51 protein-coding genes (1 of these 51 running past the window's edge) are annotated in these 57,671 nt (G+C 71.0%); 39 read left to right on the top strand and 12 right to left on the bottom strand.

Annotation, left to right across the window (positions count from 1 at the left end; genetic code table 11):
- A protein-coding gene (locus tag ACIBEF_RS02850) for a metallopeptidase family protein (RefSeq protein ID WP_355005594.1) crosses the window boundary here: on the bottom strand, positions 1-407 show its 5' portion. 43 nt of this gene lie to the left of the window's left edge; only the first 407 of its 450 coding nucleotides appear in the window; the start codon lies at positions 405-407; the stop codon falls past the left edge of the window.
- Between the two features lie 153 nt (positions 408-560).
- On the opposite strand from ACIBEF_RS02850, the gene ACIBEF_RS02845 reads away from it, so the two are divergent.
- Positions 561-929, top strand: coding sequence for a DUF3499 domain-containing protein (locus ACIBEF_RS02845; RefSeq protein WP_091394110.1), 369 nt, complete (start codon positions 561-563; stop codon positions 927-929).
- A gap of 140 nt (positions 930-1,069) precedes the next feature.
- On the opposite strand, the gene ACIBEF_RS02840 is transcribed toward ACIBEF_RS02845, so the two are convergent.
- Positions 1,070-2,416, bottom strand: a complete 1,347-nt coding sequence (locus tag ACIBEF_RS02840) for an aspartate aminotransferase family protein (protein ID WP_396790614.1) — start codon at positions 2,414-2,416, stop codon at positions 1,070-1,072.
- A 481-nt stretch (positions 2,417-2,897) separates the two neighbouring features.
- Complete coding sequence (locus ACIBEF_RS02835) at positions 2,898-3,410, bottom strand: Lrp/AsnC family transcriptional regulator (protein WP_355005591.1); 513 nt, start codon at positions 3,408-3,410, stop codon at positions 2,898-2,900.
- Between the two features lie 215 nt (positions 3,411-3,625).
- On the opposite strand from ACIBEF_RS02835, the gene ACIBEF_RS02830 reads away from it, so the two are divergent.
- From ACIBEF_RS02830 to ACIBEF_RS02765, 14 genes are all read left to right on the top strand, one after another.
- Positions 3,626-4,810: a spermidine/putrescine ABC transporter substrate-binding protein gene (locus ACIBEF_RS02830; RefSeq protein WP_355005590.1), complete on the top strand. Its 1,185-nt coding sequence runs from the start codon at positions 3,626-3,628 to the stop codon at positions 4,808-4,810.
- Entirely contained in the window at positions 4,810-5,967 is a 1,158-nt protein-coding gene (locus ACIBEF_RS02825; protein WP_396790612.1) for an ABC transporter ATP-binding protein, read from the top strand. The genes ACIBEF_RS02830 and ACIBEF_RS02825 overlap by 1 nt, the downstream gene beginning before the upstream one ends.
- Positions 5,964-6,872 (top strand): ABC transporter permease, encoded by a 909-nt coding sequence (locus ACIBEF_RS02820; protein ID WP_396790610.1) that lies wholly within the window; start codon positions 5,964-5,966, stop codon positions 6,870-6,872. The genes ACIBEF_RS02825 and ACIBEF_RS02820 overlap by 4 nt, the downstream gene beginning before the upstream one ends.
- Complete coding sequence (locus tag ACIBEF_RS02815) at positions 6,869-7,705, top strand: ABC transporter permease (protein ID WP_396790608.1); 837 nt, start codon at positions 6,869-6,871, stop codon at positions 7,703-7,705. Before ACIBEF_RS02820 ends, ACIBEF_RS02815 begins: the two co-directional genes overlap by 4 nt.
- Positions 7,706-7,745: 40 nt before the next feature.
- On the top strand, positions 7,746-9,212 hold the full coding sequence (locus tag ACIBEF_RS02810; protein WP_396790606.1) for an NAD(P)/FAD-dependent oxidoreductase: 1,467 nt from the start codon (positions 7,746-7,748) through the stop codon (positions 9,210-9,212).
- On the top strand, positions 9,212-10,393 hold the full coding sequence (locus ACIBEF_RS02805; protein WP_396790604.1) for a saccharopine dehydrogenase C-terminal domain-containing protein: 1,182 nt from the start codon (positions 9,212-9,214) through the stop codon (positions 10,391-10,393). The genes ACIBEF_RS02810 and ACIBEF_RS02805 overlap by 1 nt, the downstream gene beginning before the upstream one ends.
- A 270-nt stretch (positions 10,394-10,663) precedes the next feature.
- On the top strand, positions 10,664-11,428 hold the full coding sequence (locus ACIBEF_RS02800; RefSeq protein ID WP_396790843.1) for a G5 domain-containing protein: 765 nt from the start codon (positions 10,664-10,666) through the stop codon (positions 11,426-11,428).
- A gap of 296 nt (positions 11,429-11,724) precedes the next feature.
- Positions 11,725-12,570 carry a DUF559 domain-containing protein gene (locus tag ACIBEF_RS02795; RefSeq protein ID WP_396790602.1) on the top strand — a complete coding sequence of 282 codons (846 nt, stop codon included), beginning with the start codon at positions 11,725-11,727 and terminating at the stop codon, positions 12,568-12,570.
- A gap of 408 nt (positions 12,571-12,978) precedes the next feature.
- Positions 12,979-13,644, top strand: coding sequence for a response regulator transcription factor (locus tag ACIBEF_RS02790; RefSeq protein WP_396790600.1), 666 nt, complete (start codon positions 12,979-12,981; stop codon positions 13,642-13,644).
- On the top strand, positions 13,641-14,705 hold the full coding sequence (locus ACIBEF_RS02785; RefSeq protein ID WP_396790598.1) for a sensor histidine kinase: 1,065 nt from the start codon (positions 13,641-13,643) through the stop codon (positions 14,703-14,705). Before ACIBEF_RS02790 ends, ACIBEF_RS02785 begins: the two co-directional genes overlap by 4 nt.
- 73 nt (positions 14,706-14,778) lie before the next feature.
- A complete protein-coding gene (locus tag ACIBEF_RS02780) occupies positions 14,779-15,807 on the top strand; it encodes a threonine/serine dehydratase (protein ID WP_396790596.1) in 1,029 nt (342 codons plus the stop codon).
- Positions 15,804-16,934: a D-alanine--D-alanine ligase family protein gene (locus tag ACIBEF_RS02775; RefSeq protein WP_396790594.1), complete on the top strand. Its 1,131-nt coding sequence runs from the start codon at positions 15,804-15,806 to the stop codon at positions 16,932-16,934. The genes ACIBEF_RS02780 and ACIBEF_RS02775 overlap by 4 nt, the downstream gene beginning before the upstream one ends.
- Positions 16,931-17,608 carry a M15 family metallopeptidase gene (locus ACIBEF_RS02770; protein WP_396790592.1) on the top strand — a complete coding sequence of 226 codons (678 nt, stop codon included), beginning with the start codon at positions 16,931-16,933 and terminating at the stop codon, positions 17,606-17,608. Before ACIBEF_RS02775 ends, ACIBEF_RS02770 begins: the two co-directional genes overlap by 4 nt.
- Positions 17,609-17,665: 57 nt before the next feature.
- Positions 17,666-18,340: a hypothetical protein gene (locus ACIBEF_RS02765; protein ID WP_396790591.1), complete on the top strand. Its 675-nt coding sequence runs from the start codon at positions 17,666-17,668 to the stop codon at positions 18,338-18,340.
- Positions 18,341-18,428: 88 nt separating this feature from the next.
- On the opposite strand, the gene gabT is transcribed toward ACIBEF_RS02765, so the two are convergent.
- Together gabT and ACIBEF_RS02755 are read right to left on the bottom strand one after the other, a co-directional pair.
- Positions 18,429-19,700, bottom strand: coding sequence for a 4-aminobutyrate--2-oxoglutarate transaminase (gene gabT, locus ACIBEF_RS02760; protein ID WP_396790589.1), 1,272 nt, complete (start codon positions 19,698-19,700; stop codon positions 18,429-18,431).
- A 3-nt stretch (positions 19,701-19,703) separates the two neighbouring features.
- A complete protein-coding gene (locus tag ACIBEF_RS02755; RefSeq protein WP_357204227.1) occupies positions 19,704-21,140 on the bottom strand; it encodes a gamma-aminobutyraldehyde dehydrogenase in 1,437 nt (478 codons plus the stop codon).
- Between the two features lie 142 nt (positions 21,141-21,282).
- Between ACIBEF_RS02755 and ACIBEF_RS02750 the strand changes: the two genes are divergently transcribed.
- Complete coding sequence (locus ACIBEF_RS02750) at positions 21,283-22,722, top strand: aldehyde dehydrogenase family protein (protein ID WP_396790587.1); 1,440 nt, start codon at positions 21,283-21,285, stop codon at positions 22,720-22,722.
- A gap of 87 nt (positions 22,723-22,809) precedes the next feature.
- On the opposite strand, the gene ACIBEF_RS02745 is transcribed toward ACIBEF_RS02750, so the two are convergent.
- Complete coding sequence (locus tag ACIBEF_RS02745; protein WP_396790585.1) at positions 22,810-24,057, bottom strand: SUKH-3 domain-containing protein; 1,248 nt, start codon at positions 24,055-24,057, stop codon at positions 22,810-22,812.
- Positions 24,058-24,135: 78 nt separating this feature from the next.
- Here ACIBEF_RS02745 and ACIBEF_RS02740 point away from each other — a divergent pair, with 78 nt between their 5' ends.
- The 13 genes from ACIBEF_RS02740 to ahcY all read left to right on the top strand — a co-directional run bounded on the left by ACIBEF_RS02740 (position 24,136) and on the right by ahcY (position 38,966).
- A complete protein-coding gene (locus ACIBEF_RS02740) occupies positions 24,136-24,558 on the top strand; it encodes a YbaB/EbfC family nucleoid-associated protein (RefSeq protein ID WP_396790583.1) in 423 nt (140 codons plus the stop codon).
- Entirely contained in the window at positions 24,555-24,887 is a 333-nt protein-coding gene (locus tag ACIBEF_RS02735) for a hypothetical protein (protein WP_396790581.1), read from the top strand. The genes ACIBEF_RS02740 and ACIBEF_RS02735 overlap by 4 nt, the downstream gene beginning before the upstream one ends.
- 16 nt (positions 24,888-24,903) lie before the next feature.
- Positions 24,904-29,262: a toxin glutamine deamidase domain-containing protein gene (locus tag ACIBEF_RS02730; RefSeq protein WP_396790579.1), complete on the top strand. Its 4,359-nt coding sequence runs from the start codon at positions 24,904-24,906 to the stop codon at positions 29,260-29,262.
- An 8-nt stretch (positions 29,263-29,270) separates the two neighbouring features.
- Positions 29,271-29,702, top strand: coding sequence for a hypothetical protein (locus ACIBEF_RS02725; RefSeq protein ID WP_396790577.1), 432 nt, complete (start codon positions 29,271-29,273; stop codon positions 29,700-29,702).
- A gap of 65 nt (positions 29,703-29,767) precedes the next feature.
- The gene (locus ACIBEF_RS02720) at positions 29,768-30,016 is read left to right on the top strand and encodes a hypothetical protein (RefSeq protein WP_396790575.1); all 249 of its coding nucleotides are present in this window, start codon (positions 29,768-29,770) and stop codon (positions 30,014-30,016) included.
- Positions 30,017-30,195: 179 nt separating this feature from the next.
- Entirely contained in the window at positions 30,196-30,837 is a 642-nt protein-coding gene (nfi, locus tag ACIBEF_RS02715; RefSeq protein WP_396790573.1) for a deoxyribonuclease V, read from the top strand.
- A gap of 151 nt (positions 30,838-30,988) precedes the next feature.
- Positions 30,989-32,050, top strand: a complete 1,062-nt coding sequence (locus ACIBEF_RS02710; protein ID WP_396790571.1) for a hypothetical protein — start codon at positions 30,989-30,991, stop codon at positions 32,048-32,050.
- Positions 32,051-32,119: 69 nt separating this feature from the next.
- Positions 32,120-33,505: a phosphomannomutase/phosphoglucomutase gene (locus ACIBEF_RS02705; RefSeq protein ID WP_396790569.1), complete on the top strand. Its 1,386-nt coding sequence runs from the start codon at positions 32,120-32,122 to the stop codon at positions 33,503-33,505.
- Positions 33,506-33,566: 61 nt separating this feature from the next.
- Positions 33,567-33,752, top strand: a complete 186-nt coding sequence (locus ACIBEF_RS02700; protein WP_091394023.1) for a Trm112 family protein — start codon at positions 33,567-33,569, stop codon at positions 33,750-33,752.
- Positions 33,749-34,945 (top strand): SIS domain-containing protein, encoded by a 1,197-nt coding sequence (locus ACIBEF_RS02695; protein WP_396790567.1) that lies wholly within the window; start codon positions 33,749-33,751, stop codon positions 34,943-34,945. The genes ACIBEF_RS02700 and ACIBEF_RS02695 overlap by 4 nt, the downstream gene beginning before the upstream one ends.
- A gap of 67 nt (positions 34,946-35,012) precedes the next feature.
- The gene (locus ACIBEF_RS02690) at positions 35,013-36,020 is read left to right on the top strand and encodes a cation diffusion facilitator family transporter (protein ID WP_396790565.1); all 1,008 of its coding nucleotides are present in this window, start codon (positions 35,013-35,015) and stop codon (positions 36,018-36,020) included.
- A 3-nt stretch (positions 36,021-36,023) separates the two neighbouring features.
- Positions 36,024-37,187: a mannose-6-phosphate isomerase, class I gene (gene manA, locus ACIBEF_RS02685; RefSeq protein ID WP_396790563.1), complete on the top strand. Its 1,164-nt coding sequence runs from the start codon at positions 36,024-36,026 to the stop codon at positions 37,185-37,187.
- Between the two features lie 279 nt (positions 37,188-37,466).
- Positions 37,467-38,966, top strand: coding sequence for an adenosylhomocysteinase (gene ahcY / locus ACIBEF_RS02680; RefSeq protein ID WP_396790561.1), 1,500 nt, complete (start codon positions 37,467-37,469; stop codon positions 38,964-38,966).
- Positions 38,967-39,283: 317 nt separating this feature from the next.
- Here ahcY and ACIBEF_RS02675 read toward each other — a convergent pair whose 3' ends face one another.
- The gene (locus ACIBEF_RS02675) at positions 39,284-39,430 is read right to left on the bottom strand and encodes a hypothetical protein (protein ID WP_396790559.1); all 147 of its coding nucleotides are present in this window, start codon (positions 39,428-39,430) and stop codon (positions 39,284-39,286) included.
- A 136-nt stretch (positions 39,431-39,566) separates the two neighbouring features.
- On the opposite strand from ACIBEF_RS02675, the gene efeU reads away from it, so the two are divergent.
- From efeU to hpf, 8 genes are all read left to right on the top strand, one after another.
- Entirely contained in the window at positions 39,567-40,466 is a 900-nt protein-coding gene (gene efeU, locus ACIBEF_RS02670) for an iron uptake transporter permease EfeU (RefSeq protein WP_396790557.1), read from the top strand.
- Between the two features lie 22 nt (positions 40,467-40,488).
- Positions 40,489-41,622, top strand: coding sequence for an iron uptake system protein EfeO (efeO, locus tag ACIBEF_RS02665; RefSeq protein WP_396790555.1), 1,134 nt, complete (start codon positions 40,489-40,491; stop codon positions 41,620-41,622).
- 25 nt (positions 41,623-41,647) lie between these two features.
- Positions 41,648-42,925, top strand: a complete 1,278-nt coding sequence (efeB, locus tag ACIBEF_RS02660; protein WP_357203301.1) for an iron uptake transporter deferrochelatase/peroxidase subunit — start codon at positions 41,648-41,650, stop codon at positions 42,923-42,925.
- Between the two features lie 226 nt (positions 42,926-43,151).
- Positions 43,152-43,841, top strand: a complete 690-nt coding sequence (gene mtrA / locus ACIBEF_RS02655; protein ID WP_396790554.1) for an MtrAB system response regulator MtrA — start codon at positions 43,152-43,154, stop codon at positions 43,839-43,841.
- A 12-nt stretch (positions 43,842-43,853) separates the two neighbouring features.
- Positions 43,854-45,611, top strand: coding sequence for an MtrAB system histidine kinase MtrB (mtrB, locus tag ACIBEF_RS02650; RefSeq protein WP_396790552.1), 1,758 nt, complete (start codon positions 43,854-43,856; stop codon positions 45,609-45,611).
- A 32-nt stretch (positions 45,612-45,643) separates the two neighbouring features.
- Positions 45,644-47,422 (top strand): LpqB family beta-propeller domain-containing protein, encoded by a 1,779-nt coding sequence (locus ACIBEF_RS02645; protein WP_396790841.1) that lies wholly within the window; start codon positions 45,644-45,646, stop codon positions 47,420-47,422.
- 4 nt (positions 47,423-47,426) lie between these two features.
- Positions 47,427-48,134 (top strand): ComF family protein, encoded by a 708-nt coding sequence (locus ACIBEF_RS02640; RefSeq protein WP_396790550.1) that lies wholly within the window; start codon positions 47,427-47,429, stop codon positions 48,132-48,134.
- 245 nt (positions 48,135-48,379) lie between these two features.
- Complete coding sequence (gene hpf, locus ACIBEF_RS02635; RefSeq protein WP_396790548.1) at positions 48,380-49,015, top strand: ribosome hibernation-promoting factor, HPF/YfiA family; 636 nt, start codon at positions 48,380-48,382, stop codon at positions 49,013-49,015.
- 54 nt (positions 49,016-49,069) lie between these two features.
- On the opposite strand, the gene ACIBEF_RS02630 is transcribed toward hpf, so the two are convergent.
- A complete protein-coding gene (locus tag ACIBEF_RS02630; protein WP_396790546.1) occupies positions 49,070-50,182 on the bottom strand; it encodes a GNAT family N-acetyltransferase in 1,113 nt (370 codons plus the stop codon).
- Positions 50,179-51,333 (bottom strand): GNAT family N-acetyltransferase, encoded by a 1,155-nt coding sequence (locus ACIBEF_RS02625; RefSeq protein WP_396790544.1) that lies wholly within the window; start codon positions 51,331-51,333, stop codon positions 50,179-50,181. The genes ACIBEF_RS02630 and ACIBEF_RS02625 overlap by 4 nt, the downstream gene beginning before the upstream one ends.
- A gap of 168 nt (positions 51,334-51,501) precedes the next feature.
- Here ACIBEF_RS02625 and secA point away from each other — a divergent pair, with 168 nt between their 5' ends.
- Complete coding sequence (gene secA / locus ACIBEF_RS02620) at positions 51,502-54,429, top strand: preprotein translocase subunit SecA (protein ID WP_396790542.1); 2,928 nt, start codon at positions 51,502-51,504, stop codon at positions 54,427-54,429.
- 131 nt (positions 54,430-54,560) lie between these two features.
- On the opposite strand, the gene ACIBEF_RS02615 is transcribed toward secA, so the two are convergent.
- Together ACIBEF_RS02615 and ACIBEF_RS02610 are read right to left on the bottom strand one after the other, a co-directional pair.
- Positions 54,561-55,151 (bottom strand): Rv3235 family protein, encoded by a 591-nt coding sequence (locus ACIBEF_RS02615; protein WP_357233070.1) that lies wholly within the window; start codon positions 55,149-55,151, stop codon positions 54,561-54,563.
- 242 nt (positions 55,152-55,393) lie between these two features.
- On the bottom strand, positions 55,394-55,621 hold the full coding sequence (locus ACIBEF_RS02610) for a helix-turn-helix domain-containing protein (protein ID WP_278150708.1): 228 nt from the start codon (positions 55,619-55,621) through the stop codon (positions 55,394-55,396).
- Positions 55,622-55,837: 216 nt separating this feature from the next.
- On the opposite strand from ACIBEF_RS02610, the gene ACIBEF_RS02605 reads away from it, so the two are divergent.
- Complete coding sequence (locus ACIBEF_RS02605; protein WP_396790540.1) at positions 55,838-56,347, top strand: DUF6912 family protein; 510 nt, start codon at positions 55,838-55,840, stop codon at positions 56,345-56,347.
- Positions 56,348-56,516: 169 nt separating this feature from the next.
- On the opposite strand, the gene ACIBEF_RS02600 is transcribed toward ACIBEF_RS02605, so the two are convergent.
- On the bottom strand, positions 56,517-57,629 hold the full coding sequence (locus ACIBEF_RS02600; RefSeq protein ID WP_396790538.1) for a hypothetical protein: 1,113 nt from the start codon (positions 57,627-57,629) through the stop codon (positions 56,517-56,519).
- Between the last annotated feature and the right edge of the window lie 42 nt (positions 57,630-57,671).

Genomic DNA, 57,671 nt, shown 5'->3' with positions numbered 1-57,671 from the left:
TGTTCGATGATCACGTCATGGACGAGATCGGCGAGGTCCTCACGGTCCATCGCCCGGAACTCCAGGGGCCGCCGGTACAGCACGATCCGCGGCGGCACCTCCTGCCGGCCCGGGCGGCCGGGCAGCAGCCGGGCCAACGGGACCTCGCCGTCCTCCAGCACGTCCGAGTCGTAGACGTTCAAGTCCGGCGGGACGTCCTCGACAGCGAACTCGACCCCGGCCAGCTCCTTGGCGAACCGACGCTCCAGCGTCTCGACGGTGTCCAGGACCAGGTCGTCGAAGACCTCGGCCTTGGTCCGCGCCAGCGGCACGGTGGCCGGAACCAACCGTCCGCGCAGGCCGCGCCCGTGCCGGTCACGATGCCCACGCCGGCCAGAGGCGGGGCGGCGGTGTTCCGGGCTCGTCATGAGGCAAAGGGTAGCGCCCGTGTCGGGCTGGTCAGCGGCAGCGCCGCTCCCGTGGCGCGGCGCGCCCAGAACGTTCGACTGTGATCACCATGACGGGCGTGTCGCAACGCGAAGCGATGCGCCGGACCCGGTAATGGAGATACCCTGCCGCACGTGAGGTCACCACGGCGCTGCTCCCGTAACGGCTGCCCCCGGCAAGCGGTCGCCACATTGACCTATGTCTACAACGAGTCGACAGCGGTGGTGGGGCCGCTGGCGGCGTTCGCCGAGCCGCACACGTACGACCTGTGCGAGCCGCACGCCCGCAGCCTGACCGCCCCTCGGGGCTGGGACGTCGTCCGGCACGAGGGCGAGTTCGAACCGCCGCCGCCCACCACGGACGACCTGGTCGCGCTGGCCGAAGCGGTCCGCGAAGCCGCCCGCCCGGCCCCCCGCCCCCCGGAGCCGGACCAGAACCGTCCCGAGAACCCCCACCAGACCGGCCGCCGAGGCCACCTCCGCGTGATCCCCCCCAACCACTAGAACCCCGCGCCTCCCTCCGTCCGGCGTTGATCATGAAGTTATTGCCCCGCGCCTCGGCGTGTCGTGGCAATAACTTCATGATCAACGGGGTGGCAGTGGGGGGTGGGGTGGGTGGGGTGGGTGGGGTGGGGTGGGTGGGGTTAGAGCTTGGTCCAGGCTTGGGTTAGGACTGTGCGGAGGATCTGCTCGATCTCGTCGAAGTGCTGCTGCTCCGCGATCAGGGGCGGGGCCAGCTGGATGACGGGGTCGCCCCGGTCGTCGGCCCGGCAGTAGAGGCCCGCCTGGAACAGGGCGGTGGAGAGGAAGCCGCGCAGCAGGCGCTCCGACTCGGCCTCGGTGAAGGTTTCCCGGGTGGTCTTGTCCTTGACCATTTCGATGCCGTAGAAGTAGCCGTCACCGCGGACGTCGCCGACGATCGGCAGGTCGTGCAGCTTCTCCAGGGTGGCGCGGAAGGCGTCCTCGTTGGCGCGTACGTGCCCGACCAGGTCCTCGCGGGCGAACACCTCCAGGTTGGCCAGCGCCACCGCGCAGGAGACCGGGTGCCCACCGAAGGTCACGCCGTGGGCGAACATGCCGGTCTCGGTGAGGAACGGTTCCATCAGCCGGTCGCTGGCGATCATCGCGCCGAGCGGGGCGTAGCCGGAGGTGATGCCCTTGGCGGTGGTGATGATGTCCGGCTGGTAGCCGTAGCGCACCGCGCCGAAGTACTCGCCCAACCGCCCCCACGAGCAGATCACCTCGTCCGAGACGAGCAGCACGTCGTACGCGTCGCAGATCTCCCGTACCCGCTCGAAGTAACCGGGCGGCGGTGGGAAGCACCCGCCGGAGTTCTGCACCGGCTCAAGGAAGACCGCGGCGACCGTGTCCGGGCCTTCCCGCTCGATGGCCCGCCCGATCTCGTCGGCGGCCCAACGGCCGAACGCCTCGGGGTCGTCGCCGTGCTCAGGCGCCCGGTAGAAGTTCGTGTTCGGCACCTTGATCGCACCCGGCACCAGCGGCTCGAAGTCGCTCTTGATGCCGGGCAGGCCGGTGATCGACAGGGCGCCCATCGAGGTGCCGTGATAGGCGATGTAGCGGCTGATCACCTTGTACTTGTTGGGCTTCCCGGTGCGCTTGAAGTACGCGCGGGCCAGCTTCCACGCCGCCTCGACGGCCTCGGAGCCGCCGGTGGTGAAGAAGATCCGGTTGAGGTCGCCGGGGGTGAGCGCGGCGATCCTTTCGGCCAGCTCGACGGCCTTCGGGTGCGCGTACGACCAGAGCGGGAAGTAGGCAAGCTCGCCGGCCTGCTTGGCGGCGGCCTCGGCCAGCTCGGTGCGGCCGTGGCCGGCGTTGACCACGAAGAGCCCGGCGAGCCCGTCCAGGTAGCGGCGACCCTGTGCGTCCCAGACGTACGCTCCCTCGCCGCGCACGATGGTCGGCACCTCACCGGCGGAGTAGCTCGCCATCCGGGTGAAGTGCATCCAGAGGTGGTCGGTGGCGTTGGCCATGTCAGCCCCATCGGTCGTCGGGCCGGTCAAAGGGGTGAGGCCGGCCGCTCTGCCAACGGTTATCGCACAGTCGAGTCCTCCGGGGCAAGTGTTATCGGCCGTACCACGGTCAGTTGGCGACGGATTCAGCGTATGCGCGCCACTGATGCAACGGAATCCGCATCACTGCTGGCCTGGTTGACCGGCAGTCGGCAGGAGTTGAGGGTGTGGTGGTCGCGGCCTTCGGAGTTGAATCGTTTGCGATATCACGGCCGCCTTGTCGAGGTGCCGCACGGCCGCCCGGGTTGCGCCGAGCGGGTCGGTCAGGCTGGCTCGTCGCCGGTCCCGCCGGCCGATTCGTCCACGACATCAGCTCCAAAGCGCCCGACCGGTGGCCGCGCCCTCTTGGCCCTGCGCTCGATCCACTCCCGGTTCATTGAATCCGCGGGGTCCCGGCGTGGTCGATGCCGCGTTTGGTGAAGTCGAGTGGATCAAGGGACGGTCAGGCCGTACCCCAGGTGTAGGTCTGCTTGCGCAGCTTGAGGTAGACGAACGCCTCGGTGGAGATCACGCCTGGCACCGCGCGCAGTCGTTGCAGGATCTCCAGCAGGTGGTCGTCGTTGCGGCAGACCACCTCGGTGAGCAGGTCGAACGACCCGGCGGTGATCACCACGTAGTCGACCTCGTCCAGCTCGGCCAGCCGGTCCGCCACCGCCTCCAGGTCGCCGTCGGTGCGTAGGCCGATCATCGCCTGCCGGTTGAAGCCGAGCTGGAGCGGATCGGTCACCGCCACGATCTGCATCACGCCGGAGTCGAGCAGTCGCTGCACCCGCTGGCGGACCGCCGCCTCGGACAGCCCGACCGCCTTGCCGATCGTCGCGTACGGGCGGCGGCCGTCCTCCTGGAGCTGCTCGATGATCTGTTTGGCCACGTCATCCAGCAGAGCGTGATTGGCGCCTTCACGGACAGCGACGCGTCGACTCCCGTTGCTGTTCTCGTGCTGCCGGTTTGTCATTGCCCGCTCCCCATGTCCCGAATCCTGATGTCGCGCGTGTATCACCGCGTAGTCTGGCGTATTTCGTCGTGCATCGCTATTCCCACAACGGAATCCCTTGTAAGGGAGGTCACCTCATGTCAGGATCAGTCGTCCATGGCACTTGACCCTCCCGACATTCCCGCCGGCGTGCCTCCCCCGTCCCGCCCGCCGACGATGACCCCCTAGGAGTCGTCATGCGTACTCCCCTCCGGCCCCTCTCCCGGCGTGGACTGCTCACCGGCACTCTCGGTTCGGCCGCCCTGCTCACCATGGGCGGCAGCCTCGCGGGCTGCGGCACCAAGGGCGCGCAGCAGACCGAAGCTGGTTGCGTCAGCGAGGACCTCTCCGGCACCGAGAAGAAACTCGCCTTCGCCAACTGGCCGCAGTACATGGACGTTGACGACGCTGACGAGTCCAAGCGGCCGAGCCTCGACGAGTTCATCACGAAGACCGGCATCCAGGTGACCTACACCGAGGACATCAACGACAACAACGAGTTCTTCGGCAAGGTGCAGAACCAGCTTGCCGCCTGCCAGAGCACCGACCGCGACATCATCGTGCTGACCGACTGGATGGCGGCCCGGATGATCCGGCTCGGCTGGATCCAGAAGCTGGACCCGGCGAAGATCCCGAACGTGCAGGCCAACCTGCTTCCGTCGCTGCTCAACCGACCCTTCGACACCGAGAACCGGATCTCCATCCCGTGGCAGTCCGGCCTGGCGGGCCTGGCGTACAACGGCAACGTCACGAAGGAACTGCGGACCGTCGACGAACTGCTCACCCGCCCCGACCTCAAGGGCAAGGTGACAGCGCTCAGCGAGATGCGCGACACCATGGGCCTGCTGCTCGGGTCGAACGGACACGACCCGGCCAACTTCACCGCCGCCCAGTTCGACGACGCCCTCAACAAGCTCAAGAAGGCAGTGGACTCCGGGCAGATCCGCAAGTTCACCGGCAACGACTACGCGCCCGACCTGGCCAAGGGCGACATCGCGGCGTGCATCGGCTGGTCCGGCGACGTCATCCAACTGTCCGGTGAGGACGAGAAGGTGCGGTTCGTCGCGCCGGACTCGGGCGTGATGCTCTACAGCGACAACATGATGGTCCCCAACAAGGCCACTCACAAGGGCAACGCCGAGGCGCTGATCAACTACTACTACGAGCCGGCGGTCGCGGCGAAGCTCGCCGCGTACGTCAACTACATCTGCCCGGTCAAGGGCGCTCAGGCAGAGATGGAGAAGATCGATCCCGAGCTGGCCGCCAACCCGCTGATCTTCCCGGATGAGGCGCTGCTGTCGAAGTCCAAGGTGTTCATGGCCCTGGACGAGAAGCAGGAGAAGGAGTACGAGGGCAAGTTCCAACAGGTCATCGGGGCGTGATGAGGATGGCGCGCGAGACACCCGCCGGCGACCTGCGCCTGGCCGACCTCACCAAACGGTTCGGCGTCTTCACCGCTGTCGACGACCTGAGCCTGACCATCGAGCAGGGCTCGTTCTTCGCGCTGCTCGGCGCGTCCGGCTGCGGCAAGACCACCACGTTGCGGATGATCGCCGGCCTGGAGGAGCCGACCAGCGGCCAGGTGCTGCTCGGTGACACGGACATCGCCCGGCTGCGGCCGTACAAGCGGCCGGTGAACACCGTCTTCCAGAGCTACGCGCTCTTCCCGCACCTCACCATCTTCGAGAACGTGGCCTTCGGGCTGCGCCGACGCGGCATCCGCTCGGTCGACGACGAGGTCTCCCGGATGCTGTCGCTGGTGCAGCTCGACGGCTATGGCAACCGCCGACCCGCCCAGCTGTCCGGGGGGCAGCAGCAACGGGTCGCGCTCGCCCGCGCGCTGATCAACCGGCCGCAGGTGCTGCTGCTCGACGAGCCGCTGGGCGCACTCGACCTCAAGCTGCGCCGACAGATGCAGATCGAGCTGAAGCGCATCCAGACCGAGGTCGGCATCACCTTCGTGCACGTCACCCACGACCAGGAGGAGGCCATGACCATGGCCGACACCGTCGCGGTGATGAACGCCGGCCGCATCGAGCAGTTGGGTGCCCCGGCCGACATCTACGAGTTTCCCGCCACCGCCTTCGTGGCGAACTTCCTCGGCCAGTCCAACCTGCTCGCCGGCGAGGCCACCGGCGTCGGCGGCGGCGACGTCGCGGTGACGGCGCACGGCACGCGCTTCTCCGTGCCCGCCGGCCGCGCACGGGCCGAGAGCGGCCCGGTCCACCTGGGGGTACGCCCGGAGAAGCTGATTCTGGTCGGCTCCGCCGACCAGGTGCCCGCCGGGCATCAGCACGTCACCGGAGTGGTCACCGACGCCTCCTACGTGGGAGTCAGCACGCAGTACCTGCTGCGTACCGGCTGGGGCACCGAGTTGTCGGTCTTCGCCGCCAACAGTGGGACGTCGACGACTGTGGCGGTCGGCAGCGAGGCCGTGGCGCACTGGGATCCGCGGCACGCGTTCCTGCTGCCCCGCGACGCCGCCGACACCGACCGGACGTCACCGGTGCTGGACGAGCCGGTGGGTGCGTCGTCGTGACCCTGCTGGCCCCCACCGGATCGGGGCACCCGCCACCCGCGCCGCCGGCAGCCCGGTCCGGGCGACGCCGACTCCTGCCGTACCTCCTGTTGTTGCCGGGCGCGGCCTGGCTGCTCATCTTCTTCGGTGTGCCGCTCGTGCAGTTGGCGGCGGCCAGCCTGTACGACCCCAGCGGCTCGCTCTCCACCGGGTACGCGATGACCTGGGCGGTCGGCAACTACCCGGACGTGCTCCAGGCGTACTGGCTGCAGTTCCTGCGTTCGTTCGGCTACGCCGGGCTGGCCCTGGTGCTGGCGTTGCTGCTGGGCTACCCACTGGCCTACGCCATCGCGCAGAAGGCCGGCCGCTGGAAGAACCTGCTGCTGGTGTGCGTCGTCGCGCCGATGTTCACCAGCTTCCTGGTCCGCACGCTGGCCTGGAAGACGATCCTGTCGGACAACGGCGCGCTCGTCGGTCTGCTGCGCGACGTGCACCTGCTCGCCCCGGACGGTCGGCTGCTGGCCACCCCGTTCGCTGTGGTGCTCGGCCTGACGTACAACTTCCTGCCGTTTCTGGTGCTGCCGCTGTACGCGAGTCTGGAGCGGCTTGACCCGCGGTTGCTGGAGGCGGCCACCGACCTGTACGCGAGCCCGGTGCAGGCGTTCCGTCGGGTGACGCTGCCGCTGTCCATGCCCGGTCTGGTCGCCGGCACGCTGCTGTTCTTCATCCCCGCCAGTGGCGACTACATCAACGCGGAGCTGCTCGGCACCCCGAACGAATACATGATCGGCAACGTCATCGACTCGGCGTTCCTGGTCCGACTGGACTACCCGCAGGGCGCCGCGCTGTCGTTCCTGCTGATGGCGGCGATCCTCGCGGTGGTCTTCGGCTATCTCCGTCGCGCCGGCACGGAGGAGGTCCTGTGAGGGTTTCCCGTTGGTTCGCGGACCGCTGGGTGATGATCGTGGCGTTGCTGGTGCTCGGCTACCTGGCGCTGCCGATCCTGGTGGTGGCCGGGCTGTCGTTCAACCGGCCGTCGAGCCGCCTGTCGTACGACTTCAACGAGTTCACTCTGGACAACTGGCGACAGCCGTGCGCCACCTCGGACATGTGCGACGCGGTGGTCCGCAGCGTGCAGATCGGCTTCATCGCCACGGTCGTCGCCACAGTGCTCGGCACCCTGATGGCGTTCGCGCTGGTCCGGCACCGCTTCCGTGGCCGATCCGGGATCAACGTGCTGATCTTCCTGCCGATGGCCACCCCGGAACTGGTGATGGGCACGTCGTTGCTGGCCCTGTTCGTGTCGGCGGGCGTACCGCAGGGCTTCTGGACCATCGTGATCGCGCATGTGATGTTCTGCGTGTCGTTCGTGGTGGTCACCGTCAAGGCGCGGCTCGCCGGGATGGACCGGCGGCTGGAGGAGGCCGCCATGGACCTCTACGCCAACGAGTGGCAGACCTTCCGGCGGATCACCCTGCCGCTGGTGCTGCCCGGCATCGTGGCCGCCGCGTTGCTGGCCTTCTCGCTCAGCTTCGACGACTTCATCATCACGAACTTCAACGCCGGCACCACCGTCACGTTCCCGATGTACGTCTGGGGCGCTGCCCAGCGTGGCATCCCACCGCAGGTCAACGTGATCGGCACGGCGATGTTCGCGGTCGCGTTGCTGCTCGTGGGGCTCAGCTCGCTGCGCGGTCGGCGGGCCCGCCGCGCCGCGCTGCTGGCCGGGCCGTCAGGTCACCCGCGTCGGTCGTCATGACCCGCCCCGATGCTCCGGACCACCCGGCGGGTGGGCGGTCATGACGCTCCCGCATACCGGCCGGGCGTTGGCCGACGCGGCACCCGTGCCGTACTGGCTCGACCGCCCGGACCGCCCTGACCCGCTACCGCCGCTGAGCGGTCGGCACGCCACCGACCTGCTCGTGATCGGCGGCGGTTACAGCGGACTGTGGGCCGCGCTGTTGGCGAAACAGGCGGACCCGGACCGGGACGTGCTGCTCGTCGACGCCGGGACCTGCGGTTGGGCGGCCTCCGGGCGCAACGGCGGTTTCTGCGCCGCCTCGCTGACCCACGGCCTCGCCAACGGCGTCGAGCGGTTCCCCGACGAGGTCGGCGAGTTGGAACGCCTCGGCCGGGACAACCTGGACGCCATCGCCGCCACCGTCGAGACGTTCGACATCGACTGCGACTTCGAGCGCACGGGTGAGCTGGCCGTCGCCGTCGAGCCGTACCAACTCGACGGGCTGGCCGCCGACGCGGACCTGGCCCGCCGGTACGGCCACCGGGTGCGGTTGCTCGACCGGGACGAGGTGCGCGCCGAGGTGCACTCACCGACGTACCTGGGTGGGATGTTCGACGCCGACCGGGTGGCCATGGTGGACCCGGCGAAGCTGGCCTGGGGGCTGCGCCGCGCCTGCCTCGACCTCGGCGTACGCGTGCACGAGCACACCCGGGTCACCGGACTGCGCGCCGACGGTGCGGCCCTGCACGCCAGCACCCTGGGCACCGGTCCCGCCGCCCACCCGGCCGACAGTGGCCGGGCCGACATCAGTGCCGCCGGCCTGCCCGGCTCGATCCGGGCGCGTCGGGTCGTGCTGGCCACCAACGCGTTCCCGCCGCTGCTACGCCGGCTGCGGGCGTACCTGGTGCCGGTCTACGACCACGTGCTGATGACCGAGCCGCTCACCCCCGCCCAGCGCGACGCCATCGGGTGGCGCAACCGGCAGGGGCTCGCCGACACCGCCAACCAGTTCCACTACTACCGGATCACCACCGACGGACGGATCCTCTTCGGCGGTTACGACGCCGTCTACCACTACGGCAACCGGGTCGCGCCCGAGTTGGAACAACGACAGGCCACCTTCACCACCCTCGCCCGCCACTTCTTCACCACGTTCCCGCAGCTCGCCGACGTGCGGTTCAGCCACCGCTGGGGCGGAGTCATCGACACCTGCACCCGGTTCTGCCCGTTCTTCGGCACCGCATACGGCGGTCGGCTGGCGTACGCGGCCGGCTACACCGGCCTCGGCGTCGGGGCCACCCGCTTCGGGGCGCGGGTGCTGCTCGACCTGCTCGACGGCGGGAACACCCCGCTGACCCGGCTCGACCTCGTTCGCCGCAAGCCACTGCCGTTCCCACCGGAACCCGTCCGCGCGGTCGGCATCAATCTCACCCGCTGGTCACTGGCCCGCGCCGACGCGCGCGAGGGTCGGCGCGACCTCTGGCTCCGTACTCTCGATCGTTTCGGTTTGGGGTTTGATTCCTGATGCGTGTCCTCCTCGTCGGCGCCGGTGGCGTCGGCTCCGCCGCCGTAGCCATCGCCGCCCGACGCACCTTCTTCGAGACCATCGTGGTGGCCGACCACGACCCCGCTCGGGCCCAACGGGCGGTCGCCGGGCACGGTGACCGCTTCGTCGCCGCCCAGGTGGACGCCTCCTCGGCCGACGCGGTCGCCGCACTGTGCCGGGAGCACCGGATCACGCACGTGCTGAACGCCGTCGACCCGCGGTTCGTCATGCCGATCTTCGACGGCGCGTTCGCGGCCGGCGCGGACTACCTGGACATGGCGATGTCGCTGTCACACGTCGAGACCGGCGTGAAGCTCGGCGACGAACAGTTCGCGCTGGCCGACACCTGGTCGGCGGCCGGTCGCCTGGCGCTGTGCGGCATCGGGGTCGAGCCCGGCCTCTCCGACGTCTTCGCCCGCTACGCCGCCGACGACCTGTTCAGCGAGATCGACGAGATCGGTGTCCGGGACGGGGCGAACCTGACAGTCGACGGGTACGACTTCGCGCCCTCGTTCTCGATCTGGACAACGATCGAGGAGTGCCTCAACCCGCCGGTCATCTGGGAGAGGGACCGGGGCTGGTTCACCACCGAACCGTTCTCCGAGCCGGAGGTCTTCCACTTCCCCGAGGGGATCGGCCCGGTCGAGTGCGTCAACGTCGAGCACGAGGAGGTGCTGCTCATCCCGCGCTGGGTCAAGGCCCGGCGGGTCACCTTCAAGTACGGCCTGGGCGACGAGTTCATCGAGGTGCTCAAGACGCTGCACAAGCTCGGTCTGGACTCCGTTTCCCCGGTGCGGGTACGCGGCGTCGAGGTCTCCCCGCGCGACGTGGTGGCCGCGAGCCTGCCCGACCCGGCCACGCTCGGTGCCCGGATGCGCGGCAAGACCTGCGCCGGCACCTGGGTACGCGGCCTCGGCCCGGACGGGCAACCCCGCGAGGTCTACCTGTACCACGTGGTCGACAACGAGTGGTCGATGCGGGAGTACGGGCACCAGGCGGTGGTCTGGCAGACCGCCGTCAACCCGGTCGTCGCCTTGGAGTTGCTCGCCAGCGGCGCGTGGGCCGGCGTGGGCGTGCTCGGGCCCGAGGCGATGCCCCCGATTCCCTTCCTCGACCTGCTGAACGGTTACGGCTCACCGTGGGCGATGGAGGAACGGTGAGCCCGCCCCGCTGACGGCATCGCGACAGTTCCGTCGCCGCCGTTCGGTGTCCGGCCGCTGTCGATGCGGTGCGTCAGGATCTGCGGCTTTTGCTGGTGCTGATACCCGCACGATCGGCCCTGCCCCGCCAGCCTGGAGGTTTGCCGCACCTGCCGACTCGTCGCCCGCCAACGCGCCCACCGATCTTTCCCGCGAAGCGAAAGGCGCAGGTGACGAACGCGACGGGGGATATTGCACGCTGTGTTTGCGACGACACTCATCGCCGTGACGATGCAACCACCACAGCACCCGGGGCCGCCGTACCCGCCGTCGTTCGGCCAGACGCCCCGACCGAACTGGTTCCGCCGGGCCACTCCCGCCAGCCGGGTCGCCGTGATCCTCGGCTCGGTGACGCTGTCGATCCTGCTGCTCTGCTGCACCGGCACCGCCATCGTCGGCGCGTTGACCGGCGAGCCGGAGCCGACCAAGACCGGCACCGCCGCCGAGCAACCGCAACAGCCGATCCTGGCCGCGCCCGGCGAGCCGACCGAGGAGGCGTCGCCGATCGCCGCGCCGCCCTCCACGGTGCCCTCGTCGGCCCCTACGTCGGTCGCACCCAGCCCGTCCAGCGCGGCGGCCGAGCCGGTGGTGCAGGTGACGACCGTGACGGAGAAGGCCACCATCCGGTACGGCGAGCGGACCGTCAAGGACTCGTCGCTGGCCGAGGGCAAGCGGGTCGTCCGAACCAAGGGCGTGAACGGCGTCCGGACCATGACCTACGAGGTGACCACCACCGACGGCGTGCGGACGGCCAAGAAGCTGGTCAAATCCGCAGTGACGAAGCAGCCGGTGACCCAGGTCGTGGCCGTCGGCACCAAGAAGCCGCAGTCGTCGAAGTGCGACCCGAACTACAGTGGCTGCGTCCCGATCGCCAGCGACGTCGACTGCGCGGGTGGCAGCGGCAACGGCCCCGCCTACGTCAGAGGGCCGATCAGGGTCATCGGCGACGACATCTACGACCTGGACCGAGACGGCGACGGCATAGCCTGCGACTAACCCCCCCCCGCACCCCCCCGCACCCCCCGCACCCCCCCGCACCCCCCCCGCACCCCCCTCACCCCGCCGTCAACCCCGCGATCTTGCACTTTCTGCGGTTACTTATGCCTCCTATCAGACATATCGTCGACAGAAAGTGCAAGATCGCGGGGTTGAGGGGTTTGGGGTGTTGGGGTTTTCGGGGTTGGTGCTAGCACGACTGAGGTTGTTGTGGGGGTTGTCCACAGGGGAGTTGGTTTTCCACAGGTAGTTGTTGTGGGGCACTGGCGGAGGTCCGGGTCGGTCAGCCTCCCTCCATGGCAACTCAGTTGTGGCGTACGGACGCGCTGATGCGGCAGCTCACCGTCGGACGGATACGTACTCGGCTCGACCGCGAGGAAATCCTGCGTGTGCGCAGAGGGGTCTACGCCGACAAGCCCTGCGACGACGACGACGAACTGCGTGCCCTGATGCTCCGGCTGCCCGATGGGGCGATGTTGGCGAGGCAGAGCGCCGCCCGCCGATACGGCTTCGGGGTCCTGCGCGACGATCTGATCCACATCCAGTTGCCCGCCGAGGTGCCAAAGCCCCGTCTGCCCGGGGTGGTCGTTCACCGGACGGTTCTACCCGTTCGGCCGGTCTTCGTCGCAGGCCTGCCCTGCGTGCCACCGGCACGTTGCGCAGTCGACCTCGCTCGCGCCGCTCGTCGGGTCGACGCACTTCCAGTGCTCGACGCCGCCCTGCGGTCGGGCTTGGTCACCCAGGATGAACTGCTGGCCGAGGTTGCGGCCCACAACTCATTGCGGGGTGTCCGCCAGGCCCGCCAACTTGTACCGCTGGCAGACGGCAGGGCGGAGTGCCGACAGGAAAGCCAGTTACGGCTGATCCTGATCGACGGAGGCCTGCCGCCGCCGGAGCCGCAACTATGGGTGACCGACCGCCACGGCATCCCTCTGTACCGGCTCGATCTGGGCTACCGCGAACGCCGAATCGGCATCGAGTACGACGGACTGTCGCACCTGAACCGCGATCGACTCCGGCACGACCGTGAGCGGATCAACTGGCTGGCCGCAGCGGGTTGGCGGATGCGCTACTTCACCGACCGAGACCTCTACAGCCGCCCCGAACACATCAAAGCCACCATCCGCGCCGCCCTCTCCTAACCCGCCCGTGCCCGGGCCCGCGGTCCGTGCCCTCACCCGCCGATCTTGCACTTTCTGCCCCGACAAAAAACGCCTTACTCATATTTCGGCAGCACAAAGTGCAAGATCGGCGGGGCGGGGGCGGGGCCGGGGCGGGCCGGGCCGGGGCGGGGGCGGGGCGGGGCGGGGCGGGGGTGACCTTTCGGGGCGCTCGTGACGCGGGTCACTCATGATTGCTTCGGCTCTTCGTGTCGTTGGGACGTTTGGCGCGGGTGACGTGAGACGGGGACGAAGGGGGCGGGGGCTGGGTTGCGGTGGTTTGCCCACTGGACAGCCGCGTGGAGGATGGCTGCGGCGGGTGCTTACAGAACCCTTAACCCGGGCCTGCGACGGTATGCCGGGCAAGCCGAACTGGGGGAGCGGAAAAACGTGCGGGTGCTGGTGGCGGACGACGAGCGGTTGTTGGCGGACACGGTGGCCGAAGGGCTGCGCCGCCTCTCGATGGCCGTGGACGTCTGCTACGACGGTGACGGTGCGCTGGAGCGGGTCGGGGTGAACCGGTACGACGTGGCGGTGCTGGACCGGGACATGCCCGGACACACCGGCGACGAGGTGTGCCGCAGCATCACCGACTCGCAGGTCGGCACGCGCGTGCTGCTGCTCACCGCGGCGGCGGGCATCCGGGACCGGGTGGAGGGCCTCGGCCTCGGCGCGGACGACTACCTGACCAAGCCGTTCGCCTTCGCCGAGTTGGTGGCCCGGGTGCAGGCCCTCGGGCGACGGTCGACGCCGGCGCTGCCACCTGTGCTCGCCCAGGACGGCCTGGCCCTGGATGTGGGTCGGCACCTGGCCACCCGGGACGGTCGCCCTCTCGCGTTGAGCCCCAAGGAGTTCGCGGTGCTGCACGTGCTGCTGCGCGCGGACGGCCAGGTGGTCAGCGCCGAGGAGTTGCTGGAGCAGGCCTGGGACGAGTTCGCCGACCCGTTCACCAACGCCGTACGGGTCACCGTGATGACCCTGCGCAGGAAGCTCGGCGATCCCGCGATCATCCACACCGTTCCGAAGGCCGGCTACCGCATCGGCGGCACGGCGTGAGCTGGACGCCCCGACGTCGGGTGCTGCTGGTGGGGCTGTTGGCGCTGCTGGCCGGCCCGGTACTGCCGGCGATGGGCAAGGTGCTGTCGCAGGTGACCTGGAACTGGGGGCAGCAGTTCTGTGACCTGCCCGTGCCGGGGATGTCGGCGGTGTGCCGCAACGTGCGGCCGGGGGCGTTCATGCTGCCCCTGGTGGCCGTCCTGCTCGTGACCCTCGCCGTCCTGGTGGGGCTCTGGTTCGCCGCGGCGTGGTGCCTGCGCCCGGTCGCTGACCTGGCCGGGCCGATCGGGCAGCTCGGCCCGCAGAACCTCGGCCACCGGATCCGGCCCCGGGGCGGCGACGAGTTGGCCCGGCTGTCGAGGGCGATCGACGAGATGATGGAACGCGTCTCCGCCGGGTACGAGGGGCAGCGGCGGTTCGCCGCGAACGCCTCGCACGAGCTGCGTACGCCCCTCGCCGTGCAGCGGACGCTCATCGAGGTCGGTATGGCCACGGCGCTCACCGGCGAGCAGTTGGAGCTGCTGACCAGTCAGCTGCTGGAGACCAACGAGCGCAACGAACGACTGATCGAGGGCCTGCTCGCGCTCAGTGAAAGCGACCAGGGTCTCCGTTCGCGGATACCGCAGCGGTTGGACGCGATCGTCGAGGGGGTGCTGGCCGGTTACCGGGACCGGGCCCGGGAGGCCGGCGTCACCGTGGAGACCCATCTCGAACCCCGGGTGGTCGTCGGCGAGCGGGTGCTGCTGGAACGACTGGTCACCAACCTGGTGGAGAACGGCATCAAGTACAACCGGCCGGGCGGCTCGCTGACCGTCGTGGTGGGCGGCGTGCCCGCGCTGTCAGTGGTCAACACCGGCCAGCCCGTGCCGGCCGAGGCGGTCGCCGGTCTGTTCGAGCCGTTCCGCCGACTCGCCCGGGACCGGACCTCGCAGGGCGGTGGGGCCGGGCTGGGCCTGGCCATCGCCCGTTCGATCACCCAGGCCCACGACGGCATCATCGCGGCCCGGCCCGCCGAGTACGGCGGCCTGCGGGTCGACGTCCAGCTACCCACCTTGAACTGACACTTCCACCCACAGTCACCGGGGTCCACGTACCGCTGGACCCTGCCTGTGGCGTGCCCGAGAAGGAGAGACGATGACAGGCACAGTTGGTCAGGTCCGGGCCGATGTCGAGGAGTCCAGCCGCTGGCTGGCCGGCCTCGTGGTCCGCACCCCCGTGCTGCGCTCCCCGGTGATCGACGAGCTTGCCGGGACACGGGTGCTGCTCAAGGCGGAGAACCTCCAGCACGGCGGCTCGTACAAGATGCGGGGTGCGCTGCGCGCGGTCGGCCGCCTCGCGGTGGCCGGCCACACCGGGGTGATCGCGCAGAGCACCGGCAACCACGCGGTGGCGGTGGCGTTGGCGGCCCGGCAGCACGGGCTCGCGGCGACTGTGGTGCTGCCGGTCGACGCCGCGTCGACGAAGGTCGACCGGGCGCGCGCGGCGGGGGCGCGGGTGGTGTTCGCCGGCACCAGCGTCGAGGAGCGGGTGGCGGTGGCCAACGGGCTCAGCGACGAGAGCGGTCACCCCGTCGTCGACGCGTACGACCACCCGGACGTGATCGCCGGGCAGGGCACCGCCAGCCTGGAGCTGATCGAGGACGCCGAGCGCGCGGGGACGCCGTTGGACGCGTTGGTCGTACCGGTGGGCGGTGGTGGCGGGGTGGCCGGCGCGTGCCTGGCCGCCGCCGGCACCGAGGTGTACGGCGTGGAGCCGGTGGGTTGCGACTCGCTCGCCCGCAGCCTCGCGGCAGGTGTACGCGTGCCGGTGGCGCCGGCGCCCACCATCGCTGACGGTCTGCGGCCGTCCTGCGTGGGGGAGCTGCCGTTCGCCATCGTGCAGGACACGCTGTGTGGGGTCGTCCGGGTCGACGACGACGAGATCGCAGCGGCGTTCCGGCTGATCCTGACGGAGCTCAAGGTGCTCGCCGAGCCCTCCGGGGCGGCGGGCCTGGCCGGCGCCCTCCGGCTTCCACCGGCCGGCGGAAGCCGAAAGGCGTCGGACAGCGACCGGCAGCGGACGGTTGGCGTGGTGCTGACCGGCGGGAACGTGGAGGCGGCGCTGGTGGCCCGGTTGATGGCCCCGCGATCCGCCGACCTGGCTGAGGAAGGGGTGGCGGCGTGAGCGCGCCCGTGCGGATCGGAATCCTGTTCGGTGGGCCGTCGGCGGAGCACGAGGTTTCCTGTGCCTCCGCGCTCGGGGTGGCCCGGGCGCTCGCCGGTGGGGGCTACCGCACTGTGGCCATCGGTGTCACCCGCGGCGGCGGCTTCCGGCTGATGCCCGACGCGCTGCTGGCCGAGTTGCGCGACCGACCGGCCGGCGAGCGGGCCATCGACGACCAGTTGGTGGTGACCGGGCCGGCCGTCGAGTTGCGGGCCGGTCCGCGTCCTGGTGTCGTGCAGGTGTCCGCCGGTAACGCCCCCGGCGCGGTGCACGCCGAGCTGGACGTGGTCTTCCCGGTGCTGCACGGCCCGTACGGCGAGGACGGTGTGGTGCAGGGGCTGCTGGAGTCACTGAACGTGCCATACGTCGGTTGCGGCATCCTCGCCTCCGCGGTCGGTATGAACAAGGTGGCGATGAAGCGGGCGCTGCGCGCCGAGGGCATCCCCGTCACCCCGTACGTGTCGTTCGACGCCCACACCTACCGGGAGGTCGACGACCCGGAGAAGTTGGTGACCGGGCTGAGCCGGCCGCTGTTCGTCAAGCCGGCCAGCATGGGCTCGTCGATCGGCATCTCCCGCGTCGACGAGGGTGACGACCTGGCCGCCGCCGTGGAGGAGGCGCTTCGCCACGACCAACTCGTCATCGTGGAGCAGGGGGTCGTCGGCCGGGAGTTGGAGTGCGCGGTGCTCGGGGGCTGGCGTCCCGAGGCGTCGGCGGTGGGCGAGGTGCAGGTCAGCGGCGGCTGGTTCGACTACCAGCAGAAGTACTTCGGCGACGCCGACCCGATGATCGTTCCCGCAGTGCTGCCGGACGAGGTGACCGAGCGGGTCCGCGAGCTGTCGCTGCGCGCGTTCGCCGCGATCGGCGGTTGGGGTCTGGCCCGGGTCGACTTCTTCTATGACGAGACGGCCGGCGAGCTGTACGTCAACGAGCTGAACACGATGCCCGGCTTCACCGCGCACTCGATGTACCCGAAGGTGTGGGCCGCCGTCGGGGTCGGTTACCGGGAGGTGGTGGACCGGCTCGTCGAGCTGGCCCGGGTCCGCCATGCGGAACGGCCCTCGGGCACGGCGGGAAGCATCCGATGATCCTGCTCTGCGACCCCCGGGTGGCGGCGGTGCCCAGCGCCGACGACGGCGAGGAGTTCGTCGACCTGCGCGAGCTGTCGGAGTTGCGGCTCGACGGCCGGGCGGCCGACCCGGCCGGGGCGTACGCCCGGTTGCGCGCCGGTGTCGTGGACCGCCTGCTTGCCGCCCAGCGTGCCCTGCCCGGTGGGCTGCGGCTGCTGGTGGTCGAGGGCTACCGGCCGTACCAGGCGCAACTGGCCATCTTCACCGGCTACCGCGACGAGCTGCGCCGGCGGCACCCGGACTGGTCGCCGCAGCGGCTGCACCGGGGAACCACGAAGTTCGTGTCACCGGTCGAGGTGGCCCCGCACAGCACGGGTGGCGCGGTGGACCTGACGCTCTGCACCGACGACGGCGTGGAGCTGGACCTGGGCACGGCCATCGACGCCACACCGGAGGACAGCGCCGACGCCTGCTTCACCGACGCGCCGACGATCGGAGGCGCCGCACGCCGGCACCGGCAGATCATGGTGGACGCCCTCGGCGGCGCGGGAATGGTCAACTACCCGACCGAGTGGTGGCACTGGTCGTACGGCGACCGTTACTGGGCGCTGATCACCAGGGCCCCGAGCACCCGGTACGGGCCGGTGGACCTGGCCGCCGCGCGATCGATACCCGTGCCGGCTGAACGGTAGGACGCTCCGGTCCGTACCGGTGGGTGAAGAACACCACCGAGGACGGGAGTGACGGCGATGAGGGTGCAGCGCAGGCACGTGCTGGCAGCGAGCGTGGCGGTGCTCGCCGCGGTGGGCGTGTCGGTGGGGACCAGCTTCGGGTTCGCCGACACGGCCCCGGCACGGTCGTCGGTCTGCTCCGGCTCGGTCACCTTCTCCGCGGAGGGCGGGGCGCCCGCGGCGACCAGCGACCGGTTCCCGGTGGGGACCCGGCTGCGGGTGACCAACCTGGACAACAACCGGGCGGCCACTGTGACCGTCACCGGCCCGTCGGGTAGTTGTGTGCTCCTCAACGCCGCTGCCATGGAACTGGTCCGTGAGCCGGGCAAGAACGTGATCCGCCGCAACGTGGTGGAACGCGTCGACGGCGCGGCCCCGCCCGCCGGCGCTCCGGCCCCCGGCACGGTCCGTCCCGGCGCCGCGTCTCCCGGCGCGCCCGGCCCGGCGCCCCGGTCGGTGTGCTCCGGGGCGATCACCTTCTTCGAGGAGGCGGCCGGACCGGCGGCGACCAGTGGGCAGTTCCCGGTGGGCACCCGGCTGCGGGTGACCAACCTGGACAACAACCGGGCGACCACCGTGACGGTCACCGGCCCGTCGGGCAGCTGCGTGCTGCTCAACTCCGCCGCCATGGAGCAGATCCGCGAGCCGGGCAAGAACCTGGTGCGCCGCAACACCGTCGAGGTGCTTCGCTGACATCGCCGGACGGGCCCGGCACACACCGGGCCCGTCGCCGGAGGGGCCCGTGCACCGGGCCCCTCCGCCGCTCACCCTGCTCCGCCGCTCACCCGAAGGCGGCGTCGAGGAGGTCCGCGCCTCGGGTGAGGTGCCCGTCGGAGATCACCAGCGGGGGCAGGAAGCGCAGCACGTTGCCGTACGTGCCGCAGGTCAGGGTGAGCAGGCCGGCGGCGTGACAGGCCGCCGAGATTGCCGCCGTGGCGGCCGGGTCGGGGGTGAGGGTGCCCGGCAGCACCAGCTCCACGGCGAGCATCGCGCCCCGGCCGCGTACCTCGGCGACCCGGGGATCCCGCTCGGCGATGGCCCGTAGCCGGGGGACCAGCACCGACTCGATCCGTCGGGCCGCACTGGCCAGGTCCAGCTCACGCATGGTCTCGATGGTGGCCAGCGCGGCTGCGCAGGCGATCGGGTTGCCGCCGTACGTGCCGCCGAGCCCGCCGACGTGCACCGCGTCCATCAGCTCGGCCCGACCGGTCACCGCGGCCAGCGGCAGACCACCGGCGATGCCCTTGGCCACTGTCACCAGGTCGGGTTCGACGCCCTCGTGCTGACAGGCGAACCAGTCACCGGTACGGCAGAAACCGGTCTGGATCTCGTCGGCGACGAAGACCACCCCGGACGCCGTCGCCCACGCGCGCAGCGCGGGCAGGAAACCCGTCGCGGGTACGACGAAGCCACCCTCGCCCTGGATCGGCTCGATGAGCAGCGCGGCGACGTTCTCCGCGCCGACCTGCTTCTCGATCATCTCGATCGCCCGGGTCGCCGCCTCCGCGCCGGAGAGCCCACGGTCACGCAGCGGGTACGACATCGGCACCCGGTAGATCTCCCCGGCGAACGGCCCGAACCGGTGCTTGTACGGCATGTTCTTCGCGGTCAACGCCATGGTCAGGTTGGTCCGGCCGTGGTACGCGTGGTCGAACACCACGACCGCCGGCCGCCCGGTGGCGTGCCGGGCGACCTTGATGGCGTTCTCCACCGCCTCCGCGCCGGAGTTGAACAACGCCGAGCGCTTCGCGAACCCACCGGGCGTCACCGCGTTGAGCTGCTCGCAGACCGCCACGTACGACTCGTACGGCGCGACCATGAAGCAGGTGTGGGTGAACCGCTCCACCTGCGCCCGGACCGCCTCGACCACCCTCGGGGCCGAGTTGCCCACGCTGGTCACGGCGATGCCGGCGGCGAAGTCGATCCACTCCCGGCCGTCCACGTCGGTGATCGTCCCGCCGGACGCGCGGTCCACGTAGGACGTGATCACACTGCCGACACCTCGGGCCACCGCGTCGCCGCGCCGCTTGTGCAGATCCTCGCTCGACGGCATGGCTCAGCTGCCCAGGTTGTGCATGACGTGCTTGATCCGGGTGTAGTCCTCCAGGCTGTAGACCGAGAGGTCCTTGCCGTGCCCGGAGTGCTTGAAGCCACCGTGCGGCATCTCGGAGACGAACGGGATGTGCGTGTTGACCCAGACGCAGCCGAAGTCGAGTCGACGGGTCATCCGCATGGCCCGGCCGTGGTCGCGCGTCCAGACCGACGCGGACAGGCCGTAGTCGACGCCGTTGGCCCAGCGCACCGCCTCGTCCTCGTCGGAGAAGCGCTGCACGGTGATGACCGGACCGAACACCTCGTCCTGGATGATCTCGTCGGCCTGACGCAGCCCGGAGACCACCGTCGGCGCGTAGAAGTAGCCGCGTTCGCCCTGCCGGGACCCGCCGGTCTGGATCGCCGCGTGGTCCGGCAGGCGGTCCACGAAACCGCTGACCCGGGTGAGCTGGTTGGCGTTGTTCAGGGGACCGTAGAGCACGTCGGCGTCGTCCGGTGCGCCGGTCTTCGTGTTGCGGGCCTGCTCGGCGAGCGCCGCCACGAAGTCGTCGTGGACGCCGGGGCCGGCCAGCACCCGGGTGGCCGCCGTGCAGTCCTGCCCGGCGTTGAAGTAGCCGCCCATCGCGATGGCCTCGGCTGCCGCCGCCACGTCCGCGTCGTCGAAGATCACCACCGGGGCCTTGCCGCCCAACTCCAGGTGGGTGCGCTTCAGGTCGGGGGCCGCCGCGGCGGCCACCTCCATGCCCGCGCGGGTCGAGCCGGTGATCGACACCAGCTGCGGGGTCGGGTGCGACACGAGGGTACGACCGGTGTCCCGGTCGCCGCAGACCACGTTGAACACCCCCGGTGGGAAGAACTCGGCGGCGATCTCGGCGAGCAACAGCGTCGACACCGGGGTGGTGTCCGACGGCTTGAGCACCACGGTGTTGCCGGCGGCGAGCGCGGGGGCGATCTTCCAGACCGCCATCATCAGCGGGTAGTTCCAGGGGGTGACCTGCGCGCAGACGCCGATCGGCTCACGCCGCACGTAGGAGGTGTGCCCGGCCAGGTACTCCCCGGCGGACCGTCCCTCCAACATCCGGGCGGCACCGGCGAAGAACCGGAACTGGTCCACCGCCGGGGGAAGCTCCTCCTCGGCGGTGAGCTGGCGGGGCTTGCCGGTGTTACGCACCTCGGCGTCGACCAGTTCGGCGGCGCGGGCCTCCACGGCGTCGGCGAGCTTGAGCAGTGCCCGCTGCCGCTCGGCCGGGGTGACCTCCCGCCAGCTCTCGAAGGCGGTGGCGGCGGCGTTCATCGCCGCGTCCACGTCGGCGGCGCCGGAGACCGGGGCCTGGGCGAACACCTCGCCCGTGCACGGGTCGACCAGGTCGGCGTAACCGCCATCGGACGGGTCGACGTAGGAGCCGTTGACGAAGTTGCGCAGCTGCTGCTGGTCGCTCATGAGGGATCACTCCGAGGGGGCCGGGGGCGCGGTTCTGCGGCGGTTATCGCAATCTCTCTGCCATCTTCGCTACTGAATTCGCGGCAGACAAGGGTTATCGCGACTGTTTCCGTCGGCCGGTCGCTCGGCTACTCTGCTCCGCGTGGAGCCCGCACCCTTCTTCGTCGCCTCCCGCCCCGCCACCGGCGAGGGTGAGCTGACCGTCCACCACCCGTACGACGGCCGCCCGGTGGGGCGTACCACAGTCGCCACGCCCGAGCAGGTCGACGCCGCCGTCGCCGCGGCTGCCGCTGTGGCCGCGCAGGCCGCGGCCCTGCCCGCGCACGCCCGCGCGGCGGCCCTCGACCACGTGTCCCGGCGGCTCGCTGAGCGCGCGGGCGAGGTCGCCGACCTGATCACCGCGGAGAACGGCAAGCCGCTCAAGTGGGCCCGCGCCGAGGTCGGGCGTGCGGTGTCGACCTTCCGGTGGGCCGCCGAGGAGGCCCGCCGCTTCTCCGGCGAGTTGCAACGGCTCGACACCGACCCGGCCGCCGAGGGGCGGATCGCCCTGGTCCGCAGGGTGCCGCGCGGGCCGGTGCTGGGCATCACGCCGTTCAACTTCCCGCTCAACCTCGTCGCCCACAAGGTGGCGCCGGCCATCGCCGTCGGCGCGCCGATCATCGTCAAACCCGCGCCCGCGACCCCCCTGACCGCGCTGCTGCTCGGCGAGCTGCTGGCCGAGACCGACCTCCCGGCCGGGATGTTCTCGGTGCTGCCGCTGCCCAACGACCGCGCCGCCGAACTGGTCATCGAACCCCGGCTACCCGTGGTGTCGTTCACCGGCTCCGGGCCGGTCGGCGCGGCCATCCGCCGCGCCGCCCCGCAGAAGCACGTGACACTGGAGTTGGGCGGCAACGCCGCCGCGGTGCTCTGCGCGGACTGGACCGCCGACGAGGACCTGGACTTCGCCGCGCAGCGCATTGCGACGTTCGCCAACTACCAGGCCGGCCAGTCGTGCATCGCCGTCCAGCGGGTGTACGTGCACCACGCCCTGCACGCCGACTTCCTGCCCCGACTTGTGGCGGCCGTGCGGGGGCTGCGGACCGGAGACCCCGCGTCCGAGCTGACCGACGTCGGGCCGATGGTGTCCGAGGACGCGGCCCGCCGGGTCGAGACGTGGGTGGCCGAGGCGGTCGCCGCCGGCGGTACCGTCGAGGTGGGCGGCCTCCGCGACGGCGCGACCTACCCCCCGACCGTGCTCACCGGCGTGCCGGCGAACGCCAAGGTCGTGGCCGAGGAGGTGTTCGGGCCGGTGCTGGTGGTCACCCCGGTCGCCGACGACCAGGCCGCGTTCACAGCGGTCAACGACTCGGCGTACGGCTTGCAGGCCGGCGTCTTCACGCGGCGCCTGGACGTGGCCTTCGCCGCCGCCCGCGCGCTGGAGGTGGGCGGAGTGATCATCGGTGACGTGCCGTCGTACCGCGCCGACCAGATGCCCTACGGCGGAGTGAAGGGCAGCGGCGTCGGCCGGGAGGGGCTGCGCAGCGCGATGGACGACTACACCGAGGCCCGGGTCATGGTGCTGACCGGCCTCACGCTCTAGGCCTGTCTCATAAGGGCGGTCGAGCCGCAACGCCGCCGGTCGTCGTCCGGGCCCGGCGCAGGCCGGCCCGCTCTTATGAAACAGGCCTTAACTGGGGTCGGTCGGCCAGGTGCCGTCGTCGCGCACCCGGGCGGGTGCGCGGCCGAGTAGCAGGGTGGTCAGCGCGGCGTCGATGGTGTCGCCGAGGAACCACTCGCCGGCCTGGTCGAGCGCGAAGACCCGGCCGCGCTCGTCCACCGCCAGGATGCTGTCCTGCTGTTCGGTGCCGATCGGAAAGAGGCGTACGCCGAGCACCGCGCCGAAGTCCGCGAGGGTGTCGGCGGTGTGCGCGATGGCGTGCGGGCGGATGTCGAAACGGGAGATCCACACCTGCTCGCCCCGGCCGCGTCGCGCACCGACCAGGCTGGGGAACGCGGTGAGCGCCTCCACCGCGGCGGGAAAGACCTCGTGCCGATGGTTGCGCCCCGGCACCGACGTGACGTCCCGTACGGCGGCGGCGGCCATGATCTGATCCCCGATGTGTGGCTGCCAACCGGCTGCGACCAGGGCGTTCGCGACCTCCGCCGGGAACCGCCCAGGATCGGGGTCGGGTGCCTCCGGGGCGTTCCAGGTCTCGGTCCAGGCGCGAGCCGACTCCGGCAGGACGTTCGCCCGGACCAGGAAGGAGATGCACGAGTCGCAGGGCCGTTCGGCGGGCCCACCGGCGGGGTCGCCCGGCTCACGGACCCGGAAGATCTCGAAGCGGGCCCCCTCCAGCAGCGCCGCTGCCTCGGCCCGCCCCATCGGCGCGATGCCCTCGGCGGTGCGGCGGTGGTCGTACTCGTGCAGGACGTCGGAAACCACGATCAGCTCGGCGTGCGCCGCCCCGCCGCGAACCAACTCACCGGGCGGCAGTTGATCGAGATAGTCGCGGACCAGCGGGTGATGGTTGATTGGCACGTCGGCCTTCGTGCCCTGGGCCGTCCAGATCCGTCCGTCGATGGTCAGGTGCGCGGCGGTGTTCGGGGTGGCACCCCGATGGATCTCCCGGACCAGCAGGCTCGACGGGTCGAGAGTGCGGGGGGCTGTCGGCCCGACGGGCTGGCTACGACGGTAGAGCTCGGCCACCACAGCGCTCGGCACCCGGGGCCAGGTGGTGACAGTGCCGGTCTGCTTGTCGATGACTGTCGTCGGCAGGTCACCCGGCACCGTCCGCACCTCGGTGGGCACGACGGACGTGACGACCCACCCCAGGTCGAACTCGTCGACCATCGCAGTGCACTCGTGACCGAGACGCTGCGAGTCACGGCGGGCCCAGGTGGCCGCGAGCTGCTCGGCCTGTCGACGGTCGATCACGCTATGAAACTACCGGACTACACGGATCGATGGCGGCCGGTATTGTCTCGTTCTACCGACGGTGACGGGAGGGCGGCGGTGGACGAAAAGGCGGACCGGAGCGTCAATCGCGAGCTGAGAGCCCGATTCGACGACGTTTATGGGCAATACCAGCAGCTCAGGTCCGGTTTGGACACCCTCCAGGCGCGACTCGCGGCGCTGCGGGTGACCCGCCGGTCGGCCGACGGGCAGGTGACCGCGACAGTTGGCGCGCAGGGCCAGGTGATCGGGGTCGAGCTGACGCCGGCCATCTACCGGGACCGCGACGCCGACGCGCTCGGCCGAAAGGTCACCGAGACGATCCGGGCCGCCGCGACCGCCGCCGCCGACGCCACCCGCGACCTCGTCGCCGAGAGCCTGCCGGCCGGCTCCGGGGCCGCGGACTTCCTCAAGACCGGCGACTACGCCACTCTGCTCGGTCGGGCCGACGCCGTCCTCGGCACAGGTGAGGCGAAGCCATGACCGACGGGCAGCTCTGGCTTGATCCGTCCCGGGCCCGCCGAGGCGGTGCCGACCTGGCGCTCGCCGGCGAGGCGGTGACGGCCCGTCGTGCGGCGGAGGGGGGCGCGATCGAGGCCGATAGCGGTGCCCGGCCCTGGGGTCGCGACGACATCGGCGCTGCCTTCGAGCGCAACTACCGCGGGTTCGAGCAGACCGTGCTGCGGGCCTGGGCCGGCGTCGGGCACCGGCTCACCGAGCTGGGCAGCGACGTGGTCGAGTCGGTCGACGCGAGCGTGCAGACCGACGGGGCCAACGCCGCCCGGGTCGGCCGGGCCGCCGACCGGCGCTGACGGCCGACGATCTGAGATGAGCGTGCTGCCGAGTCCCATCCCGCACCCCCTGGACCACGCGCCGTGGGACGTGCCCGGCTGGATCTACGAGGCCCTCGACTGGGTGGTCGGCGTGCAGTGGCCGGACGGCAACGAGCGGGCCGTCTGGGACGTCGCCGACCAGTGGTACGCGGTCGCCTCCGTGCTCGCCGGCCCGCACGCCGACGCCGCCACGGCCGCCGTCGAGGTGCACAACGGGTACGGCGGCGTCGGAGCTGTCGACGCGGCGTTCGAGGCGGCCTGGCGGGGGATCGCCGAGGGCGCCGACGCCCCGCTGCCCGTGCTGCTCGCGGTCACGGCCGACCTGGGCCGACTGGTCGAGGAGTGCGGTTGCGACATCGAGGGCGCCAAGCTGGAAGTCTGGATCGAGCTGGGCATCCTGGTCATCGAGTTGCTCACCGTTGCGGTGGCGGCGGTGCTGACCGCCGGTGCGGCAACCCCGGCCGCCGGCGCGGCGATCACCGCGACCCGGCTGCTGGTCCAACAGATCTTCAAGCGGCTGATGGGCCAACTGGCCAGCAAGTCCCTCAAGCACGGGCTCAAGGAGGCCGGCGAGCGGGCCGCCAAGGAGGTCGCCCGAGGCGGTGCACGCGGGCTCGCCAAGCGGGCCGCCCGGGGCGGGCTGGAGGAAGCCACCGAGGAGGCCGGGGTCACCCTGGCCACCCAGGCGTACCAGAACTCCACCGGGCGGGCACACGGCCTGGACCTGACCGATCTCGGCGCGTCGGCGGTGGGCGGGTTGGCCGGCGGGGCGGTGGCACCGCTGGCTGGCCTGGGCCGGCACGCCACCGGGCGGGCGGCGAAGGTCGGGGAGCACCTGGGGCGGGAGATGACCGGCGAGGTGCTCGCCGACAGCGCCGCGAGCCTGGCCACCGGTCAGGGCCTGACCTCGATGGAGGACGTGGCGCGCGCCGCCGCGTCCGGGGCCACTGGTTCGGCGACCGGGCAGACCGACCACGCGCTACGCGCCCGGCTCGACGCGCAGGCCAACGCCCTCGCCGGAGCATCGTTCACGGGCCCCTCCCTTCCGCCGGTGTTGCCTGTCGCGGGGGATGCGGCCGTTGACGGAACGGCTCCCTCCCTCGGGGTCTCGTCTGCCGCGAGTGCTCCCCTCGCGGGGGCTGTCGGTGGTGTGGCTTCGGGTGGTCAGGTGACGGCTGCGGGCGTTCCGATGCAGGCGACGGAGGGCGTCGCCACCACTCCACCGGACCAGGTGGCTGCGCCGACACCACCGGTTGTCGAGCAGTCACGAGGAGCCGGGCCGGCGTCTCCGGTCGTGCCCGACGCGCACACGTCGTTTCCGACGCCGATTGGCGCGCTGTCCGACGTGGACGTGCTGCACAGTGCGGTGCACGTCTCCGAGACGGGTGGGTCGGTCGGCGACAGAGCAGGCGTCCCGCACCCGGTCACGGCCGACCCGGTGCTGTCGGCGACGACCACCAACCAGGCCACGTCGCCGGTAGGTGATCCGAGTCAATCTGTGGTGGGTGCCGATCCGAGGCTTTCGTCGGCGTCCGCGCCCGTGGTCGGTCCCCTCGAATCGGGCAGCGGGCCGGCTGCCACCGGTGTGCCGCCGGTCCAGCCCGGCAGTTCCCCGCACGTCACCACCTCCGGACCGACCGCCTGGCCTCCGACGACCGGCCCCTCCGCACCGACGATCGCCCCCGGCCCGGCGGCACCGAACACCGTCGGCGCTCCGACGACAGCCAACGGGCCGCTGCCGATCGCCTCCACCCCACCGGTGGTGGGTCGATTCACCGTGCCGGCGCGTGTCCCGACCCGGCAGACGCCCGCACCGGTGCGAGCGCCCGACCATCCCGCCCGGGGAAGGGCGTCGATCCCCGTCGACGTGGCCGCGTTCGGTGCCCCGAGAGTGCGCGAGCCCGAAACCAACGACGCGTACGCGGCGCAGTGGGCCGCCGCGGCAGAAGCCGCAGAGCGGCGGCGCTACCAGGACCACTACGAATCGCTGCGCATCGGGTTCGAGAACAACCGCCGGCAGGCCGAAGCCGCCCGACTGCGCACCCGCGCCGTGGAACACGATCGCCGAGCCGTCGAGTACGCCACCTACGCCCGCCAACTGCACCAGGCCGGCAACCGGCAGTGGGCCGACGGCTGGCAGCGCGCCGCGAACGAGGAAGCACGCGCGTACGCCGAGTGGCGTGACCTGGCAGACGCGGTGCTGGCCGGCACCACGGCCCCGCCGGTCGTCGACATCAGCGCCACCTTCGAGCACGCCAACCGGGACGTGGGCGCGCTCGCGCTCGGCGCGGTGGAGACCGCCGGCCCGTCCAGGCTCACCGGCGACGACGATCCGCCGCCGATCGACGACTCCCGGCCGTACGGGCAGCCCGGCGGACTCCGGCCACCGCTCGCCCTGCACCAGGTCGACGTCGAACGACAGATGCCCCGCGGACCGGACGGCACCGTCACCCGCACCGCCGACCCCCGCCACGGCGGATGGTTCGGGCTGCTCAACGACGGCGGTCCCGCGGCCGACGCCACCCGAGGCATCAACTGCCTGGACTGCACACTGTCGCTGTTCGAGACGTGGGTGCACGGGCGCCCCCGTGTGTCGGCGCCCCGAACCTTCGACGGCTACCTCGACGGTGACATCCGGCGCCCCATCCGTGGCGAGGCGGGCGGCCCGGGCCGGGTGGAGGACGTGACCGGCGGGCGCTTCCAGAAACTCCTCGCCCCCGCGTCCGGCCAACGCACGGACTCCGCACAGGCGCGGCAGGCCGCCGACCGGGGCTACCGCAACCTGCACGACCAACTGCTGCTGGGCGGGCACGGCAGCTACTCGTTCCTGGTCACCGAGTGGGCGCACGGCGGTTCACACGCCTGGGTGGCGCTCAACCAGAACGGCACAGTGCTCTACGTGGACCCACAGAACGGCGTGGTCCGGGACCGGCCGCTCTACCCCGACGTGGTCGGCATCGACGCGCTGGTGCTGAGCGGAGACGGCCGACCGATGCCGCTCGGCGGACTGCCCCGGGGCCGGTTCAGCGAACGGCCCGACCTGCCGGACCACCCACCGACGCGCGACGACGGCGGCCACGGCGACCCGTACATCAACCGGATGTACCTGCTCCTCGACGGCCCGGGCTCGGCCCCGCCGTCGCCCGACGCCAACGTTCCAGCGAGCGCCGATCTCCGCCAGCCCACACCGGATGGCGGTAGTGCCCGTGCCGTTCTGTCGGGCAACAGTCTGGACGACGTCTTCGCGGTGGGGGTGACTCCCGTTGAGTTCGCGGCGGCAGTCGACAGCCCCACGCTTCGTCGGCTGGTTCCGGGCCTGGACGAAGCGTCGGCACGGGATCTCGTGCGACTGTTCGCCGACGACCGGGTCCGGGACATGCTCGACGCCGCCCGACGAGAGCCGCCCCCGAACGAGCCCGACCTGGCCGAGCAGTTGGTGCGGCAGTTGGTGCAGCAGCCGGACCTGGCGCGCATGATCCAGTCCACGCCTGAACTCGCGGCGTCGCTGACGTCTCGTCCGCTGACCCTGTACCACCTGGCCAGCCATCAGCAGGCAATCGACGTCCTCGCCGAGGTACTGGACGACGTCGCCCAGCAGGAGGCCGCGGGGCCCGGGGTGTTGGGACAGACAACCGGAACCGCTGATGATGTGGATCAACCACAGCCAACGCCACTGACGGACGACCAGCGGCGGATCAGCGCGAGTATCCGAATTCCGGATGATCCACCTACCCAACCGGGATTCGAGAAGCGTCGTCAGTCGGACCCCTCCTACCGGCGGCATTACCTCGACGACCTCTATGCCGCAGCAACTGTTGCTCAGGCGGAGTTGAATCAGTTGGCCACGTCCCTAGCCTTTGTGGGTGATCGTCGGGTCGGTGAGCCCGGATGGCGTGCCCAGCCCAAGGATCGTCGGCGAGCAGAGGACAAGGTGGCCAAACACCAGGGCGATGCGTCCAAGCTGCTCGACCTGGCGGCCGCGAAGGTTGAGTTCCGCAACCTCGACGACCTCTATGCGGCACTCGGGCGAATACGCGACCACCCTGATGTCATGATCGTAAGTTGCCAGGACCGGTTCATGTCTCCCGAGGACAGCGGTTACCGCGATGTGCAACTCGTACTGCGGACCCGGAATGGGCACCTTGCGGAGTTTCGCCTGCACCTGGCAGCGCTCGACGAAATCGCGGTCTGGGAACATGCGTTGTATGAGGTGCGCCGTGATCTGGACGCCTTGGCCCGGATCGAGGGTCGAGCGTTGACGGGGCGCGAGCGAGCGATTGCAGACGGGATCCTCCGTCGCGAACAACAGCTGTTTTGGCAAGCGCTGCAGTCAACTTACGAGGGGAACGCTTGATGGCCCAAATGCCAGGTCTGGTGCTCCCGTCCTACTACCTGTACTACCAGTCCCCGGTGAAAATTGTGGAGACGCCAGACGGCGGCGCCAGGGTTTGGCGTGTCGCGATTGACACTGGCGCTTGGCAAGAGAAGAACGAGTTGTTCAGCGAGATCGTCTTCGACATCGGGGGCGAAGTATTTCGACGCTCTCCTGAGGACTTCGTTCAGGAGGTGGAGCGCTTTCGGGCTCACTACCTCGAGGGGGAAGGCCCGATCTTCGCTCTCTACGAGACGGTGCAGGCGGTCAGAGACGTGGCGAAGGCCGAGGATCGTCACCTGACGCCGAAGGAGCAGGCGCTCATTCGTGGGATTCGGCAGCGGACGTTCGTCATGTTCGAGGAGCAGCTTCGAGCGGCCGGCGATCCTGGCGCGGACCCCGACATCGGGAGAGTGACGTAGGCGTGGGCTCGCCTGAGCGTCGGAGCGGTCCGCGGGGCCCTCGCGCGGCCGAATAAGATCGACGCATGGCGAAATCTGGTACGCAGAGCGTCAGGTCCACTGTCTGGGCCTGGCCGGTCGGCCTCCTGATCGGTCTGGCGATCGGCATTCCCGTGTTCGGTGCGAAGGGTGGCGTTGCCTTCGGTATCGCCTTCTGCACTGCCTTCGCCCTCGGCCTGGGCGCGATCAGGGGCCGGGCCGGCGGTGATCCTGCCCGGGGTGGCGAGGAGGTCGGGGCCGCCGGGGATGGCGTCGGTGCCCCAGGTCGAGGGTGATCCACTCCGGTTCATTGATGTCGGGGCATCCGGGGCGGCGGGACCACCCGACTTCCGTGAACCCGAGTGGATCATGGCGCCCGCCGCAAGCGCCGCAAGCGCCGCAAGCGCCGCAGGCGCCGCACGCGCCTGGCGCGGCGGTCACGGGGACGACAGGGCCGGGCAGTGTTGCCGAGGCGGTGGCCGTACAGGAGGATTTGCGGCCGCTTGTCGACCTGGTCGGGCCGGGGCCGAGCGCGCCCGCGACGGTGGCCGGCCTGGACGTCGCGTACGCCGAGGGTGGTGACCTGCTGGCGGCGGCGGTGACGGTGCTGGATGCCCGGACCCTGGCGGTGGTGGACTCCGCGGTCGGTGTGGGGCGACCCGCGTTCGATTATGTGCCGGGGTTGTTCGCCTTCCGTGAGCTGCCCGCGTTGCTCGCTGCGCTCGACCGGCTGACGACCATCCCGGATCTGATGGTCTGCGACGGGCACGGGCTGGCCCATCCGCGCCGTTTCGGGCTCGCCTGCCATCTGGGGGTGGTCACCGGGTTGCCCGCGATCGGCGTGGCGAAGACGCCACTGGTCGGGGTGTGGGATCCGCCGTCCGCCGAGCGGGGTTCCTGGTCGTCGTTGCGCGACGGTGGTGAGGTCGTCGGTCGGGTGCTGCGGACCCGCGACGGGGTGAAGCCGGTCTTCGTCAGCGTCGGCCATCGGATGAGCCTGGAGAACGCGGCAGCGCAGGTGCTCGCGTTGACCCCGCGCTACCGGCTGCCGGAGACCACCCGCACCGCCGACCGGCTGTGCCGTGACGCTCTCGCCGAGGCGGAGCGGGCCCGCTGACTGGCTGGTCAGTCCGGCTACCGGGAGGTCGGCGGGAGGGGCGGTAAACCGTAACGCCGCACACATGCGGGGCGCTCTATGACCGGTGGGGCAGGTGGGCCGGTAGTAGCCTGGCCGACGGACCCCACCCGGGGAGAACGGCGAGGTAATCATGACAGTGCGTCGACGCGTGGCACGGCTCGCGGCGGTCTGCGGTCTTGCGGGCGGCCTGGTGGTGCTCGGTGCGTCACCGGCGCTGGCCGATCAGGACTCGGTCCGGGTGGGCGCGGCCAGCAGCTTCGCCGCCGGTGGTTCCGCGCAGGGGGTGAACGTCGCGGTGCGCAAGCGCACCGACGGGTGTGTCCTGCTGCGTACCGCGCTGGGCTTCACCCTGCAGGGTCTCCAGCCGAACCAGGTGGCGGTCGAGGTCAACGCGGGCGGGCGCTGGTTCCCGGTGGCCGTCACCGGCGGCACCGGCACCGTGTCGACCGCGCAGACGTCACCCTCGAAGCCGACGCTGTGCAAGGGCAAGGGCATCACGGTGCGCTACCGGGTGGCGTTCGCGGCGGGTGCGCCGGGCGGCCGTCTCGTGGTCACGGGTGTGGGCATCAGCGCCTCCGGCCAGACGCTGGGTCGCGCCACGGACGCGGCGCGGCTGACCGGGGCGCGGGTCACTCCGTCGCCGACTCCGTCGCGGTCGAAGACGCCGACGCCGACGCCGAGCCCGACCGAGGTCGCGACGGTCGACGAGGCGGTGAACCCGGCGGCGCAGGGCGGCGTCTCAGCGGCGCCGAGCACCACGGCGACCGCCGCCGAGTCGTCCGGAGGAGGATCGCCGGTGATGTACTTCGGCATTGTGCTGGTGGCGGTCGGGCTGCTGCTCATCGTGCTGCTGTTCCGTCGTTCGCGGCAGGACCGCAAGCCGTCCGACGAGGTGCCCGACACCCTGCCGGGCAACCCCGGCGGCACCACCTACCGCGCCGGGGGTGGGTTGCCGGCCGCGCCCGGTCGCCCCGGTCAGGTGTACGGCCAGCAGCCGCCGGCCGCCGCCTGGGGTGGTGCGGTGCCGTCACCGCGTCCCGCCACCGGTGGGGTTTACGGTGCCCGGCCGGACACCCCCGCCCCGGAGGCCACCCAGCCGATGCCGGGCCGGCCCGACGGTCGCCCGAAGCCCGGTGACCCGCCCACGGACGGTGACGGTCACACCGTGTTCATCCCCCGCCTCCCCGGCTGAGCGGAGGACGGCCCGGCCCTCCGTTAGGCTCAGGATCGGTGTCTAACCTGCGGCCAAGGAGTGGAACACGTGTCTGATCTGTCCCAGATTGTGAAGGCCTACGACGTCCGCGGGACGGTGCCGGACCAGTGGGACGAACGGGTCGCCGAGGCACTGGGCGCCGCCTTCACCCAACTGCTCAACTCCACCGACGAGCCGGGCGACGCCGTCGTCGTCGGGTACGACATGCGGGCCACCTCGCCCGGCCTGGCCGCCGCGTTCGCCACCGGCGTACGCGCCGAGGGCCGCTCGGTGATCGAGATCGGCCTCGCCTCCACCGACCTGCTCTACTACGCGTCCGGCTCGCTCGACCTGCCCGGCGCGATGTTCACCGCCAGTCACAACCCCGCGCAGTACAACGGCATCAAGATGTGCCGCTCCGGCGCCCGCCCGATCGGCCAGGAGAGCGGCCTGGCCGAGATCCGGAAGCGGGCCCAGGCCCTCCTGGACTCGGGCGACGCTCGTCCCGCCGGAGCGCCGACCCGGCCCGCCGAGCGGCGCGACCTGCTCCCCGACTACGCCGGCTACCTGCGCAAGCTGGTCGACCTGTCCGGCATCCGGCCGTTGAAGGTGGTCGTCGACGCCGGCAACGGCATGGGTGGCTTCACCGTTCCGACGGTGCTGGGTGACGCGGCCCTGTCGCCGCTGCCGCTGGAGATCGTGCCGCTCTACTTCGAGTTGGACGGCAGCTTCCCCAACCACGAGGCCAACCCGCTCGACCCGGCGAACCTGGTCGACCTCCAGCGCGCTGTGGTCGAGCACGGGGCGGACATCGGGTTGGCCTTCGACGGTGACGCCGACCGGTGCTTCGTGGTGGACGAGCGCGGCGAACCGGTCTCACCGTCGGCGATCACCGCACTCGTCGCCGCCCGTGAGCTGGCCAAGCACCCCGGTTCCACGGTGATCCACGGCCTGATCACCTCCAGCGCCGTCGCGGAGATCATCCGGGAGCACGGTGGGAAGCCGGTCGTCGCCCGGGTCGGGCACTCCTTCATCAAGGCGGAGATGGCCCGCACCAACGCCGTCTTCGGCGGCGAGCACTCCGCGCACTACTACTTCCGGGACTTCTGGTTCGCCGACACCGGGATGCTCGCGGCGATGCACACGTTGGCCGCGCTGGGCGAGCAGTCGCTGCCGCTGTCCGTGTTGGCCGGTGAGTACGAGCGTTACATCGCCTCCGGCGAGATCAACTCGACGGTGACCGACCAGGCGGCGGCGGTGGCCGAGGTGCGCGCCGCGTACCCCGACGCGGTCGCTGACGAGATGGACGGGCTCACCCTGCGTTTCCCCGACGGCGCCTGGTTCAACCTGCGCGCCTCCAACACGGAGCCGCTGCTGCGGCTCAACGTCGAGGCGCCCACCCGGGATCGGATGGTCTCGCTCCGGGACGACGTGCTCGACCGCGTTCGCCGATAAGATCGCCTGCGCCGGTCGGCACCGCCGTCGGTCAACCCGTACACGTGGAAGGAGCCGTGCCATGGCCCTGGATCCGCAGTTGCTGGAGATCCTTGCCTGTCCGGACACGCACCACGCCCCGCTCACCTATGACGCCGAGGCGCAGACGTTGACCTGTACGGAGTGCGGCCGGATCTTCGAGGTCCGCGACGACGTGCCGGTGCTGCTGCTCGACGAGGCGCGCGGCGGCCCCGGGCAGTCGTCATGATCGACGGTACGGCCGGGGTCAATGGGCGCCGTGACGCCGACGAGGCCCTGCTCGACAACCCGCAGGCGTTGGCCGAGGCCGACCCGGGCGGCATGCTCCGGCACACGGCGTCGGCCGGTGCGCAGGTTCGCGAGAGCGCCGCACTGGCAGCCGAGGCGAACCTCGCGGTGCTCGCCGACGACGGGCGGCCCCGAGCCGTCGTGATCGCCGGCATCGGCACCGCCGGGCGTACCGGGGACGTGCTGGCCACTGTCGCCGGGCCACGCTGCCCGGTCCCGATCATCGGGCACCGGTCCGCCGGCGTGCCCGGATGGGTGGGCGCGGCCGACGTGGTGATCGCGGTGAGCGCGTCCGGACGTAGCCCGGAGGCGCTCGGCGCCGCCGAGGCGGCCCACCGCCGTGGTGCCCGACTCGTCGCCGTGGGTGCCCCGGATTCGCAGTTGCAGTCGATCGCCGAGCAGGCCCGGGCGCCGTTCATCCCGGTGCCCCGGCGTGCTCCGGCCCGGGCCAGCCTCTGGGCACTCACGGTGCCGGTCCTGCTCGCCGCCCGTTCCCTCGGGCTCGTGAAGGTCAACGAAGCGGACCTGGCCGAGACCGCGTCCCGGCTCGACGCGGACGCCGACCGCTGCCGGTCCGCGGCCGAGTCCTTCGTCAACCCGGCGAAGTCACTGGCGCTGGGCCTGGCCGGCTCGATTCCCATCGTCTGGGGTTCGTCCCCGCTGGCCACGGTGGCGGCCCGCCGGTTCGGCGACACCCTGTCGGCAAACGCCCGCTACCCGGTGGTCACCGGGGCGTTGGGTGAGGCCGGGCGGGGTCGGGTCGGGCTGCTCGACGGCGTCTTCGGCGGCCTGGCCGAGGGGGAGCGGGACATCTTCGCCGACCCGGCCGAGGACGACGGCGAGGGCACCCGGCTGCGGCTGGTGCTGCTGCGCGACGGGGGGCTCAACGCCGAGGACGACACCGACGAGCCGCTCGCCGTCGAGGAGCGCCGTGCGGACGCGGTGCAGACCCTCGCGGAGCGCCGTGGCGTGCGGTGCGACGTGGTGACCGCCGAGGGCGGCTCCGCCCTGGAGCGGCTGGCCTCGCTGATCGCCGTTCCGGATTTCGCCTCGATCTACCTTGCTCTGGCACACGGGTTGGACCCGATGGCCGTTCCGGCCATCACCGAGATGAAGGAGCTGTCGAACCAGTGAACGAACGTAGGGGGCGGCGCATCATGCGCGGACCGGGCGGCTTCGTGCGGCGAAGCGGAGCGGTGGCATGAGCGCCAACGGTGGGACGAAGGCGATTGTCGCCGCCCTGCTGGCCAACATCGGCATCGCCGTCACCAAGTTCGTTGCGTTCCTGCTCTCCGGCTCGTCGTCGATGCTGGCCGAGGCGGTCCACTCGGTCGCCGACTCCGGCAACCAGGGGCTGCTGCTGCTCGGTGGCAAGCGGGCGAAGCGCGCGGCCACCCCGGAACACCCGTTCGGGTACGGCCGGGAGCGCTACATCTACGCGTTCATCGTGTCCATCGTGCTGTTCAGCATCGGTGGCCTGTTCGCGCTCTACGAGGCGTACCACAAGTGGCATCACAAGGGCGGCATCGAGTCCTGGCACTGGCTGCCGGTGGTCGTGCTGGTGTCGGCGATCATCATGGAGTCGTTCTCGTTCCGGACCGCCATCAAGGAGTCCAACCACACCCGGGGCAACCAGTCCTGGGTGCGTTTCATCCGCCGGGCCAAGGCGCCGGAGCTGCCGGTGGTGCTCCTGGAGGACTTCGGCGCGCTGGTCGGTCTGGTGTTCGCCCTGTTCGGCGTCGTCATGACGCTGATCACCGGCAACGGCGAGTGGGACGCCGCCGGCACCGCGATGATCGGCATCCTGCTGGTGGTCATCGCCGTCGTGCTGGCCATCGAGACGAAGAGCCTGCTGCTCGGTGAGGGCGCCGAGGCGTCCGAGCTGGCGGCCATCGAGCGGGCCGTCACCGACGGCCCCGAGGTGGAGCGGATCATCCACATGAAGACGCTCTACCTGGGCCCGGAAGAGCTGATGGTGGCGGCCAAGATCGCTGTTCCGGAGTGGGAGAGCGCCCACGACCTGGCTCGTGGCATCAACGCCGTCGAGGCGCGGATCCGCACCGCGGTGCCGATCGCCCGGGTGATCTATCTGGAGCCGGACGTCTACAGCACCGCTGCCGCCGAGGCCGGCACCGGTGCCGCGGCCGACACCGCGGTGCCGCAGCCGCAGGACACGTCGGGCGAGTCGGCCGGGCGGCCCGGGGGCTGACGGGTGGAGCCACTGTACGGGCCGATCCGGGACTACGCCTGGGGCTCGCGCTCAGCCATCGCCCTCCTGCAGGGGCGAGCGGTGCCGAGCGCGGGCCCGGAGGCGGAGCTGTGGTTGGGGGCTCACCCGGGCGCCCCGGCCCACGTGGATCGTGCCGGCCTGCGGGTGAGCCTCTGCGACCTGGTGCGGGACGAACCAGGGCAGTGGCTCGGCCAGCGGGTGTCCGAGCGGTTCGGCAACCGGCTGCCGTTCCTGCTCAAGGTGCTCGCGGCCGACGCTCCGCTGAGCCTGCAGGCCCACCCGGACGCCGAGCAGGCGCAGGCCGGCTATGCGGCGGAGGTGGGGCGCACCGAGGGGCCGCGCAACTACTCCGACCCGCACCACAAGCCGGAGTTGCTCGTCGCGCTCACCCCGTTCGAGGCGCTGTGCGGTTTCCGGGATCCGGCGGAGTCGGCCGAGGCGCTCGCGGCGTTCGGCGTACCGGAGTTGGCGCCTGTGGTCGCCGCGTTGCGGTCCGGGCCGGCAGGGTTGCGGACGGCGGTGCGGACGCTGCTCGGCTGGCCGGTCGCCAAGCGTCACGACCTGCTGGCCGCTGTGGTGGCGGCGCCGGTCGACGGCCCGGACGCGGAGCTGACCCGCCGACTGGCAACGGCGTACCCGGGGGATCCGGGTGCGCTGGTCGCGCTGCTGTTGCACCACCTGCGGCTGGAGGCGGGGGAGGCGATCTGGATGCCCGCCGGCAACCTGCACGCCTACCTGAGCGGCTGCGGCGTGGAGATCATGGCGGCCAGCGACAACGTGTTGCGCGGCGGCCTGACCCCGAAGCGGGTGGACGTCGACGAGTTGTTGCGGGTGCTGCGCTTCGAGGTGCTCGTCGATCCGGTGCGGGCCGCGGAGCCGGTCGGCCCGGGCGTGGACTGCTGGCCCGTGCCGGTGGACGACTTCGCGCTGCACCGGGTCCGGGTCGACGCGGCGGTGCCCTCGGTGACACTGTCGCTGCCCGGCCCTCGGGTGGTGCTCTGCGCTGGTGGTTCGATCACCGTGGACGACGGTGCCGGCGCGTTGACGCTGGTCTCCGGCGAGGCGGCGATCGGTACGGCGTTGGAAGCGCCGCTGCGGATCGACGGCGTCGGTGTGGCGTTCGTCGCGACGTCCGGGCTGCGCTGACCCCGACCCGGGCCAACGACACAAGTCCGACTTTCCCGGAATAGCTTGACGTCACCCTGCCTGAGTGTGACTCTATGAGTACGCAGCGTTATCGCGACGACGGTCCGAGAACGTGCGGGGGAACCAAACCGGGGGGATGCACGGGGCGGGCGGGACGTGGGCGGGAAGGTCCGTCCATCACCGACCGCCCCGTGCGCTGTCCGCCGACCGTGCCTGATGCCCGTCGCCAACGCGCGTAAGGTGGAAGGTCGGCGCAGACATCGTTCGACAGGAGCTTTCATGACCAGCACCCTCCCGGCGTCCGCCAGCGGCACGCCGTCCGAGGCCCGGCCGAGCACGCTCGCCGACGGCGACTTCAAGGTGGCGGATCTGTCGCTCGCCGAGTTCGGGCGTAAAGAGATCCAGCTCGCCGAGCACGAGATGCCCGGCCTGATGGCGATCCGTCGCGAGTTCGCCGAGGCGCAGCCGCTCGCCGGCGCGCGGATCACCGGCTCCCTGCACATGACCATCCAGACCGCCGTCCTGATCGAGACGTTGGTCGCGCTCGGCGCGCAGGTGCGCTGGGCGTCCTGCAACATCTTCTCCACCCAGGACCACGCCGCCGCGGCGATCGTCGTCGGCCCGGACGGCACCCCCGAGGCTCCGGCCGGGGTTCCGGTGTACGCCTGGAAGGGCGAGACCCTTCCGGAGTACTGGTGGTGCACCGAGCAGGTGCTCGCCTGGCCGGACGGGCAGGGCCCGAACATGATCCTCGACGACGGCGGCGACGCGACCCTGCTCGTACACAAGGGCACCGAGTTCGAGCGGGCCGGTGTGGTCCCGCCCGTCGAGTCCGCCGACTCCGAGGAGTACGCGGTCATCCTCGAGCTGCTGCACCGCTCGCTCGGCGAGGACGGCCAGCGGTGGACCCGGATCTCCGCCGGCATCAAGGGCGTGACCGAGGAGACCACCACCGGCGTGCACCGGCTCTACGAGATGCACCGGGCCGGCACCCTGCTCTTCCCGGCCATCAACGTCAACGACTCGGTGACCAAGAGCAAGTTCGACAACAAGTACGGCTGCCGGCACTCGCTCATCGACGGCATCAACCGCGCCACCGACGTGCTGATCGGCGGCAAGATGGCGGTCGTCATGGGCTACGGCGACGTGGGCAAGGGCTGCGCCGAGTCGCTGCGCGGCCAGGGCGCCCGAGTCGTGGTGACCGAGGTGGACCCGATCTGCGCGTTGCAGGCCGCCATGGACGGCTACCAGGTCGCCACCCTGGACGACGTTGTCGAGCAGGCCGACATCTTCATCACCGCCACCGGCTGCTTCGACGTCATCACCAACGAGCACATGGCCCGGATGAAGCACCAGGCCATCGTCGGCAACATCGGCCACTTCGACAACGAGATCGACATGGCCGGGCTGGCCAAGCGGTCCGACGTCGAGCGGATCAACATCAAGCCGCAGGTCGACCTGTGGCGCTTCGCCGACGGGCACGCCATCATCGTGCTCTCCGAGGGCCGCCTGCTGAACCTGGGCAACGCGACCGGGCACCCGAGCTTCGTCATGTCGAACTCGTTCGCCAACCAGACGATCGCCCAGATCGAGCTCTTCACCAAGACCGAGGAGTACCCGATCGGCGTCTACGTGCTGCCCAAGCACCTGGACGAGAAGGTGGCCCGACTGCACCTCGGCGCACTCGGCGCCAAGCTGAGCACGCTGACCAAGGAGCAGGCCGCCTACCTCGGCGTCTCCACGGAGGGTCCGTTCAAGCCGGATCACTACCGCTACTGATCGACATCTCTGGACCGGGTCGGCTGTTCACAGCCGGCCCGGTCCGTCGTCTCCGCCCTGCCCCCCTGCGCTCCCCGCGACCGTGCCCTGCACGCCCGCGATCGGCCCTGCGCTCCCGCGCTCGTGCCCTCCGCGCCCGAGACCGTGCCCTCCGCGCCCGCGACCGTGCCTCCGCGCCCGCGATCTTGCAGTTTCGGTTAGAGATTTACGGCTTTAGGTGCGAAATGTCGCCGCAGAAAGTGCAAGATCGCGGGCGCGGGGCGCGGGGCGCGGGGCGCGGGGCGCGGGGCGCGGGGCTGGGGTCGGGCGGGGCTTGGTCAGGTGCGGCGGGTGGGGCGGAACCAGGTCCAGAGGCACCAGGCCAGCCAGCCGAGCGAGACGAGTGTGGCCAGCGCCCGTAGGCGTAGTGCGCTGAGCAGCAGCACCACGGCCAGAACCGTCAACCACGGCAGGAATCCCCTCACGGCGCGATCTTCGCACAGTGGAGTTCGCCGCAGACAGGGTGAGCTTGTCGTGAACAACTTGACGACGACGCTGACCAGGAGGAAGGTATGCCTGCCCTAAGTCAACCAAGGCGTGCCTAACCTATTCGGAGCTCGGATGTTCGCCACCTACCTGATCGGTCTGCGGGAAGGGCTGGAAGCCACCCTGGTGGTCAGCATCCTGGTCGCCTTCCTGATGAAGTCGCAGCGCCGGGACCGGCTGCCGCAGGTGTGGGCGGGCGTCGGCCTGGCCGTGGCGCTCTCGGTGCTCTTCGGTTGGCTGATCGAGTACACGTCGACCTCGCTGCTGTCCCGATCCGAGGATCGTGAGTTGTTCGAGGCGATCACCTCGGTCGCCGCCGTGGTCTTCGTGACCTGGATGATCTTCTGGATGCGCCGGGCCGCCCGGACCATCGCCGGCGAACTGCGGGGCAAGCTCACCGAGGCGCTGGCCGTCGGGTCCCTCGCCGTCGCCGGGATGGCGTTCCTCGCGGTGATCCGCGAGGGTCTGGAGACGGCGCTGATCTTCTACTCGGCCGCCCAGGGTGCGGCCGGCGACAGCGGCCCGCTGCTCGCGTTGATCGGCGGCATCGTCACCGCAGTGGTCCTCGGCGTGCTGCTCTACGCCAGCGCCCTGCGGATCAACCTCAGCAAGTTCTTCACCTGGACCGGCGCGCTGCTGATCCTGGTCGCCGCCGGCATCCTCAAGTACGGCGTGCACGACTTCCAGGAGGCCGGCGTCCTGCCCGGCCTGAACGACCTGGCCTTCGACATCACCAGCGTGCTCGACCCGAGCACCTGGTACGCGGCCCTGCTCGCCGGCATGTTCAACGTGACCCCCGCGCCCACAGTGCTGGAGACGATCGCCTGGGTCGCGTACGCCGTACCGGTGCTCCTGCTCTTCCTGCGACCGGCCCGGCGTAAGCCGGCACCCGCCGCGACCACCACCACCGTCACCGAGCGCGGGGCTGACACCGGCGCTGAGGCCGAGGCGGCGTCCGCGCCGCAGCGTGCCTGACCCACGAGGAGAGACAGCTCACATGCGTACCACCCAGTTCTTCGCGCTGGCCGCCGCCGGCGTGCTGGCGACGGCCGGTCTGGCCGCCTGCTCCGACTCCGACAAGGGTGACCAGGCCGGGTCCGGCGGACCGATCGTGGTCAAGGCCAGCGACACCGCCTGTGAGGTCGGCTCGACCGACCTGGGCGCCGGCACCGCCACCTTCAAGATCACCAATTCGGGTGCGAAGGTCACTGAGTTCTACGTGTACGCCGACGGCGACCGGGTGATGGGTGAGGTGGAGAACATCGCCCCTGGGCTGAGCCGCGAGCTGCACGTGGAGTTGCCGGCCGGCACGTACCAGACGGCCTGCAAGCCGGGGATGAGCGGCAAGGGCATCCGGGGCGCGCTCAAGGTCAGCGGGTCGGCGCAGCCGCTCACCGCCGACGCCGCGCTGGGTGACGCCACTGACAACTACCAGCGGTACGTGAAGAGCCAGACCAGCGCGCTGTTGGACAAGACCGAGGAGTTCGTCGGCGCGGTCAAGGCCGGTGATGTGGCGAAGTCCAAGGCGCTCTACCCGGTCGCCCGCACCTACTGGGAGCGGATCGAGCCGGTCGCTGAGATCTTCGGCGACCTCGACCCCAAGATCGACGGCCGCGAGGAGGTTCTTGAGGAGGGGATGGAGTTCACCGGCTTCCACCGGATCGAGAAGGACCTCTGGCAGTCCGGCGACATCTCCAAGGACGGCCCGATCGCCGACCGCCTGCTGGTGGATGTCAAGGAGATCGTGGCCAAGGCGAACGCCGAGAAGCTCTCTCCGCTCCAGCTCGCCAACGGTGCCAAGGAGCTGCTCGACGAGGTGGCCAGCGGCAAGATCACCGGCGAGGAGGACCGCTACTCGCACACCGACCTGTGGGACTTCGCCGCCAACCTCGAAGGTTCCAAGGCCGCTGTGTCCGCCCTGCGGCCCGCGTTGCAGCAGCGCTCGCCGGAGCTGGTCAGCCAGCTGGACGCCGAGTTCACGAACGTCGAGGGACTGCTCGGCAAGCACCGCGACGGCGACGGGTGGAAGCTGCACACCGCGCTGAGCAAGGCCGAGCTCAAGGAGCTCTCTGACGGGATCAACGCGCTCGCCGAGCCGATCAGCAAGGTCGCCGCGGCCGTCGCGAAGTGACCACCTGGCAGAAAGAGTCGAGTCGATGAGCGGAAGCAGGTTCACCCGGCGCCGGGCGATCACCCTGGCCGGCGCCGGGGTGGCGGGGGTCGCCGGGGTGGCGGCCGGCGCGGGGGCGCTGCTGAACGGCTCCCATGGCCCGGCTGCGGCGAGTGACCACCCGGCCGGGGCGGTGCCGTTCCACGGAGAACACCAGGCCGGCATCGTCACCCCGGCGCAGGACCGGCTGCACTTCGTGGCCTTCGACGTGATCACCAAGGACCGGGCCCGACTCGTCGAACTGCTTGAGGAGTGGACGGCCGCCGCCGCCCGGATGACCGCGGGGCGCGACGCCGGGGTGCTGGGTGCGGTCGGCGGGATGCCGGAGGCCCCACCGGACGACACCGGCGAGGCACTCGGCCTGCCTCCCTCGCAGCTCACCCTCACCATCGGTTTCGGGCCGACGCTGTTCCGCGACGCCGACGGACGGGACCGCTTCGGCCTCGCCGAGCGTCGCCCTGCCGCCCTCGCCGAGCTGCCGAAGTTTCCCGGCGACGCGTTGCAGCCGCAGCTCTCCGGCGGCGACCTCTGCGTCCAGGCCTGCTCCAACGACCCGCAGGTGGCGGTGCACGCGATCCGTAACCTGGCCCGGCTGGGCATGGGCGTGGTGAGCGTCCGTTGGTCGCAGCTCGGCTTCGGCCGCACCTCGTCGACCACGCGGGAGCAGGCCACCGCGCGCAACCTCTTCGGGTTCAAGGACGGTACGGCCAACCTCAAGGCCGAGGACACCGACCTGCTGCGCGACCAGTTGTGGGTGCAGCCGGGCGACGGGCCGGACTGGATGGCCGGCGGCTCGTACCTGGTGACCCGCAAGATCCGAATGCTGGTGGAGACCTGGGACCGGACCTCCCTCGCCGAGCAGGAGGAGATCGTCGGCCGGGCCAAGGGCAGCGGCGCGCCGCTGGGTCGCGGCGACGAGTTCGACGAGCCCGACTTCGCCGCCCGTGGCGCGGACGGGAAGCCGGTGATCGCCGAGCACGCCCATGTCACGCTGGCCCACCCGAGCCGGAACGGCGGGGCGCAACTGCTGCGCCGGGGTTACAACTTCGTCGACGGCTCGGACGGCCTCGGACGGCTCGACGCGGGCCTCTTCTTCATCGCCTACCAGCGTGATCCACGCCGTCAGTTCGTGCCGATCCAGACGCAGTTGGCCCGGCACGACGTGATGAACGAGTACCTGCGACACGTCTCCAGCGGGGTGTTCGCCTGCCCGCCCGGGGTGCGCGACGGCGGGGAACACTGGGGGAGTGGGTTGTTCGGCTGACCGTCGTCCGGATGGCGACAGCCGGATCGGTCCGGCTTGCGGTGGCGCTGGTAGCCGCCGAAGGGGGATCATGGTGGCAGCCTGGCCCGCGGCCATCCGTGCGCCCAGGCACCGCAGCACGTGGCGCCGCCGCCGCGCACCGCGGGCACCCGGTTTGACGGCGGCGCTGAGCGTTACCGGCGGACGCCGGTCCCACCGAACTGAATGAGGATGCAATATTAATCCCATGAGAGCCCGCGTACTGGTGGTCGACGATGACCCCGCGCTCGCCGAGATGCTCGGCATCGTGCTGCGCAGTGAGGGTTTCCTGCCCTCTTTTGTGGCGGACGGCGAGCGGGCGTTGGCCGCTTTTCGCGACAGTCGTCCCGACATAGTGCTGCTTGACCTGATGCTTCCCGGTATGAGCGGGATCGACGTCGCCAGGTCGATCCGGGCGGAGTCCGGCGTGCCCATCGTCATGCTGACCGCCAAGAGCGACACCGTCGACATCGTGCTCGGCCTGGAATCCGGTGCCGACGACTACGTGGTCAAGCCGTTCAAGCCCAAGGAGCTGGTGGCCCGGATGCGGGCCCGACTGCGCCGAGGCGAGGACGTGGCACCGGAGATGCTCACCATCGGGCCGCCGGACAACCAGATCACCATCGACGTGCCCGCGCACACGGTGAGTCGCAACGACGAGGAGGTGAAGCTGACGCCGCTGGAATTCGACCTGCTGGTCGCGCTCGCCCGCAAGCCACGTCAGGTCTTCACCCGCGAGGTGCTGCTCGAACAGGTCTGGGGCTACCGGCACGCGGCCGACACCCGTCTGGTCAACGTGCACGTCCAGCGGTTGCGGGCCAAGATCGAACCAGACCCGGAGCGACCGGAAATCATCCTCACCGTGCGGGGCGTGGGTTACAAGGCGGGGACCGGATAGCCTGGTCGCACTGTGTCGACCTCGCCGCCCCCACCCTCCCCGAGTACGGCTGCCCGCCGGCCCAGCGCCGGCGGGGAGCTCTGGCGTGCGGTGAGTGGTCGGGTCGCTCGTGCGGTGGGTCGGGCACACCAGACCTGGCGTCGCTCGCTCCAGGTTCGGGTCGTGACCATCACGCTGGTCGCTTCCAGCCTCCTGGTCGGCGGGTTCGCGTTCCTGATCGCTGACAAGATCACCACCATTCTGCTCGACAGCGCACGCAGCGACGTCCGGCAGCGGGTGACAACCGGCGCCAGCTACGCGGCCAAGCAGGTCTCCTTCTACGGCCAGCCGCAGGAGGCGCAGCTCCAGGAGACCATCGACGGCACCGTCAACTACCTGGCCGGCGGCGACCCCCAGCAGACCAGCGGCGTGGTGGTCGCGATCACCGCCGACGACTATCCCAACGACATCCAGACGCGCACCTCCCCGTCGGCGAACGTGCAGCCGCTGATCAGCCCCGAGCTGCGGGCCGCGATCGCCGACGGCAAGGTGGCGAGTCAGATCCGCACCGGGCGACTCGCCGGCGAGACCACCAAATACCTGGTCTACGGCTCGCCGGTGCCCACCCGCTTCGGCCAGATCGAGCTCTACTACCTGGTCCCGCTGGGCCGGCAGGACGTCACCGCCGCCGACGCCCGCGCCACGGTGGTGGCCACCGGGGTCGCGCTGGTGATCCTGCTCGGGTTGCTCGCGGCGCTTGTCACCCGGCTGGTGGTCAACCCGGTCCGGGTCGCCGCACGTACCGCCCAGCGGCTCTCCGCGGGCCTGCTCGACCAGCGGATGGTGGTCAACGGTGAGGACGACCTGGCCCTGCTCGCCGCGTCGTTCAACCAGATGGCCACCAACCTGCAACGGCAGATCCTGCGCCTGGAAGAGATGTCCCGGTTGCAGCGCCGCTTCACCTCGGACGTCTCCCACGAGCTGCGTACCCCGCTGACCACGGTGCGGATGGCCGCCGACCTGATCTTCGCTGAGCGCGACGAGTTCGACCCGGCGGTCGCCCGCAGCGCCGAGCTGCTCCAGGCCGAGTTGGACCGCTTCGAGGAGCTGCTGACCGACCTGCTGGAGATCAGTCGGTTCGACGCGGGCTTCGCCATGCTGGATTCCGAGCCGACCGACCTCGTGCCGGTGGTGCACCGGGTGGTCGACCGGCTGGCGGGCCTGGCCGAGCGGGTGGGCGTACCGATCGAACTCGACCTTCCGGGCACGCCGGTCATCGCCGAGGTCGACCCGCGCCGGGTCGAGCGGGTGTTGCGCAACCTGGTCGGCAACGCCGTCGAGCACGGTGAGGCCCGCCCGGTGCTGATCACCCTCGGCATAGACGAGACCGCCGTGGCGATCACCGTCCGCGACCACGGAGTGGGGCTGAAGGTTGGCGAGGAGAAGCTGGTGTTCAACCGGTTCTGGCGGGCTGACCCGTCGCGGGCCCGGCAGACCGGGGGCACCGGGCTGGGCCTGTCGATCAGCCTGGAGGACGCACGGCTGCACGGCGGCTGGCTTGAGGCGTGGGGTGCTCCCGGCCAGGGCGCGCAGTTCCGACTCACCCTGCCGGCCCGTGCTGGTGATCGGCTGACCACCTCACCGCTGCGGCTGGTGCCGGCCGACGCCGCCCTGCCGTTCGGCGGCCCCCGCGACGGTGGGCCACTGGCCATCGGTCCCGGCACCGGCGGGGCACTGGCGATCGGTCCGGCTCCGGCCGGCGACGGGCAGCGGACGGAGGTGCGCTCGTGAGACGGCCGACTCTGCTCGGAACCCTCGGCGTGATGGTGCTGCTGGGCGCCGGCTGTGGCATTCCGGCGGCATCCGACGTGCGGGTGGACGGCAAGGGCAGCGCCGCGACCGAGGCCGGTGTGATCAGTCGGGGCAGTGAGCCGCCGACGCGCACGGCCAGCGGCAGCGTCAACGAGACGTTCGTCCGCAACTTCCTGTCCGCCGCCGCCGGCGAGCCGGATCGGGCGTACGAGCGGGTCAAGGCGTTCATCGCCCCGGAGGACAAGACTCGTCTACAGGACAAGAAGGGCAGCGAGGTCGCGCTGAACGTGGTCCGGCTGCGCGAGGCGGTCTACACCCTCAACAGCGACTCGACCACGACCGTCAAGATCACCGTGCAGCAGATCGGGGTGCTGCGGACCAACGGCATCCTGGCCCCACCGGTGGCGACCGAGACGGAGTACGAGTTCGGCCTGCGCAGCGCGTCCTTCAACGGGGGCGTCAACGATGACCGGGCCGGCCTCTACGTCATCAACCCGCCCAACGTGCTGCTGCTCAGCGACACCGCCCTTCGGGAGTACTACCAGGACGAGACGATCTACTTCTGGAGTTCGGACCGCAGCCGCCTGGTGCCCGACCAGCGCTACCGACCGCAGGCGGTGCCGGTCGAGCGGCAGGTCAACGAGGTGGTGAAGTGGCTGGTCGGTGGCCCCTCCGACTGGTTGCGCCCGGGAGTCGTCGGGCTGCCAGACCGCACCGAGCTGATCAACAACGCCACCGGCGGCAACGGTCGGTGGGAGGTCAACCTGGACATGTCCGGTGACGACCAGAGCGGGATCGACCAGTTGATCACGCAGATCGCCTGGTCGCTGGGCGACCTCACCGGTCAGCTGGAGTTGAAGATCCGCAACAACGCCCAGCCCGTGGTGGACCTGGGCGAGCGACGAGGCGCCCGGGTGCTCTACCCGTACGCGACCAGCCCGCAGCGGTTCGGCGTGTACGACGGCGCGATCCACCCACTCGACTTCGACGGCGAGCCCAGCGGCACGGTGCCGTTGACACCCGAGGCCAACCGTAACGTCGTTTCCGCCAGCCTCGGGCTGGCGAAGGACCGCCGGATCCTCGCCGCGATGGTGGTCGCCAGCAGCGGCAAGAACCGGTACCGACTCGCCGTGGGCACGGGTGCCGACCCGGTCTCGGTGGTCAGCCGCAGCGGCGCCGAATACTCCTCGATCGGCCGACCGGTCTGGCTGCGTACCGTCGACAACCGCCCCAGCCGAGGCCTCGTCGTGGCCGACGGGCAGCTCTACCGGTTCGACGAGGCGGCCCGGATGTATCCGGTGCCGCTCAACCTGCCCTCCGCCGCGGTCACCGCGGTGGCCGCCGGGTTGGACGGCCAGCGGGTGGCGCTGATCGTCGGCGGCCGTCTCTACGTCGCCGCGGTCAACCTCGACGGCGGCGGGGCCTCCATCGGCCCGCCCCGAGAGTTGGTCACCTCGCTGACCAACCCGACGGCGGTCGACTGGGGCAGGGAGGACCAGCTGGTGGTGGCGGGGTCGGTCGGCCAGCCGGCGATCTACGAGATCAGTGTCGACGGTGCCCTGGAGACACCGCTGCGGACCGACCTCGGCGCCAAGGTCACCCACCTGACCGCGTACCCGACCAACCGCAGTGTGCGGACGCCCAGCGGGGCGTACATGTACGAGGCGAACGGGGTGGCCTACCGCAGCAGCCCGTTCGAACGGATCGAGCCCGGCCGGGTACGCGACATCGCCCCGGTGCCGGCCGGTGTCCGGCCGAGCAACCCGTCGGCGCCGTTCTTCCTCTACTGACACGGTGAGCGGGCTCTGGGCGGACCTCGCCGATCTGGTGCTGCCCGCCGACTGCGCCGGTTGTCGGGAGCGCCGACCCGGCCTGCGGCACGGGGTCTGCCCAGCCTGTGTCGTGGCGCTGGGTGCATTGCGGCCACGGGCGGTCCGCCCCACCCCCGCCCCGCCGGGCCTGCCGTCCTGCGTTGCCCTCGGCCCGTACGCGGGTCCGCTGCGCGAGGCCCTGCTGGCGTACAAGGAACACGGCCGACATGGGCTTGCTCGCCCGCTCGGCGCGTTGCTCGCCGAGGTCGTCGCGGCGGCCGTCGGTGGGGCCCGTCCGCTGGCGTTGGTCCCGGTCCCGGACACCGCGGCAGCGGCCCGGTCCCGCTACGGTGACCACCTCGACCGGCTGGCCCGGCACTGCGCGGCCCGACTCAACCGGAGCGGCTGGGCGGTGCGGGTGCACCGTCCGCTGCGGGCGTCACCCCGGCCCGACTCGGTCACCCTGGACAGCGCCGGGCGCGCGGCGGCGGCCGAGGCGGCCTTCCAGCCCCGCCCGACGGGGCCGCTCCGGGGTCGTGCCGGGGGCCCGGCGCCAGTCGTGGTGCTGCTCGACGACATCGTCACCACCGGCGTGACTCTCGCCGCCGCGAGCCGGGTGCTGACCGCGACAGGATGGGCACCGAATGTTGCGGCGGTGCTCGCGGCGACCGAGAAAAGACACCAGTCGTAACCCAGAGTGTTTCCGTTTCACCCGTTGGTGTACGAGCTGCGAAAAATCCTGGGTCGTCTCGGCAACATGGGGTGACTGCCGGACAAACAAGAGTTAGCGTTTCGCTGTCGGGGGTAGGAGGTCGTTCCCACCACCCTCGGCGGTGAGAGGAGGCGTAGCCGTACCAACCGGTCGACGCCAGCGGGTCTCCCCACGGCGCGCGGCCGGGTAACCGGATCGAAGACCGTCCGAAAAAGGGAGGTCACGTGGACATCGTGGTCAAGGGCCGAAACGTCGAAGTGCCGGACCATTACCGGGTACACGTAGCCGAGAAACTCGCGAAGATCGAACGCTACGACCACAAACTTATTCGCGTTGATGTCGAGCTGTTTCACGAGCGCAATCCGCGCCAGGCCGACCACTGCCAGCGGGTGGAGATCACCTGCGTTTCCCGGGGCCCGGTCATGCGGGCCGAAGCCTGCACGAACGACTTCTACAGCGCGCTCGACGCGGCCATCGCGAAGCTCGACACCCGGCTGCGCCGCGCGGCCGACCGTCGCCGCGTACACCGGGGTCGGCACGCGCCGATCTCCGTCGCCGAGGCCACCGCTGGCCTGCCGGTCGCGGACCTGGTGCCCAACGCGCTGAGCGCGCCGAGCGATGGCGCCCGCGCCGGCACCGCCGTTGCCGAACGGGTCGACGAGGAGCACGACGACCAGCCGTGGCACATCGCCCGGGAGAAGGTCCACCCGGCCGAGCCGATGACCATCGACGACGCGTTGTTCGAGATGGAACTGGTCGGCCACGACTTCTACCTTTTCCAGGACAAGGAGTCCGGCCGCCCCAGCGTCGTCTACCGGCGCCACGCGTACGACTACGGCATCATCTCCCTCGCCACCTGACCGGCAGCTCGTGGGGTTGCGGTGGGGTGCCCCACCACAACCCCACGACACCGGTCAGCGGAGGTCGGCGGGCAGCAACGCGAAGGTCAGGTCGTCCAGGCGGGCGCCGGCCAGTCCGGGCAGTCGGCCGCGCTGAACTGCCTCGCGCCGAAAACCGACCCGCTCCAGCACCCGGTGCGACGCGGTGTTGTCCGGCACCGTGCCGGCCGACAGCCGGGCGATACCGGCCGAGCCGAACGCCCAGCCCGCGAGCAACCGGACCGCCCGCGTCGCGTACCCCCGGCCGCGCCAGTCCGGTAGCAACGCGTAGCCGACCGACGCCTCGCCGGCGGCCACGTCGGTGTACGACAAGCCGCAACTGCCCACGGGCTCGCCGCTGGACACGTCCGTGATCATCAGCCTGGCGATCTCGCCGGTCAGCCAGCCGCTCTGAGCGAGACGACAACGCCGCTCCATCGCCTCGCGGGTTGGCGGCACCGGTGGCGCCTGGTTCGCCACCACCTCGGGTCGGCTGTGCAACCGGTACATCAGCGCCGCGTCGTCCGGCGTGAGGGGGCGCAGCGCCAGCACCTGGTCGGTGAGCACCCCGCCGGGCAGGTCGGGCAGCAGCCGGGCGGTCGGGCCGGGCGGATCACCGGTGACGCGTACCCAGGCCAGCAGATCGTGCCGGCCCGCGTCGCGGGACGCACCGGCCGACCGGCGCAGACCCTCGTAGCGGAAGCCGGCGGCCAGCGCGACCCGTTGGCTCGGACCGTTCTCCGGTTCGGTGAGCAGTTCCAGCCGGGCCGCACCGGCGGCGAACGCGTGCTCGCTCAGCACGCGGGTCGCCGCGGTGGCCAGCCCGCGACCGCGGGCCGCCGGCCGCATCCAGTAGCCGATCTCCAGCTGACCCCGGGCAGGCACCGGGTTGTTCAGCCCCACCGCGCCGAGCAGCCGATCGGTCGCGGGGTCCGCGACGGCGTACGCCGTGCCGCCGCCGGTCCAGGCCGCCGGGGCGCCGACGTCGATCCACCAGCGGGCGTCGGCCTCGCTGTACGGCGTCGGGAGGTTCGACACGAACCGCTGGGTCAGCGGGTCCGCGCAGCCGTCGACGACGTCGGCGCTGTCCTCCGGGCGGAAGGGACGCAGCCGCACCCCGTGCGCCTCGACGACCGACCGCAGACTCATCCCAGATCCTTCGCGAGAAGCGCCCCGACCCACACGTCCACCCGCTCGCCCCGGTGCTGCACGCCACCCCGGGCGGTCCCCTCGAACAGGAAGCCCGCCTTCTCCGCCGCTCGCCGGGAGGCGGTGTTGCCCACGTTCGCCTTCCACTCGATCCGCGCCAGGCCCAACGTGCTGAAGCCCCAGGCGCTGAGCGCGACCAGCGCAGCGGGCAGGTAGCCCCGGCCGCGGGCCGCCGGCGCGGTCATGAAGCCGGTGTCGGCCACCAGCGGGTCGGTGGGGGAGAGCCGCAGGTCGAGCGTCCCCACGTACCGGTCGTCGGCGTCAGCGATCATGAAGCAGGCGGCGTCCCCCCGAGCCCAGGAGTCGCGGCCGTACGCCTGGTAGCCCTCCGCGTCGGCGCGGTCGTACGGGTCCGGCACCGTCGTCCAGCGGATGGTCTCCGGGTCCCGGCAGGTCTGCACCACCGCGTCCAGGTCCTTCTCCTCCATGGGCCGCAGGCGCAGCTCGCCGGCCCCGGTCTCGGCGAACAGAACGGGCTGCGGGCGGCCGAAGACGGCGGCCCGACGGGCGGCGAGGGTGCCCGGCCCGGCCGGACCGGCCGACCCGGCGGCTGGCACCTCGCCGGGCAGCAGCGAGCCGATCCAGCCGTCCGCGCTTGCGGGCAGCAGCGCCGGGTCGGCCAGCCGTAACCTGCCGTCGATTCGGAAACCTGCCCGGAGGGCCACCAGCCGGGAGGCATGGTTGCCCACCTCGGCCTGCCAGATGAGCCGGCGAAGCCCGAGGGTGTCGAAGGACCAGCGGGCCACCGCCCGGGTGGCCCGGACCATCACGCCTCGACCACGCGCCCAGGGTGCCGTCCAGTAGCCGATCTCACCGGTGCCGTCCTCGCCGATGGAGGTGAGCCCGCTGGAACCCAGCAGCTCCCCGGTGTCCGGGTCGCAGACCGCGAACGGTGCCCCGGTGCCCTCGGCCCAGGCCTTCCGGCTCATCTCGGTGACAAATCCGTGGGCGTGTTCCGGCCGGTACGGGCGCGGTACGGTGGTCCAACGCTGAATGTCCGGGTCCTGGCAGGCTCGGTGCACGGCCTCGGCATCCGTTTCTCGCCAGGGTCGCAGCAGCACGCCGTCCTCGATGATCTCCACGAGCTCCACCCGTGCATCCTGCCGCAGCGTTCGCCGACGGCGTAACCGGATAACGTTTGGGGCGTGTGTAGGACGCGAGTTATGTCGGGTTCGGCGGGGTCGAGCACCGCCACCAGTGACCATCGCGCCGATGAAGCGCCTACGATGGTTCGAGACTGTCTAGGGGAGCGTTGATCCGTGTCGATTCTGGAAAAGGTCCTTAACGCGGGCGAGGGCCGCATGGTGCGCCGCCTCAAGGCGATCGCCAATGCCGTCAGCTCGATCGAGGACGACTACATCAACCTCACCGACGAGGAACTGGCCGGCATGACCGAACAGTTCCGGGAGCGGCTCGACGAGGGTGAGACCCTCGACGACCTGCTGCCGGAGGCGTTCGCGGTGGCCCGTGAGGCGGCCGCCAGGGTGCTCGGTCAGCGCCCGTACGACGTCCAGGTGATGGGCGGCGCGGCGCTTCACTTCGGCAACATCGCCGAGATGAAGACCGGTGAGGGCAAGACGCTGACCTCGGTCATGGCCGTCTACCTCAACGCGCTCTCCGGCAAGGGCGTCCACGTGATCACGGTCAACGACTACCTCGCCCAGCGTGACGCGGCGTGGATGGGCCGGGTGCACGAGTTCCTCGGGCTGACCGTCGGCGTGGTGCTGCCCAACCGGCCGGCAAGTGAGCACAAGGCCGCCTACGAGTGCGACATCACCTACGGCACCAACAACGAGTTCGGCTTCGACTACCTGCGCGACAACATGGCCTGGTCGAAGGAAGAGCTGGTGCAGCGCGGGCACAACTTCGCGGTGGTCGACGAGGTCGACTCCATCCTGATCGACGAGGCCCGCACCCCGCTGATCATCTCCGGCCCGGCCGAGCACTCCGCCCGCTGGTACGGCGAGTTCGCCGGCGTGGTGGCCCGGCTCCAGCCCGGCACCGACGGCGAGGGCGACTACGAGGTCGACCACTCCAAGCGCACCATCGCGGTGACCGAGCGGGGTGTCGCCAAGGTCGAGGACCGGCTCGGCATCGACAACCTGTACGAGTCGGTGAACACACCGCTGGTCGGCTACCTCAACAACGCCATCAAGGCCAAGGAGCTCTACAAGCGCGACAAGGACTACATCGTCAGCGACGGTGAGGTCCTGATCGTCGACGAGTTCACCGGTCGCATCCTGCACGGCCGTCGCTACAACGAGGGCATGCACCAGGCGATCGAGGCCAAGGAGGGGGTGGAGATCAAGCAGGAGAACCAGACCCTGGCCACCATCACCCTCCAGAACTACTTCCGCCTCTACGAGAAGCTGTCCGGGATGACCGGTACGGCGCAGACCGAGGCGAGCGAGTTCAACAAGGTCTACAAGGTCGGCGTCGTGACCATTCCGACCCACCGCCCGATGGTTCGCGAGGACCGGCCGGACGTCATCTACAAGACCGAGAAGGCCAAGTTCAACGCCGTCATCGAGGACATCGCCGAGCGGCACCAGATGGGTCAGCCGGTGCTGGTGGGCACCGTCTCGGTGGAAAACTCCGAGATCCTCTCCCAGCTGCTGCGCCGCCGTGGCATCCCGCACAACGTGCTGAACGCCAAGTTCCACGCCCGGGAGGCCGAGATCGTCGCCCAGGCCGGGCGTAAGGGCGCGGTCACCGTGGCGACCAACATGGCCGGCCGCGGCACCGACATCCTGCTCGGTGGCAACGCCGAGTTCCTCGCCGCGAACGAGCTGCGCCAGCGCGGCCTCGACCCGCTGGAGAACGAGGAAGAGTACGCCAAGGCGATGGAGGAGGTCCTTCCGACCTGGAAGCAGGCCTGCGACGCCGAGGCGGAAGAGGTCTCGGCCGCCGGCGGCCTCTACGTGCTGGGCACCGAGCGGCACGAGTCCCGGCGGATCGACAACCAGCTGCGTGGTCGTGCCGGCCGGCAGGGCGACCCGGGCGAGTCCCGTTTCTACCTGTCCCTTCAGGACGAGCTGATGCGGCGCTTCCGGGCCGGAGCGGTCGAGGCGGTGATGGAGCGCTTCAACATCCCGGAGGACGTGCCCATCGAGTCGAAGATGGTCACCCGGCAGATCAAGAGCGCCCAGGCCCAGATCGAGGGTCAGAACGCCGAGATCCGCAAGAACGTGCTCAAGTACGACGAGGTGCTCAACAAGCAGCGCCAGGTGGTCTACGCCGAGCGGCTCCGGGTGCTCAACGGTGAAGACCTCTCCGACCAGGTCCGCAACATGATCGACGACACCGTCGAGGCTTACGTGCGGGGCGCCACCTCGGACGGCTACGGCGAAGACTGGGACCTCGATCAGCTCTGGTCCAGCCTCAAGCAGCTCTACCCGGTCGGCGTGACGATCGAGGAGTTGGAAGAGGAGGCCGGTGGCTCCCGGGCCGGCATGGACGCCGACTTCCTGGTCGCCCGCCTCAAGGACGACGCCAACGCCGCGTACGACCGGCGTGAGGAGCAGCTCGGCACCGAGGGGGTGCGCCAGCTCGAGCGGATGGTGCTGCTCCAGGTCATCGACCGCAAGTGGCGCGAGCACCTCTACGAGATGGACTACCTCCAGGAGGGCATCAACCTCCGGGCGTACGCCCAGCGCGACCCGGTGGTGGAATACCAGCGCGAGGGCTTCGACATGTTCGCCACCATGATGGAGGGCATCAAGGAGGAGACCGTCGGTTTCCTCTACAACGTCGACGTCCAGGTGACCGAACCGGAGCCGGAGGAGGGGGCCGACGAGGTCACCCTGCTCGACAAGCCGGTGGAGATCCGGGCCAAGGGCCTCAACCAGGCACCGCGGCGGCAGGGCCTGCAATACTCCGCCCCCACCATCGACGGTGAGGCCAGCCCGGGTGCGGTCGCCGTGGAGCAGGCCGAACAGCAGGCTCCGGCGCTCGGTGTGGGCCGACCGGCTCCGGGTGCTCCGGCGGCACCGGGGCGGAGCGCGCCGTCCGCGCCGCAGCGGCCGGCATCCGGCTTGCGTGGCCCGGCTGTTCCGTCCGCTGCTGCCCGTCGGCCGGCACCGAACCAGGCGGAGGCGAGCAACGGCCCGTCCCGCAACGCGCCGTGCCCGTGTGGCTCGGGCCGCAAGTACAAGCGCTGCCACGGCGCGCCCAACGGCGGCAACTGACCGACAGCAGCTGCACCGACAGCGTCTGACCGACGGGTCCCGGCCGACCAGGCCGGGGCCCGTCGGTGTTCCTGTGAGCCTTGCGCCCGACCGGGTCGCCGGTGCAGCCGGCTGAGCTGATCCCAGGCGGGTCAGAGCACGTGCAGGGCGACGCAGAGCCAGCGGCCCCGGCGATGTTCGAGGCGCAGGGCCATCGCCCAACTTCGGCCGCCCGCGCCGGTGAGGACGGCTGCCGCCTCCACTGCGGTCTCCCGGGGCTCACAGACCCGCAGCCGTAGCAGCCGGACCAGTGGCCGGCCGCTACGGCGGCGGGATGTGCCGGCCCGGCCGGATGCGCGGGCGAGCTCGGTCAGCAGGTCGCCCGCACGGGCCGGGTCGAGCAGCGCTCGCACCTGGGTCGGCGAACGGTAGCCGTTGACCACCTCCAGGCAGGTGCCGACGAAGCGGTGCGCGGCCCGGGTGGTTTCCGGCGCGGTCGACGGCGGCAACGACGCGACCGGGTGGGTGGTGGACCGGCTGGGCACCGGGCGCAGGGCTGCTCGCCGCTCCGCCGGCCGAACCGGGCTGGGCCGGGTGGAAGCGAAAAGGTCGAGGGCGAGTTGACCGTCGGTCGGCCCCGGCCAGTACGACCCGTCGCTCTCGTCCACGTAGGGCGGGTCGAAGGGCGGAACGGGGCGTAGCCGCACTGGTGGTCGGGAAGGACCGGGTCGCGCTCCGCTCATCAGGGCCCCTTCATCTTGCGTTTGCCTACGTTTACCTCCGACAAGCTCGATTCTGAGTGGTAGAACGGCCTCGGTCAATGGCTTCGTGGTGGCCTCGACCCGACAAAGGGCATGATCCACTCGGGTTCCTTGATAACGCGGTGTCCCAGCGGCCTCAATGCCCCGACTTCCGTGAAACCGAGTGGATCATCCGTTCCGGCGGGGCTCGGCGCGACGGAAGGGCGGGTGGGCCGGGGGCTCTACTACTCGGGGTCGCGGTCGACCAGCGGGTTGCTCTGCACCCACTCTGCCGTTTCATCGTATTTGCGTGCTATGTACTCCTCCAGTCGAGCGCGCTCGACGCGCCACTGGCCGCGCCCGCCGATCTTGATCGCCGGCAGTTCACCGCTGCGCACCATGTGGTAGACCTGCGAGTCCGACACGTTGAGCTCGGCGGCCACGTCGGAGAGCAGCAGGAACCTGGGTTCCACAGAAACTCCCGGGGTTGATGTCGTTTGGCTCAGTTTGCCACCGACTGACCTCGCCGCCCAGCGGCGCACCGGTTCGGTGGCTGACCAACCCGGGCGGGACACACCGGCGGGAAACTTCCACCGGCCGGAGGCGGGGTGTATGACGGTCACGGCGTGCGGCATGATCTGCGCCCGTGCCGGCGGCCGCCGGCGGAGGACGACGCGGGGAGACGACCGGTGACCGACGAGCTTGTCCGGGTGTACGTGCCGGCGACCGTACCGATGCTGGCCCGGCTTCGCGAGGAGGGGCTGGCCGCCGACCAGGCGCACGCCGTGACTCCGGCGCTTCGTGAGTGGTACGCCGAGGGTGACGAGGAGGAGTTGGAGTACGTCGCCTTCACCCGGGCAGCCCAGGACGCCCTGCACCTGCTCCGGGCCGATCCGACCGCTCCCCGGCGTCGCGTCGTCGTCTCGGTCGACCTGCCGTCGGCGGCGGTCGGGCGCGGCGACGGTGAGCTGGGCTCCAGCACTGTGGCGTTGACCGACGCCGTGCCGGTGGGTGCCGTCGCGGCCATCCACGTGGATGGCGTGGACGCGGCCGAAGAGGTCGGCGCGGCTGCCGACGTGGTGGCCGAGGCGGCGGCTGGTGACCCGGACGCTCAGTTCACCGTCGACGGCGCCGAGGACCACGAGCTGGAGTGGTACGACGTGACGGAGCTGGACCAGCTTCTCCACGCCACCGACTGACCGGGGACACCGGCCCAGACCGCCGAGCTGCCCCCGGCGCCCTGCGGTGCGCGCCGCCCGCGTCGATCACGAAGTTGTGGTGGTGGACACAAGCCGCACAGGCGGTTGAACCGCCCACCACAACTCCATGATCGACCAGGCAGGGGGGCGGCCCGCGCGGGGCGCGGGCTCAGCGCGCCGGGTCGGCTTCGGAGGTCTCAGGTGCGTCGAACGTCTCGGCCGGGTCGGCGTCGAACGCCTTGGCGTAGCCCGGCTTGTCGTCCGCCGGGTCGGCCTGGTCGGTGACGGGGTTCGGGTCGTGGGCGGGTTCGTCGTCGTCGCTGTGGGCGGGGCTGAGCGTGCGGCCGAACGCGATGAGCGCGGTCAGCGCCCCCACGAAGAGCACCCAGATGCCGTTGTCGACCCGCGAGGTGCCCAGCGAGGTCTGGGCTACCGCGTCGGCTTCACTGAGTGCGCTGGCGAGGTCGAGCAGCGACCGGCCGCCGACCCTGATGATCACTTCGGCGAGCAGCAGGAGGAGCCCCGGGCCGGCGCCGGCGAGCAGGTACGCCGGCCAGCGCAGCGTCGGTGCCTCGGGATCGCGGCGGACGGCTCGACGCCGGGCCCAGGTCAGGTAGCCGAAGGCCAGTAGCCCGGCGAGCAGCCCGGCGACGAGCGATTCGGTGCGGGACACCCACTTGGCTGCGTTGATCAACGATTCCTGGCTGTCGCCGGAGCCGAAGAGGTCGAACAGCGGGTCCCGGGCGCGGCTGAACGCGACCACGAAGATCAGCGTGCCCAGCGCGGCGGTGACCACGGCACCGATCGCCGGGGCGGTCCGCGCGCCGGCCAGCGCGCCCCCGATGATCGCCGCGGCCGCCGTGGTGCCGGCGATCACGTTGGTCGTGGACGTGTCGAAGTAGGTGAGGTTGATGGCCACCGCGGCGGCGAGCCCGACCAGCATTCCGCCGCCGATCGCCCCGGCGAAGCGCAGGGTGGCCCAGTCGCCGTACCGGCGGGCCAGCAGGTTGCCGGCGGCCAGCGCGACGGCCGCCCCGGCCACCAGCGCGGCCGAGATCACGCCGGGCAGGGCGAACGCGGAGAGGCTGATCGCGGTGACCCCGGCCGCGGCGGAGGTGATGGCCTCCCGGGTGGACCAGAGCATGGCGGCCAGCCAACCGAGCGCCAGCAGCGCGAGCACTGCGGCGCCGGGGGCGGGCAGCGGCCGACTGCCGGCGTTGGCCGCGTCGACCGCCGGCTCGTCCGACTCAGCGGCCGGGACGCGGCCGGGCTGCTTGGTCATCGTCTCCCCTTCGAGGCGGCAGGTCACCGACCATTCAGGGTA

It is taken from the genome of Micromonospora sp. NPDC050795 (assembly GCF_044456785.1).
Taxonomy (GTDB): domain Bacteria; phylum Actinomycetota; class Actinomycetes; order Mycobacteriales; family Micromonosporaceae; genus Micromonospora.
This window is presented reverse-complemented; position numbering and strand designations above follow the sequence as displayed.

Coding starts and splice junctions, on each gene's coding strand:
- ACIBEF_RS02840 (WP_396790614.1), bottom strand. CDS start 2,416: ATGGCCAACGCCACCGACCACCTCTGGATGCACTTCACCCGGATGGCG.
- ACIBEF_RS02835 (WP_355005591.1), bottom strand. CDS start 3,410: ATGACAAACCGGCAGCACGAGAACAGCAACGGGAGTCGACGCGTCGCT.
- ACIBEF_RS02830 (WP_355005590.1), top strand. CDS start 3,626: ATGCGTACTCCCCTCCGGCCCCTCTCCCGGCGTGGACTGCTCACCGGC.
- ACIBEF_RS02825 (WP_396790612.1), top strand. CDS start 4,810: ATGAGGATGGCGCGCGAGACACCCGCCGGCGACCTGCGCCTGGCCGAC.
- ACIBEF_RS02810 (WP_396790606.1), top strand. CDS start 7,746: ATGACGCTCCCGCATACCGGCCGGGCGTTGGCCGACGCGGCACCCGTG.
- ACIBEF_RS02805 (WP_396790604.1), top strand. CDS start 9,212: ATGCGTGTCCTCCTCGTCGGCGCCGGTGGCGTCGGCTCCGCCGCCGTA.
- ACIBEF_RS02800 (WP_396790843.1), top strand. CDS start 10,664: ATGCAACCACCACAGCACCCGGGGCCGCCGTACCCGCCGTCGTTCGGC.
- ACIBEF_RS02795 (WP_396790602.1), top strand. CDS start 11,725: ATGGCAACTCAGTTGTGGCGTACGGACGCGCTGATGCGGCAGCTCACC.
- ACIBEF_RS02780 (WP_396790596.1), top strand. CDS start 14,779: ATGACAGGCACAGTTGGTCAGGTCCGGGCCGATGTCGAGGAGTCCAGC.
- ACIBEF_RS02770 (WP_396790592.1), top strand. CDS start 16,931: ATGATCCTGCTCTGCGACCCCCGGGTGGCGGCGGTGCCCAGCGCCGAC.
- ACIBEF_RS02765 (WP_396790591.1), top strand. CDS start 17,666: ATGAGGGTGCAGCGCAGGCACGTGCTGGCAGCGAGCGTGGCGGTGCTC.
- gabT (WP_396790589.1), bottom strand. CDS start 19,700: ATGCCGTCGAGCGAGGATCTGCACAAGCGGCGCGGCGACGCGGTGGCC.
- ACIBEF_RS02755 (WP_357204227.1), bottom strand. CDS start 21,140: ATGAGCGACCAGCAGCAGCTGCGCAACTTCGTCAACGGCTCCTACGTC.
- ACIBEF_RS02735 (WP_396790581.1), top strand. CDS start 24,555: ATGACCGACGGGCAGCTCTGGCTTGATCCGTCCCGGGCCCGCCGAGGC.
- ACIBEF_RS02730 (WP_396790579.1), top strand. CDS start 24,904: ATGAGCGTGCTGCCGAGTCCCATCCCGCACCCCCTGGACCACGCGCCG.
- ACIBEF_RS02725 (WP_396790577.1), top strand. CDS start 29,271: ATGCCAGGTCTGGTGCTCCCGTCCTACTACCTGTACTACCAGTCCCCG.
- ACIBEF_RS02720 (WP_396790575.1), top strand. CDS start 29,768: ATGGCGAAATCTGGTACGCAGAGCGTCAGGTCCACTGTCTGGGCCTGG.
- ACIBEF_RS02710 (WP_396790571.1), top strand. CDS start 30,989: ATGACAGTGCGTCGACGCGTGGCACGGCTCGCGGCGGTCTGCGGTCTT.
- ACIBEF_RS02700 (WP_091394023.1), top strand. CDS start 33,567: ATGGCCCTGGATCCGCAGTTGCTGGAGATCCTTGCCTGTCCGGACACG.
- ACIBEF_RS02695 (WP_396790567.1), top strand. CDS start 33,749: ATGATCGACGGTACGGCCGGGGTCAATGGGCGCCGTGACGCCGACGAG.
- ACIBEF_RS02690 (WP_396790565.1), top strand. CDS start 35,013: ATGAGCGCCAACGGTGGGACGAAGGCGATTGTCGCCGCCCTGCTGGCC.
- ahcY (WP_396790561.1), top strand. CDS start 37,467: ATGACCAGCACCCTCCCGGCGTCCGCCAGCGGCACGCCGTCCGAGGCC.
- efeU (WP_396790557.1), top strand. CDS start 39,567: ATGTTCGCCACCTACCTGATCGGTCTGCGGGAAGGGCTGGAAGCCACC.
- efeO (WP_396790555.1), top strand. CDS start 40,489: ATGCGTACCACCCAGTTCTTCGCGCTGGCCGCCGCCGGCGTGCTGGCG.
- efeB (WP_357203301.1), top strand. CDS start 41,648: ATGAGCGGAAGCAGGTTCACCCGGCGCCGGGCGATCACCCTGGCCGGC.
- mtrA (WP_396790554.1), top strand. CDS start 43,152: ATGAGAGCCCGCGTACTGGTGGTCGACGATGACCCCGCGCTCGCCGAG.
- ACIBEF_RS02645 (WP_396790841.1), top strand. CDS start 45,644: ATGGTGCTGCTGGGCGCCGGCTGTGGCATTCCGGCGGCATCCGACGTG.
- ACIBEF_RS02630 (WP_396790546.1), bottom strand. CDS start 50,182: ATGAGTCTGCGGTCGGTCGTCGAGGCGCACGGGGTGCGGCTGCGTCCC.
- ACIBEF_RS02615 (WP_357233070.1), bottom strand. CDS start 55,151: ATGAGCGGAGCGCGACCCGGTCCTTCCCGACCACCAGTGCGGCTACGC.
- ACIBEF_RS02600 (WP_396790538.1), bottom strand. CDS start 57,629: ATGACCAAGCAGCCCGGCCGCGTCCCGGCCGCTGAGTCGGACGAGCCG.